Raw genomic sequence first — 57,671 nt, 5'->3', positions numbered from 1 at the left:
AACTGACGGCGGCGGTGAACGAGTCGATCTGAAGTCGGTGCTGTTAACGCAGGGGGGGCTGGCCGCAGGGGCAGCCCCCCTTTTTTCGTCCATGTGCGCCAGCGGTGCCTGGATTAAGCGTCCACTGCCCGTCACCGCGGCTTGGGGACAGGCGCTGTGGGAAGCGTACGCAGGCAGTTTAGAAGCCGGTCTATATCCTTGTAATCGTGATAGGCGCCAAAGCCGAAGCGCAGCCGCTGGCCGCGACTGTCGCTGTGGATGCCCTGCTGTTTCAGTTGCTGCACCAGTGCGGCGGCGCCCGCTGCGGGCAGTTCAATGGTCAGAAAGTGGCCGTGGGGCCGTCCTGCCTCATGGACCCAGCGCCCGCCCTGAAAGCAAGCAACCGGCTGATCCAGGCCCGCCAGGAAGCGTTGCTGCAAGGCGCTGACATGCGCGTGCAGTTCACTGATGCCAATCCTTTCACGTTCATAGAGTCCCAGCACTGCATCCAGCCGGTAAAGGCCGGTTGGGTCGAAGGTGGCACCGGCGAAGCGGCGGCCGTCCGCGGCGTAGTCAACCCGGCTGCCGGGCTGGTCGAGGTGTTCAAAATCGGCGAACCAGCCGGTGATCGCGGGGCGCAATCTGCAGTCGGGCGGTACATGCATGAAACAGCAGCCCTCGCCTCCCTGGGCATATTTGTAGCCGCCGGCCAGGTAAAACACGCGCTCCAGCAGCGGTCCCGGTGCAAACGGCAGCGCGGCAAAGCCGTGGTAGGCATCGATTGCAACGAGGCAGCTGCGCGGGGCAGCCGCCGCGATCTCGGCCAGGTCGGTAACCACCAGGCCTGAGTCGAAAAAGACCTGACTGAAAAACAGCAGATCCCAGGGTTGCTGGCGCAGCGCGGCCAGCATGCGGGGCGCGAATTCGCCTATGGGTTCGCTCGCAATGCGGGTGACCTGGCACCAGCCGGTTTCCTCCAGTCGGCGAATCTGACGTGAAAAGCTGTGAAATTCCGCGGTCGAGGTCAAAATCTGCACCTTGCGGTTCAGAGCCAGGCAGGAGAGCAGCCGCACCAGCAGCTCGTGTGTGCTGGGGGCGAAACAGAGCTGCCGCGGGCTGTTTGACCCCAGCAGTGTGCCGATGCGCTGCTGCAGCCGGGGGATCAGGTCGCTGTGCAGCGAGGCCCATTTGTCATCGACCTGCAGTGCGGCATGGTCCCAGTATTGCAGCATCGCCTCGCGCGTCACGTCCGGCCAGTAGTGGTGACTGTGGGCGGTAAAATGCAGCTGACCCGGATGGGCCTGCAGGAAGCGACGGTAGTATTTTTTATAACGAGCACCTGAGTCAGGCATCGCGGTGCAGGGTGCTGAAATGAAAATCCAGCAGCTGGGTCAGCTCCGCTGGCAGCGGTGCCAGTTTGGAGCGGGGCAGCAGGTAAGAGGCGAGGTTGAAAAAGTCGCCAAATATCTGCGTTCGTTCGGCGCTGGTGCGCAGGTAGTCGTGCCCCGATGAGCCGCCGGTACCGATACGGCGGCCGAGCATCCGCTGCACCATAAGGGCATGGCGATAACGCCAGGCGGTCAGCTGTTCATCCACTTCCACCAGACGTTTCAGCAAGCCAAAGGGCTGCTGCAGCAGTGGCTCGTCACGGTACAGGTAGATAAAGAGCGCGGCCTGAATGGCGCGGTGTGACAGCCGCACCAGACCCTGTGTCCGTTGTGACTCGTAGGCTTCGGGCAGAAACAGACTGTCGAACTGCTGCCGGGTTTGTGTCAGCTGCGCCAGCTGTAGCTGTTTGTCGTCGGCAGAGAGCAGCGGGTGCGTTTCGATCAGCTGCCGGTCGGATGCAAGGCTGGCTTCGATACTGTCGCGATAGCTGGACCAGAAGTCGTAGTGCTTGTCCTGCAAGAACGGCATGCGTGCCAGCCAGGCATCGACCCGGTCGAACAGGCTGGGCTCAGTTTGCAGCCTGCGCAGGTAATGGGCGTCGGCGGGCTTGAAACGCTGATAGAAGGCGCAGGCGCTGAAGGCGGTACGGTCCTGCTCGCGCAGCCCGAGCTTTATCTCGATGGCGCGAAACTGCAGGCTTTGAAAGCCGGAGGCCGGCACCAGCAGGTCGCGAAATTCCAGAAAATCCTGCGGCGTCATGGTTTCGATCACGCCGATCTGCTCGACCAGCAGGTGCTGAATAACGCTGATCCGTTCCAGCTTGGCGCAGATGCCTGCCAGTCGGCGTTCATCGAGCCTGGCCTCCCCGAAAGCCCGCAGCACGGCATCAAGCTCATGCAGAATCTGTCTAAACCAGAGCTCATAGGCCTGGTGCACTATGATAAACAGCATCTCGTCATGGGCTTCGCTGCCCTGCCGGCGACTCAGCGGTGCCTGGGCGCCGAGCAGTTGCCCGAGCTGCAGGTAGTCCCCGTAATAGAGATCCGACGGCTGTGCCTCTGTCGTCATGCTGCCTCCTGAGCTGATGTTTGATAGCCGGTGCCTGATACCCCGAGCTTGATGCCCTGAGCTTGGAGCACTGAGCTTGATTCCCCTAGCTTGAAAGAAATCGCCCGCAGCTTCGGGCTGCCTGGCTGCAGGTCGTCGTTTCAAGTATAGGGGAGGGGGAGCCGCACGGGGCTCTGCAGGCTCTGTGGGAAAAGGGGTGTGGATAACTGTTTATGTATAAATTGATGCGTAATGCCTGTGGATTTTACCCACAAAAGCACTGGGCAAGGCTGTTGATAGCCTGGGGGTAAGCTCCGTTCACTTGATGGAAAGGCCCGCATTTAAAAGGATCTGGCCCGGTGCACAGTATCTGCACTGTGCCTTGGAAAAATGAGCCGCAGAAGAGGCCGATAATGGCGCTGTGAAAACTTGTGCAGGGCTTTTCCACAGCAGCATTGTAGGGCGTAGCGGCTGGTCGCGCCGCCCGCCGTTTTCTTGCGAGATTCTAGATGGTACTAGATGGTGCGTTTGAACTGATGCCATTTCTGCTGCCAGCTAACCACCCAGTGTGGTGTTCCATCGCTGGTGCCGGCGAGTTTAAGGCGCGGATGCTGTTTCACCACATGATCCAGAATATCCTCCTGGTCCGGTTCGACATCGACGAAAAAAACATGCTTGCCGTGCTTTAGCAGGCGTTTGAAGCGGCGAAAACGCGAATTGGGTTCCTGGAGGCCGAAGAAACCGCCTTCCCAGGTGCAGAATCCCAGGATAACGACCGCGAGGAAGACGAAGGGGATCCAGCCGGCGGCGGTTTCAGTCCAGCCCATGCCGTAGGCGATGCCCAGCAGCAGTGCGGCCAGCACGACACCGATGGCGGCACCAATTTCGCCGGAGTGTACAACATCCTGTTTCATGAACGAGACCACCTTCGGCAGGTGGTGCTGTTCGACTGCGGCTTCATTTTCGCTCAGCACATGGATCTGTTCCGTGTTGATACCCTTGGCTTCCAGCTCGTGCTCGACGGTTTCAAGTTCGTCGAGATTGTCACTGATGTAATAGTGCCGGTTCATGACACACCTCCAGCGGGTTGGCTGAGATCTCCTGTTCTCGATTCGTATAGCGTCTTTGGCAGGGCGCGGGCTGAGCCAAGTAGGCAATGCGCTTGCCAGCTTTAAGTATAGCAGTGGCTTTAGTGTCGGCTTGCCGGAGGATAATGGGCCTTAAGGGTGGGTTTTTTTGTAACCTTTTGATAAAAATAGATTTTTAATATGGAGTTTTAAGTGTGCACCCGCTTGGGCAGCAGGATGAACGGGCGCGCAGTTCAGGCGCACCTGTCCTTTATGGTGACCTATGCCGGGATCAAAAACGGCGGATCAGCAGAGCACCTGTGAGTATCAGTGCAACGCCTGCCAGGCGTCCGGGTGTAATGGCCTGGGGCGTAAAGCCGAACAGGCCGAAGCGATCCAGCAAGAGGGCACCGGTCAGCTGGCCGGCGATGACCAGCGCCAGCGCAAGGGTTGCACCTATGCGCGGCGCAAAAATGATCAGGGTAGTCACATAAAAGGCACCCAGCAGCCCTCCGGTCCAGGACCAGGCGGGTGCCGCACGCAATGCCTCTAAGCCCGGCCAGGGCAGCCGCAGACCTATGCAGCAGAGCATAAGGGCAAGGCTGCCGACGATGAAGGAGGCGCCGGACGCCCAGAGGGCGAAACCGGCGTTACGGGCCAGGGTGGAGTTGACGCCGATCTGCAGCGCCAGCATGCCGCCGGCCAGCAGTGTCAACGGAATTCCAATCCAGTTCATGACTTCTTTCCTTGGGGTCGTGTTTAGCGGTCGCGCTGCACCGGCACAGGTGCTTCCAGTTCGCGCTTTTTGGCCATGGCGTCAAACACCGGAGCAAAGGCGGGGCGATGGAGATAACGGCCGGCGCCTTTCTCGGCCCTGAGTTCGCCGTTGCACCAGACCAGCTTGCCCTGGCTCAGGGTATGGCTGGGAATGCCGGTGACTGTGCGGCCTTCGAAGATGTTGAAGTCGATATTCTGATGGTGGGTTTTGGCCGAAATGGTGCGGGTGCCGGCGGGATCCCAGACCACCAGATCGGCATCGGCGCCTACCGAGACCGAGCCCTTGCGCGGGTAAAGGTTGAAGATCTTGGCAGTATTGGTGGAGGTCACCGCAACAAATTCGTTCATCGTCAGGCGACCCTTGTTGACGCCCTCGTCCCAGATAACGGCCAGGCGGTCTTCAATGCCGGCGGTACCGTTGGGGATCTTGGTGAAGTCGTCCTTGCCGGCGGCTTTTTGCTCGGCACAAAAACAGCAGTGGTCGGTGGCGGTGGTCTGCAGATTGCCGCCCTGCAAGCCCTGCCAGAGTGCTTGCTGATGCTGTTTTGAGCGAAACGGCGGGCTCATCACATGGGCGGCGGCAAACTCGAAGCTCTCGTTGCGATAGACACTGTCGTCGATCGCCAGGTGGCCTGCGAGCACTTCACCGTAAACGCGCTGGCCATCGTTGCGGGCGCGGGTAATGGCATCCAGTGACTCCTTGCAGGATACATGCACTATATAGATAGGCACATTCATCACCTGGGCGATCTGGATGGCGCGATTCGCCGCCTCGCCTTCCACTATGGGGGGGCGCGACAGCGGGTGCGCTTCGGGGCCTGTCAGGCCGCGGGCCAGCATTTCCTGCTGCAGCTGGAACACCAGCTCGCCATTTTCGGCATGCACCGTGGGCATGGCGCCGAGCTCCACCGAGCGGCGAAAGCTCTTCACCAGAATTTCGTCGTCCGCCATGATGGCGTTCTTGTAGGCCATGAAATGCTTGAAGCTGTTAACGCCGTGATCCTTGACCAGGGTTTCCATGTCGGCGGCTACCGAGTCGTCCCACCAGGTAATGGCCACATGGAAGCTGTAGTCCGAGGCCGACTTGGCGGACCAGTCGCGCCACTGCTCATAGGCTTCCATCAGGCGCTGGCCGGGGGCCGGGATTACGAAGTCGATAATGCTGGTGGTGCCTCCCGCCAGGCCCGCCGCCGTGCCGGTGTAGAAATCATCGGTGGCGACGGTGCCCATGAAGGGCAGCTGCATATGGGTATGGGGGTCGATGCCGCCTGGCATGATGTACTGACCGCTGGCGTCGATGACCTCGGCGCCGGTGGGTACTTCCAGATGCTCGCCGATGGCGGCGATCAGGCCATTTTCACAATAAACGTCGGCCCTAAAGCTGTGGTCGGCGGTCACGACTGTACCACCACGGATCACGATGGACATGGGTCTCTCCTTCCTTCTTCTTTAAAACAATCAAGAGCCTGAAACAGTCAGTCGGCCTGTGACGGTCGGGGCCCTTTGCGGGCTCCGGCCGTCATCGGGCTTCAGTTACCCTGGGCCAGGCCCTGGGTGACGGGCGCAGGCTGCTTGCTGGCGGCAACCCAGTACACCAGGCCGCCGAGAATGGAGCCGGTAAACCAGCCGTACTGATAGAACCAGTTCAGGTAGCCGGTGCTGATGGAAAACAGCGTCAGGGCCACCGGTATGCCAAAGGCGGTCAGGCCCGCGGGATTGAAGCCGCGATAGATGCCGTGGGTCTTGTACAGTTCAGGCAGGTTCAGGAACTGACGCTTGATGACGAAATAGTCGACGATCATGATGCCGGCAATCGGCCCCAGCAGGCTGGAGTAGCCCAGCAGCCAGCCGGTATACATGGCCTCGACACTGACATCGGACTCGATGATGCCGAGCTTTTTCAGCAGCTCCCAGCCCATCAGTACTATGCCCAGGGCGCCGGTCAGCAGCACGCCGCGGGTCTGGTTGATTTTCTTGGGGGCTATGTTCTGGAAATCATTGGTCGGCGAGACGATATTGGCGGCGGTGTTGGTGGACAGGGTGGCGATGATGATCATGATCATGGCGATCACGACCCAGACGGGGCTGTCGATCTTGCCGATCAGGTTGACCGGGTCCGAAATGGTTTCGCCCACCAGGCTGGCGGAGGCGGCGGTGAGTACAACGCCCAGGGACGCGAAGAACAGCATGGTCAGGGGCAGGCCGATAATCTGGCCGGTGATCTGGTCCTTCTGTGATTTAACGTAACGGCTGAAGTCCGGAATATTCAGGGACAGGGTGGCCCAGAAGCCGACCATGGCGGTCAGTCCACCGAAGAAGTAACCCCAGAAAGAGGCACCTTCCGGACGTTTGGCGGGAATCTCCAGCAGCTCGGTGATGGATACCTGGGGCATGGCCCACATCATCAGGCCGATACTCACACCCAGCAGCAGCGGAGCGGACAGGGTCTCCAGGATCTTGATGGATTCCGATCCCTTGATGACGATAAAGAGGTTCATCACCAGGAACATGAAGAAGCCGATGACCTCGCCGGTACCGCCCAGGCTCTCCCAGCCGGGAATCAGGGTCGAGAAGAGTATATGGATGGCCACGCCGCCGAACAGTGTCTGGATGCCGAACCAGCCACAGGCCACCAGGGCGCGAATCAGGCAGGGGATGTTGGAGCCCAGAATACCGAAGGACGAGCGCAGCAATACCGGAAAGGGGATGCCGAACTTGGTGCCGGCATAGGCGTTGAGCGTCAGCGGAATCAGCACCACCAGGTTGGCCAGCAGGATGGTGATCAGGGCCTCACTCACCGACAGACCGAAATAGGCGGTGAGCACGCCGCCCAGGGTATAGGTGGGTACGCAAATGGCCATGCCGACCCAGAGGGCGGCGACGTTCCAGGTCGACCAGGTACGCTCGCTGATCCGGGTGGGGGCTATATCCTCGTTATAGTGGGCGCTGTTGCGCACGTCCGGGCCTGTATTGAGTTCATAGAACTCACCCACCTGGACGGCGGTTGAGGTACGGGGAGACTCGGTGCTCATGATGCATCCTCTTTTTTTGTTATAAATGCTCCCGGTGCCGTCTGGACGCAGCCAGGCAGCCGGGTATCGGTCGGAGATCGGGGCTTGCGGGTGTTGCTCAGTGCGCGCTGCTGGTCATCATCCGGCAATCGCCAGCTGCAGACATCAGGTTACAGCGCCGGGCGGTGCCGGGCTTCGCGGACGGGTGGGGCTATGGGCGCTGCCGGGGAGGTAATGTGCCGGCTGCAGATTTGCGGTGCGGTATAAGGTTCTGAACACGATCCTGTCTCCGTCTTGGCGAGCCTGGGTGTTTATCCGTTACCGTTAATCGCCGGTGAATCGGACAAGAGGCCCTGGCTGTTGTTTGTTATTGTTGTTTTACCTTTTGGTCAATATATAACCTGAAAACTGACCGGGCAAGGTAATTTTTCCAAAAGGTCAAAAAATTGATCTGCCGCTTATTGGCGCAGAGTCTTCCAGGGCGTGGGCTTCAATTGACAGCTTCAGGGGCGCGTGATCCAATCGCAGGTCGTTTTGGCAGTGTTCGCAGTGGGTACAGGCAGATCATGGAAACAGATGACCGTTATATAGTCCCGGGTCTGGTCAGGGGGCTGGCTGTGCTGCAGCAGTTCAGCAAAACCAACAGGGAAGTGTCTATATCCGAACTGGCGGAGGCGATTGGCGTCAATCGCTCCAGTACCTTCAGGCTCGTTTATACCCTGGAACACTGTGGATTTATAAGGCGCATCGGCGACAGTAATCGCTATACCCTGAGTTCGCGTATTCTGGATCTGGGGTTTCAATACCTCTCCAGCCTGGAGCTGCTGGAGCCGTCGCGGCCGATTCTGGAGCATCTGCGCAACCAGACAACCCTGGCGAGCCAGCTGCTGATTCGCGACGGCCGCAATACCGTGATTGTCGATTGCTTCCAGGCCACCGGGCCTTTCACCAGTACCGTATCGGTGGGCACACGCTGGCCTGCCCACGCCACAGTTACCGGGCAGCTGATGCTTTCGACCCTGTCGGACGAGGCGGTTGTAGCGCTGTACCAGGATTTCAGCTTCGATCGTTTTACCGAAAGCACTCCCGCCAGCCCCGAGGCACTGCTGGAGCGGGTGCGCAGTTATCGCGGGAAGGATGCAGCGATCGCCTGGGGGCATTTTAATCCCGGCATGGCGGCCTGCGTTGCTCCGGTTTTCAGTGTGGAAGACCGGCGTATCGTTGCCGCGGTCTCCGTCAGTTGTCCGCTGGGTAGCCTGTCCCGTGACGAGTTTGATGGTCGTATCCGGGATGAGGTCGTCAAGGCGGCGCAGGATCTGTCGCGTACGCTGAGCCTGCATTCGTCGCAATTTTAAGATTCCAGCACCGGTGGCGACTCTTTCCGTGAGTCGCGAGCCGTCCATTGGCCTGCATCTTCCTTCCTTATTAACTCGAGGGTGCTGCCGTACCTCTTAAGCTGAGGCCCCCGACCCTGGCGCACACCGGTATCCGGCCGGGGCGCCGGCGATCATGCCTGGTTTCTCATCCCCGTTTCGGGTTTGGTGTTATCAGCGCCATCTCCTGTTCATTCCCTGTCATGCTTTCGAACTGAGTCGCAGGCGATACACTGAATTTTTGTGTTTGAACAGAAAATTCAAGTTTTAATGAAAAAGTCTTGTTTTTCCGCTTGTTAGCCTCCGTCGCTCGCTCTTTCTGCTGACCTATCTCGTCATCCGGTGCGGAGGAGTTGCGCCTGGAAGATGTTTTTATAGTCGTTAAATATTTGTTTTATATGTATTTATTTTTATTCTTGGGCATTTTTGATGCTGTGATCGGGAGCTATGGTCCTGTCTTCCTCCTGGGGTTGACTTGGATTTTGAGTGGCGGTAATCTTGTTCGCATATAAGACGAGTGTTTATATATAAAACAAAAGGTGGTCGAGATGAACTGGGTGTCAGTTTGCAAAGTGGGGCAGGTATCGGAAGACAGCCCGTTTTCAGTCAAGGTCCAGGACAGGGCGCTGGGTGTGTTCAAGGTGGAGGATGGCTTCTATGCCATCGAAGATATCTGCCCCCACGCCTATGCCTTGCTGACCCAGGGATTCGTTGAAGGCCGCACCGTCGAATGTCCGCTGCACGAAGCGATTTTCGATATCCCCACCGGCAAGCTGGAAAGCGGCCCGGGCTGTCGCAACCTGAACATTTACCCGGTGCGGGTCGACGGCGACGACATTCAGCTGCAACTGGCATGAGGAGACACAGCATGACCGAGTACAACCCCAAGCTAGCTACCTGGTTCCGGAATGAGCCCAACACCGAAGCCGGCATCAACAACATTCAGGTGCCGGGCCGGGCCGAGAATATTGTCTGGCAGACCCGCCACCGCGAACCGAGCCGCTACGAAGACGCGCTGGTAGCCCACCTTGAAGCAGTTTTCGCCACCGGCGTGGTGGGGCTTGATGAGCTGGTTGGGGCGCTGAACGCGCGCGGTTCGCGCACCGAAGCCTCGGCCCTCTGGAGCGCGGACAGCTTCCAGGCCGAGATGGCGCGACTGGGTTACTGAGCAGAACAGGACAGGGGATTACCATGAACGACAAGCAATCGATCGAAAGCTATCTGGACCTTGGGCTGCGCAACCGCTGGTATCCCGTGGTGGCCAGCTGGGAAGTGGCCACCAGCCCGGTGGGCATTACCCGCCTGGGTGACAATATAGTGCTGTGGCGTGACCGCGATGGTCAGGTGCATGCACTGGAAGACCGCTGCCCGCACCGCGGCGCGCGCCTGTCCCTGGGCTGGAACCTGGGCGATCGTGTGGCCTGCTGGTACCACGGTGTTGAGGTCAGGGGTGATGGCGAAGTGGCCGATGTGCCGGCCATCAGTAACTGCCCCATGAGCGGCACCAAATGCGTGCGCTCCTACCCGGTGATTGAAAAGCATGGCGCTGTCTTTGTCTGGTTCGGTCTCGATGCCAGCAGTGTGCCGGATGACCTGGTATTGCCCGAACAGCTCGAAAGCGACAACTGGAGCAGCTTCCTCTGCACCGCCGACTGGGCCTGCAACCATCGCTATGCCGTCGACAATGTGATGGACCCGATGCACGGCAGCTACCTGCACGGCAGCTCCCACTCCATGGCCGAGGGCGAGCGCAGCGCCGATATGCGCGTGGTTGATACCGAGCACGGCTTCAGGTTCGAAAAGGTCGGCCAGAGCGGCGTCAACTTCGACTGGGTCGAGTTCGGCGACAGCGGTACTTTCTGGCTGCGTCTGTCGATCCCCTATCAGCAGAAGTTCGGTCCCGGTGGCGAATTCTGGATCGTCGGTCAGGCGACTCCGATCGATGCAAACAACACCCGCGTCTTCTTCTGGCGTGCCCGCCAGGTGCAGGGCTGGCAGCGCGACACCTGGCGTTTCCTGTATCGCAACCGGCTGGAAAAACTGCACTGGGATGTGCTGGTGCAGGATCAGATCATCCTCGAGCAGATGGCACCGGATGCCCGCAACCATGAATTCCTTTATCAGCACGATGTGGGCCTGTCACGGCTGCGCCGCCTGATGAAAAAGATGGCCCAGCAGCAGCTGGCGCAGATCGAAGCGGCTGCGCCCTGCAAAGAGGCCGGAGCCGATGCATAACCTGCTGCAGGGCAAGCGTCTGCTGATTACCGGTGCCGCGCGCGGGCTGGGGCTTGATTTCGCCCAGGCGGCCTGTGCCGCCGGTGCCCGGGTGGTGATGGCCGATATCCTCGACGAGCTGGTCGAGAAGGAAGCCGGCGCGCTGGCCGAGCAGGGCTTCGATGCGGTTGCCGTGCGGCTGGACCTGGCGGACCCTGCGTCCATCGAGTCGGTGGCGCAGTTCTGCGCCCAGCGGCTGGGCGCGGTTGATGGTCTGGTCAATTGTGGCGCTATCGCCACCGGTATCGGCGGCCCCGATATGTGTGAGCTGGAAATCGATACCTGGGATCGCGTGATGACGGTGAATGTGCGTGGTACCTGGCTGATGAGCCGGGCGATGGTGCCGCACCTGGCGGCGTCCGGCGCCGGCAAGATCGTCAATATCGCCTCCGATACCGCGCTCTGGGGCGCACCGCGGCTGATGGCCTATGTCGCCAGCAAGGGTGCCGTTATTTCCATGAGCCGGTCGATGGCGCGGGAGCTGGGCGAGCAGAACATCTGCGTCAACACCATCTGTCCGGGTCTGACACTGGTGGAGGCGACGGCCTATGTGCCCAGGGAACGTCACGAACACTATATCAACGGCCGTGCCATCGCGCGCGAGCAGGTGCCCGAGGATGTTACCGGCAGCGTGCTCTACCTGCTGTCGGATCTGGCGGGCTTTGTGACCGGTCAGACGTTGCCGGTCAATGGCGGCTTTGTCTGCAACTGATCGCCCTCAACGAACGCAGCTTAATAGAGAGATGACTATGAAGATCAAGGGTATCGAAGAGTTAAGGTTCGGCGTCGAGGATATCGAACAGGCCCGCCAGTTTCTGAGCGACTTTGGCCTCGCCCCCGGCATCAGCGATGTGCAGGATGCGGTTCTGTTTCACACCCAGAACCAGAGCCGCCTCTACCTGTACGACAAGCACGACTCGCGCCTGCCGCCCGCCTTTGAAGACGGTTCGACGCTGCGTACTCTGGTCTGGGCGGTCGAGCAGGCATCCGATCTCGATGCCCTGGCCGAGCGCCTGGCCGATGTCCCCGGCTTTGCCCGCGATGCGGATTCGGTCAGCTGTCTGGACCCCAACGGCATGTGCCTGCGTTTTCAGTTGTCGACCCAGGTAGCGGTGGAACTGATTGTGCCTGGCATCAACCAGCACGGCGATATCCGCCGCGTCGATGCACCCAGCCCCGTCTACGACCGGGCTCGGCCGATCGGCATCGGCCATGTGGTGTTCTTTGTTGAAGACCTCGACGGTGTAGAGGCTTTCTACCGCGAGAAACTGGGCTTCCAGGTGTCAGACCGCTATATCGGCAAGGGCGTTTTCATGCGTGCCAGCGTGGAAGGGCATCACCACGATCTCTTCCTGCTGCGGGTGCCAAACAAGCCGGCCGGCCTCAACCATGTGGCCTTCACCGTGCGTGATATCCACGAGGTGATCGGCGGCGGCATGGCGATGAACCGCAAGCAGTGGTCCACCTTCATAGGCCCCGGGCGTCACCCGATTTCCTCGGCCTATTTCTGGTACGTGAACAGCCCGCTCGGCGGGGCGTTTGAGTACTACACCAACGACGACTACCTGACCGCTGCGTGGCAGCCCCGTACCCTCGAACACAGCCTGGAACTCTTCACCGAGTGGGCCGTGGAGGGTGGTCTCGACGGCAATACCCGTCGCCAGGTCGTAACCGGAGGTTAACCCCATGACCAACAGCATTTCCCGCATTCTGATCATCGGTGCCGGCCAGGCCGGCGCCTGGGCTGCCCATACACTGCGCCAGAACGGATTCGATGGTGAGCTGGCACTGGTCTCCAACGAAGAGTCGGTGTTCTACGAGCGCCCGCCGCTGTCCAAGCAGGTGCTGGCCGGGCAGATGGATGCCGCAGCGACCCAGCTGTTTTCCACCGAGGCCATCGAGGCGATGAACATCGAGTGGCACAAGCCGGATACGGCGGTGGCGATTGATCGGACGCGCAAGGAAGTGCGCCTGGCCAGCGGCAAACTGCTGAGCTACGACAAGCTGATGCTGACCACCGGCAGCCGTGCCCGGGTGCCGGTCAAGGCCTGGGCCGAGATCGACGGCGTCCATACGGTGCGCACCATCGCTGATGCAGCGCGTCTGGGCGCAAAGCTGCTGCCGGGCCGCAGACTGGCCATTATCGGTGGCGGCTGGATCGGCCTGGAAGTGGCTGCCACGGCGCGCAAGCAAGGGCTGGATGTGGTGGTGTTTGAGCTCGGCGAGCGGCTGTGCGCCCGCAGCGTGGCGCCGCAGGTGTCCGACTTCCTGTATCAGCTGCACAGCGATCAGGGTGTCGATGTGCGCCTCAGTTGCGGCGCCATCGATCTGGCAGGCGCCGCTGATGGCGCTGTGCGGGTGTCCGCCGCTGGCGCAGTGGCCGGTCTGTTTGATGCCGTGGTGGTCGGCGCTGGTGCGGAGATCGCCTCTGAGCTGGGGCGTGAAGCCGGTCTTGATACCACCTCCGGGCTGGTGGTGGATGCCTGCGGCAAGACGTCCGATGCCGATATCTATGCTGCCGGCGATGTCGCCATTCATCCGGAGCTGGGGTACTGCATCCAGTCCTGGGCCAACGCTCAGAATCAGGCGATCTCGGCGGCGCTCTCCCTGCTGGGACAGGACAGGCCCTATGCGGATGTGCCCTGGCTCTGGTCAGATCAGTATCAGTGCAATATCCAGATCCTGGGAGCCGCCGGCAGCGGTGAAGGCACCGATATCCGCCGGGTCTGCGGCGACAATCAGCAGTCCTTTATCCGCCTGGATGCCGAGGATCGTCTGGAGTCGCTGATTGCGGTGAATGACCCGAAACTGATCAAGCTGGGCAAGCGCTGGATCAAGGCGGGCATGAAGCTGCCGGCCGAGATACTGGCGGACCCTGCGCAGAACCTCATGACGCTAAAACCTTATGGGCTGATAGCGCGCAGATAGGCCCCCGGGCTGTGCATGACAACGCGATAAGAATAAACAGGTACTAGTATGCAAACTTTGAAAGGTGATATGGCCGTTGCGAGCATGCCAACAACCGGCTCCAATCTGAAACACTGGTCGATATCCGGCGTGCTGATGATTTGCGTCGTGTTGGCCTTTTTCGACAAGATCAGCATCGCAGTGCTCTTTTCCGATCCGACCTTCCAGGCGGTGATGGGCATCGGTGATGACAAGACCAAGCTGGGCTGGCTGATGACCAGTTTTCTGCTGGCCTACGGATTCTCGTCGATCTTCCTCAGCATGGCCGGCGATCTGGTCAATCCCAAAAAATGCCTCACTGCCTGTGTTGTTCTCTGGGGCCTGCTGATGGCGCTGATGGGAATGGTCAAGAGCTATGAGCAGTTGCTGGTGCTGCGGGTGCTGCTGGGTGTCGCCGAAGGTCCGCTGTTCGCGCTGGCCTATACCATCGTCAAACAGTGCTACAGCCCGCATCAGATTGCCCGTGCATCGACCATGTTCCTGCTGGGTACGCCGATTGGCGCGGCCCTGGGTTTTCCAATTACCGCCTATGTTCTGGCCAACTACGGCTGGCAGATGACCTTCTTCGTGATGGCTGTGCTGACGGTGCTGGTTGTGGTTGTCGTGGTGCTGGGCCTGCGGGATGTGCAACTTAAAACCGGCGCCGAGCTCAACGCCGGCAAGAAGAAGATGGACTGGCAGCAGCATGTCGACAACTGCAAGGTGCTGTTTGGCGCGCGGGCTTTCTGGGCCGTCTGCCTGTTCAATACGGCGTTGCTAACCTACCTCTGGGGCCTTAATGGCTGGCTGCCGAGCTACCTGATCGAAGCCAAGGGCATCAACCTGAAAGAGTTCGGTTCCATCTCGTCGCTGCCATTCATCGCCATGCTGTTCGGTGAAATTGCCGGCGCCTTCCTGTCGGACAAAACCGGCAAGCGTGCCGCCCAGGTCTTTGGCGGCCTGCTGCTGGCCGGCATCGCCATGGCCGCGGTGCCTCTGGTTGAAAGTCCGATGCTGACTATTCTGGCCATGTCCATCAGTGCCATGAGCTGGGGTTTTGGTGTGGCATCAGTCTTTGCCCTGCTGGCCCGGGTCAGCCCGGACAATGTCAGTGCCACGGCCGGTGGCGTCTTCAACGGCTTTGGCAATTTTGCCGGTGCCGCGGCTCCGGTGCTTATGGGCTATATCGTGACCCAGACCGGGGATTTCGATAACGGCATCATGTTCCTGGTGGTCATTGCCATTGTCGGCTCCCTGGTACTGCTGCCACTCATCAAAAAATACTGAGTTTTACTTCCGTCCCGCCAGCCCTGAACCGGGCGGGCAGGGGTAACTGTTGCCGTTAAATAGCGAGAGGATACGGGCATGACGCTTAAATTCGAAGGTTGGGTAAAGCCGCAAGACACATCCCTGGGGGACTGGCTCAGCGGCCGCATTGCCCGCTTTAGCGATCGCACCTACGATTTCGACGCCCTGAAATTTCAGGCCGATTACGATCCCAAGTATCGCCGCGCCCAGATGCGCTACATGGGCACCGGTGCCACCGGTGTCAGTGCGGACAGCAACGCCGTGCAGGCCGAGAATTTCACCTTTTCGACCATGATGCTGCCTGCCCAGTGTGAAGGCCCGCTGCACGTGCATGATGATGTCGAGGAAGTGTTCTTCATGCTGCGCGGCACCATCAATCTGTTCGTTGAACACAATGGCGAGCGGTTCGAGACCACGTTGCGTGAGCGCGACCTGATCTCGATTCCGCCCGGCATCTACCGCGGCCTGTTCAACCCGGGCCAGGAAGACGCCCTGATGTGCGTGATGCTGGGTACGTCCAAACCGCAGATCCCGACCTACCCGCAGGATCACCCACTGTCCCAGATCAAGCGGGGCTGAGCATGAACGGGTCCGCACTGATCGACAAGCTGAATCGCTTCCCGCTGCAACAGGTGACGGTGAACGGCCGTCGCCTGGCGTATCGCGAGGCAGGGTCCGGGCCTGTGCTGCTGCTGTTGCACGGTATCAGTTCGGGTTCCGGCTCCTGGGTCCAGCAGCTCGAATCCCTCAGCGCCCAGTACCGGGTGATTGCCTGGGATGCACCGGGCTACGGCGGCAGCGATGCGCTGGCCACCGATACCCCGACGGCGATGGACTATGCCGCGGCCCTGCTGGCGCTGGTGGATGCGCTGGCGCTGGCGCAGCCGCTGCTGGTCGGGCACTCGCTGGGTGCGCTCCAGGCCTCGGCCTTCGCCGGTATGCATGGCGACCGGCTGTCGGGCCTGGTGCTGGCCGATCCGGCGCAGGGCTACGGTCAGGCGGACCCCGCCACGCAGCAGGATATCTTTCGCAAGCGCCCGGCCATGCTCGAAGCCCTGGGGGCCGAGGGCCTGGCGCGGGAGCGCGCACCGGCGCTGCTGTCGCCCAAGGCGAGCGCTGAAAAGGTGGCACTGGTGGCCGATGGTATGCAACGGCTGAATATGGCCGGCTTTAGCGCCGCGTCCTGGCTGCTGGCGCACGATGATATCTGGCGCTACCTGCCGGACTATCAGCGCCCGCTGCTGGTGCTGTGCGGCGACGAAGACAGTATTACCCCGCCGGCGTCGGCGGTGGCACTGGCCGTAGGCTGCAACAAGGCAGGCTATGTAGCACTGCCCCAGGCCGGTCACGCCAGCTATATCGATGCGCCCGAGGCATTCGCCGCGGCCATCGCTGATTACGCACAGGGCCTGGCTTGCGCCCAGGGTCTGGGCCAGAGCGCTTTTTCTGGAGGCGAACAATGAGCTTTAATCTAACCGGCAAGGTCGCTGTGGTGACCGGTGGATCCTCCGGCATCGGACTGGAAACCGTCCGGCTTCTGCTTGAGGAAGGTGCCAAAGTCGCCTGGTGTGGCCGCAACCCGGAGCGCCTGGCGGAATCCGAGCGCCGGATGCGGGACCTGTTCGAGCAGGGCGAGATACTGACCTTCGCCTGCGATGTGCTCGACCGTCGTCAGGTCGATGCCTTCGCGGCCCAGGTGCGGGAAGCCTTCGGCGGCGCCGATCTTCTGATCAACAATGCCGGCCAGGGACGCGTCAGCTCCTTTGCGCAAACGGCCGACGCCGACTGGCTGGCCGAGGCCGAACTGAAACTGTTCAGCGTGATTAATCCGGTGCGGGCCTTTCAGCCGCTGCTGGAAGCCTCCGACTGCGCCTCCATCACCAATGTCAACTCGCTGCTGGCGCTGCAGCCCGAGCCCCACATGATCGCCACCTCGGCGGCGCGGGCCGCGCTGCTGAACCTGAGTCACTCGCTGGCCCACGAATTCGCCGGCAAGGGCGTTCGCGTCAATTCCATTCTGCTGGGCATGGTGGAATCGGGTCAGTGGCGCCGTCGCTTTGAAGATCGCGGCGATAAGTCGATGGACTGGGACAGCTGGATTGCCGCCATCGCGGCCAAGCGTGGAATCCCCATGGGACGCCTGGGCAAGCCCGAGGAGCCGGCCCGTGCGCTGGTGTTCCTGGCATCGCCCCTGGCGTCTTTCACCACAGGCGCGGCACTGGATGTGTCCGGCGGCTTTAACCGGCATCTTTGAGGAAAGCCTGCATGAAACAGTTGATGATGATCGGTTTTGGCGCCATGGCCCGCGAAGTGGTCGCGCTGCTGCCGGAAGAGCTGAAGTTGCACTGGCTGGTGGTACCGGCTGACAGCGTTGAACAGGTCCGCCCGCAGGTCGCAGCCGGCGTACAGGTGATCAGCGAGATCGACGCCTGCAACGGCACGCCGGACCTGGTGGTTGAATGCGCCGGCCAGGGCGCGATCCGTGAACATGCCGAAGCCGTGCTGAGCCGGGGCTGGGACCTGGGCGTGATCTCGGTCGGCGCCTTTGCCGACAGCGCGTTGCTGGACCGGCTGCAAAGCGCTGCCGTGGCGGGCAAGGCCCACATCCATGCCCTGGCCGGCGCCATCGCCGGTATCGATGGCCTGGCGGCGGCGAAAGAGGGTGGCCTGGACGAGGTGGTCTACTGCGCGCGCAAGAGCCCGAAAAGCTGGAAAGGCAGCCCGGCCGAAACCCTGGTCGATCTGGACAGCATTACCGAGCCCAGGGTGTTTTACCGCGGCACGGCCCGGGAAGCGGCACTGCTGTTTCCGGCCAATGCCAATGTGGCGGCCACCATCGCCCTGGCCGGTGTCGGCATGGACGACACCCGGGTCGAGCTGATGGCCGACCCCGGCATCGAGCGCAACCAGCATCTGATCCGCGCCCGTGGCCGTTTCGGTGAAATGAAAATCGAGCTGTCTGGCCTGCCGCTGGAGAGCAACCCGAAAACCTCGACCCTGGCAGCGCTGAGTGTTGTGCGCGCCTGTCGTCACAGTACTTCGGCCCTGCTGATCTGAGGAGCATCGACATGACCAAGCCTATTTTTATTGCAGGTGAGTGGAAACTGGGACGCGGCCCCGTGCGTGCGACCTATTTCCCGGCCGATGGCAGCCTGAATGCCGAGATTGCCACCGCCAGCGCCGAGGATGTGGAAGAGGCCGTGCAGGCAGCAGAGCGCGCCTGGCGGGCGCCCCAGTGGCGCAACAGCATGCCCCATGAGCGCGCCGCGGTACTGTATCGCGTGGCGGATCTGATCACCCAGCGCGTTGACGAACTGGCAGCCATGCAGACCCGTGACAACGGCAAGCCGCTGGCGGAAACCCGTGGCCTGGTCATGAGCGCCGCCGCCACGGCACGCTATTTTGCCGCCGCCTGCGAGACGCTGGATGAACAGCTGCCGGCCCAGCGCTCGAGCGAGTTCATGACCCTGAGCGTGCATGAGCCGCTGGGCGTGATTGCCGCCATCACGCCCTGGAATTCGCCCATTGCCAGCGAGATGCAGAAGATAGCCCCGGCGCTGGCCGGCGGCAATGCGGTAGTGCTCAAGCCCGCCGATGCCACACCGCTGGCGGCGCTGGCGCTGGCCGAGCTGTTCGAGGAAGCCGGCCTGCCCAAGGGGTTGCTGAGTGTATTGCCGGGTCGCGGCTCGGTGGTGGGTGAAGCCCTGGCGGCCCATCCGCTGGTGCGCAAGATCTCCTTTACCGGCGGCACCGGCACCGGGCGTCATCTGGCCCATGTCGCCGCCGAGAAACTGATTCCGACCTCGCTGGAGCTGGGCGGCAAGTCGCCGACCATCGTCTTCGACGATGCGGATCTTGAGCTGGCCGCCAAGGGCGTGGCCTACGGCATCTTCAGCTCCTCCGGCCAGGCCTGTATCGCGGGCTCAAGGCTGTTTGTCCATGCGAGCGTTTATGGCCGCTTTCTGGATCGGCTGCTGGAGCTGACACGCAACCTGCGGGTCGGACATCCGGAAGCGCCAGGCACCCATATGGGCCCGCTGATCAGCGAGGCGCATCTGGAATCCGTGGCCGCTTTCGTCGAGCAGGCGAAGGCGCAGGGCGGCGAGATCCTCTGCGGTGGCGCGCGCCTGACCGAGGGCGATCTGGCCCGCGGCAGCTACTACCCGCCGACCATCATCAGTGGCCTGAGCAATAGAGCCAGCGTCTGCCAGGACGAGATTTTCGGCCCTGTACTGGTGGTGCTGAAGTTCGACGATGAGGCGGATCTGCTGGCCCAGGCCAACGACAGCGTATTCGGCCTGGCCGCCGGCATCTGGAGCGAGGATTTCCGCCGCGCCTGGCGTTTTGGCCGCTTGCTGGAAGCCGGCACCATCTGGATCAACACTTACAAGAAGTTCTCCATTTCGGCGCCTTTTGGCGGCTTCAAGGAGAGCGGTCTGGGCCGCGAAAAGGGACGACTCGGCGTGCTCGAGTACATGCAACAGAAGAGTTTGTACGTTGGCCTCAGTGATAACCCCAATCCCTGGTGCAACTGACACCTTCGCCCCCTCTACAAGAACAGGTAAACAGCCATGTCTGCAGAAAAAATTACCGTCGGCGAAGTGGTCGCCCGCATCCTCGAAGCCCACGGCGTTGCCAACGTCTATGGCGTGATTTCCATCCACAACCTGCCGGTAGCCGATGCTATCGGCCGTCGCGGCCAGATCGCCTTCGTGCCGGCCCGCGGTGAAGCCGGCTGCGTTACCATGGCCGATGCCCATGCGCGTTTCGCAGGTCTGGGCGTGGCCCTGACCAGCACCGGCGCCGGTGCCGGCAACGCCATCGGCTCGCTGATTGAGGCCTGCAATGCCGCCAGCCCCGTACTGCATATCACCGGCCAGGTGGAACGCGAATATCTGGATCGCGATGCCAGCTTCATCCATGAAGCCAAGGACCAGCTGACCTTCCTCAAGGCCAGCAGCAAGGCGGCGTTTCGCATCAGCCATCCGGAAAGCGCCGCCGGCATCGTGCGTGAAGCCATCCGCATCGCCCGCAGCGTGCCGATGGGGCCGGTGAGCATCGAGATTCCGATTGATGTCCAGGCGGCGCAAATCGAACTGCCGGCGGACCTGGGCCCGATTGAGCCCGCGGCGCTGCCGGTGCCCGCGTCCGCCGAGCTGGAAAGCCTGGTGGTGCAGCTCAAGGCCGCCAAACGCCCGCTGTTGTGGATCGGTGGCGGTGCCGCCGGCTGCGAGGCGCAAGTAAAGGCGCTGGCCGACAAGGGTGTGCCGGTGGTGTCCAGCACCCACGGCCGCGGCATACTGCCGGACAGCCATCCGCGCAGCCTGCGGGCTTTTCACAACAGCGCGTCGTTCAAGGATCTGTGCAGGGACAGCGATCTGGTTATCGTGGCAGGCTCGCGTCTGCGCAGCAACGAAACCCTGACCTACTCGCTGGAGCTGGGCCAGACGCTGGTACAGATCGATGCACATGCCGCGGCACAGAATCGTAACTACCGTGCCGATCGTTTTATCTGCGCTGATGCCAGGGTCGCGCTGGCGTATCTGGCCGATGCCCTGAGCGACGGTGAAAAGGTTGATGCGGACTATGATCGCGCTATCGCCCTGGCGGTGGAGCAGTCAGTGGCAGCGCTGAGCGATCAGGTGGGCAACTATGCCGGCATCTGCAACGCACTGCGTGAAGCCCTGCCCGAGGATGGCATCCTGGTGCGTGACATCACCATCTCCGGCAGCACCTGGGGCAGCCGCCTGTTCGAGATCAACGGGGCGAACCGCAATATCCACTCACTGGCCGGCGCCATCGGCCTGGGCCTGGCCCATGCCATCGGCAGCGCCGTCGCCAATCCGCGGAAAAAGGTTGCGGCCATTGTCGGCGACGGCGGCCTGATGCTCGGCATCGGCGAGATGGCCACCATGGTGCAGGAAAACACCGACCTGGTGCTGATCGTCATGAACGACGGTGGCTACGGCGTGATGCGCGGCATCCAGAACAGCTACTTCGGCGGTCGGCAGTACTACAACGAACTGCATACGCCCTGCTATCGCGATGTCGGCACCGCCATGGGCATGCCAAGCTGGCAGGTGGGTTCGGTCGAGGAGTTCGCCACTGCCATCAGGGACGCCATCGCCATCGACGGCCCCGCCGTGATCGAAGTGGACATGCACCGGGTTGGCCCGCTCAACTTCGCAGGTCCCCCACAGAAAAAGCTGTATTGATTGGCGTGAGGGCGTGAGGATATGTCCTGTAGGAGCTCGCTCTGCGAGCGAATGATTCTGCCGGCCTCTGCCGGCTCGCCCGGAGGACCGGGCTCCTACAATCGTCACGCCTAATGCCTAATGCCTAATGCCTAACCATTTTCAAGCCACCCGTCCGGAATCGCCGCACTGATACAGATTCCGGACGGGTCTTTTCTTTATATTCACACAATCTTGCGAGAACCCAATGATGTCGGACCCGAACGTAGCCGCGGTGCGGCTGGAAAAGGACCTGCTGGGCGAGCTGCCCGTGCCGGCGCAGGCCTATTACGGCATTCAGACCCTGCGTGCCTGCAACAATTTTGCCCTCAGCGGCGTGACGCTGCAGCATTTTCCGCGTCTGATCGTGGCGCTGGCCATGGTCAAGCAGGCGGCGGCCCAGGCCAACGCCGAGCTGGGCTCGCTGGATGCGGACAAGGCCCGCGCCATCCAGAGCGCGACCCAGGCGATCATTGCCGGCGAATACCATGACCAGTTCGTCGTCGACATGATCCAGGGCGGCGCCGGCACCTCCACCAACATGAATGCCAACGAGGTGATCGCCAATGTCGGGCTCGAGTTCATGGGGCTGGAAAAGGGCGACTACAAGGCACTGCACCCCAATAACGACGTCAACCTGTCCCAGTCCACCAACGATGCCTACCCGACCGCGGTGCGCCTGGGGATTCTGCTCAGTCACAGTGACCTGGTGGGCTCCCTGGTTTCCCTGCGCGGCGCCTTCAGCGCCAAGGCCGAGGAATTCAAAGGCGTTATCAAGATGGGCCGCACCCAGCTGCAGGATGCGGTGCCCATGACCCTGGGGCAGGAATTCAAGGCCTGGGCCAGCACCCTGGGTGAGGATATCAGCCGTATCGCCGCGCTGTCGGAGCTGCTGACAGAGGTCAATCTGGGCGGGACCGCCATCGGCACCGGCATCAACGCCGATCCGCGTTACGGCACCCTGGCCATCGCCCAGCTGTCGCGCATCAGCGGTATTTCTCTGCGCCAGTCCGAGGATCTGATCGAGGCATCCTCCGACATGGGCGCCTTCGTGCTGTTCTCCAGCATGCTCAAGCGCCTGGCACTCAAGCTGTCCAAGATCGCCAACGACCTGCGCCTGCTGAGCATGGGGCCGCGCGCCGGCATCAACGAGATCAACCTGCCGGCGCAGCAGCCTGGCAGCTCTATCATGCCAGGCAAGGTCAACCCGGTGATTCCGGAGGCCGTGAACCAGGTGGCCTACCAGATCATGGGGCATGATCTCGCCATCTGCATGGCGGCGGAAGCAGGCCAGCTGCAGCTCAACGCCATGGAGCCGCTGATCGCCTACAACATTCTTGAACAGATGCGCCTGCTCAAGCGCGCCATGCAGATGTTCGAGGAAAAATGTATTGTCGGCATCAGCGCTAATGAAGCCCACTGTGCCTCGATGGTGCATAACAGCATCGGTATAGTTACGGCGCTCAACCCCTACCTTGGGTATGAGAACGCCACCCGCATCGCCAAACGGGCACTGCAGGAAAGCCGCAGCGTGATCGAACTGGTCGAGGAAGAAGGCCTGATGGCGCCGGAGCAGCTTCGCGAGGTGCTGCGGCCCGAGCGCATGATCGCCAGCGTCTAGCTGCCTGATGAATAGTCGCACACTGATTCCATGCCGGCCCCGGGCTACCCCGGGGTCGGCATTTTTGTGTGCGTCAAAGTTGCCGGCCTGAAATTGTTTGCGCAGTGCACGGGATTTAAAAGGATAAGAGTATAGTGGCCAGCTGAACTCAGATCAGATAATGACGATGCCGGAAAATACCGAGATACAGGCTGGGCGACTTGGCCGGAACGTTGCAGAAACAGGCGACAGGGTGCTGGCGCTGGTGATGGCGGCGGGCCGGGCGCGGCGTTTCGGCACCGACAAACGGCAGGAAAAGCTGCTGCAAGATTGCACGCTGCTGGCCGCTACGGTGCAGTCCATGGCGGCGGCATTCAATAGTGTCCGGGTGGTGATTCGAAGCGATGACGACCCTGCAGAACTGGGGCTGGCGTCGGCAACACAAGTCGTCTGTTCCCCCCGTGCCGATCAGGGCCTGGGTTTCAGTATCGCGGACGGATTCAGGGCGCTGTACGGATCGCAGGCAACGGCGGCGGCCGTGCTGCTGGGGGATATGCCCTGTATCGAACCCGAAACCTTTGCCATGCTGGTCGAGCAGGCGGCAGCGGATCGCATCGTCCGCCCTGAGTATCAGGGCAAGCCTGGGCATCCGGTGATATTCGGGCGCAACTTCTGGGATGAGCTGGCACAGTTGCAGGATGAAGAGGGCGCGCGGTCGGTGATCCAGCGTCACCCGGAGGCCTGCATGCGTATCAGGGTCGATGACCCCGGCGTGCTGATGGACGCCGACCGGCCCGAGGATCTGCAAGCGCTGCGCGAACGCCATCAGAGCATGAGGGGTGCTGGAAATTCTGCAAGCGACTCCTAACAAGTCGTTGCGACAGCGGTAGCGGTTGTGCCGCCCGGTATCATGGGTATAGGCCCGCTATGACTCTGCTTACGCCTTGGCGGGTGAAAAAATGAGCGCGCTAAAGCACTGTCAAGCATGCACCAGTGCACTAGCTTGCATGGGTTATCCAATACGGAGTCAACAGGGACCTTTCGAGGTCAGGTACGCGCATCGGTTTGCGGGTCTCCATATCCAGTGCCACGATGGTCGTGTGTGCCTGCACGCACCGCTGTTCATTCTGCCAGAGCTCCTGTACGAAGCAGATGGAGCTGTTGCCTATTTTTTCAACGGCCGTGCGCGCAGTCACCAGCGATCCCCAGTGGAGTTCCCGGCTGAAATTAATGTTCAGGTTCACCACCATGGTCGGAATCCGTACTCCGAGTTCCTCACGAAACAGCGCCGCCCGCCCATCCGCCAGCCAGACGGGGATCACGGTGTTGTTTATATGTCCGCGCATATCGGTTTCGCTGAAGCGCGGTTTGATCGATGCTTCGAAATAGGGGAACATTTTCCTGTCCTCATCAGGGGTAAATCTATCAACCCGACGGGATAGCAGGTTATCAGTCGGGTTAACGGAGGCGTCCATGCCCCTGGGTTCTGCCAGTCCATGCGCAACGATGCCGGAGCCAGGTTAGAGGCGTTCGATAATGAGGGCTACGCCCTGGCCCACGCCGACGCACATGCTGCAGAGGGCGAATCGTCCTTTCTGGTGTTCCAGTTGGTTCAGTGCGGTTGTAACCAGGCGTGCGCCTGAGGCGCCCAGCGGATGGCCAATGGCGATGGCGCCGCCGTTGGGATTGACCCTGGGGTCGTCGTCCTGCAGTCCCAGGCGTCGGCAGACGGCAATGGCCTGCGAGGCAAAGGCTTCGTTGAACTCGATGACGTCCATCGCATCGATGCTCAGGCCGGCCAGCCGCATCACCTTTTCCACCGCCGGTACCGGACCCATGCCCATGACGCGTGGGGCGACACCGGCGGTGGCCATGGCGACGACCCGGGCGCGCGGAGTGAGCCCGTGCAGCTTCGCGGCGGCAGGGGTGGCCATCAGTAGCGCGCAGGCACCATCGTTAATACCAGACGAGTTGCCGGCCGTGACGGAGCCGCCTTCTCTGACAACACCCCGCAAGCCTGCGAGCACCTCGGGTGAGGTATCAGGCCGCGGATGTTCGTCCATTGTTATCACCTGTTCCGGTTTGCGCGGCTGTTTGACTGTGACTTCCATGATTTCGCCGGCGAAGAAGCCGGCATCCTGTGCCCGCTTCCAGCGCTGCTGGCTGCGCAGGGCAAAGGCGTCCTGATCTTCCCGGGATACAGCTTCCTCGTCTGCAACGTTTTCAGCCGTCAGAGTGAGTGCATCGACCCCGTGCATCGACTTCATTTTGGGGTTCACCAGGCGCCAGCCGATGGTGGTATCTTCCAGTTGCTGAGCACGACCGAACGCCTTGTCGGCTTTGGGCAGGACATAGGGCGAGCGACTCATGCTCTCAACGCCGCCGGCAATCAGCAGCTGTGCTTCGCTACAGCGCAGCGTGCGAGCTGCACTTCCCACCGCATCGAGCCCCGAGCCGCAGAGGCGATTCAGCGTGGCGCCTGGTACCGAGATCGGCAGACCGGCCAGCAATGCGGCCATGCGGGCGACGTTGCGGTTATCCTCACCGGCCTGGTTGGCGCAGCCGTAGATCACATCGTCGACCAGGCTCCAGTCCAGGTGCGGGTTACGCTTAACGAGTTCCTGAATCGGCAGCGCTGCCAGGTCATCGGTGCGGATCGACGACAGACCGCCGGTGAAACGGCCAAAGGGGGTGCGAATTGCATCGCAAATCAAAGCTTCTGACATCGCTATCACTCCTTCGCTGAATCAGCATCAAGGGTTACCAGAGTCACATCGCCGTGCTCGTGGCCTTTGCCACTGGCCGCGGCAAGCTGGGAGAGGGCCGCACTTAATGCTTTTGTGCCCATTTGGCGGGCAATGAAGATTGGACCGCCTTTCCAGCGGGGGAAGCCGTAGCCATGGGCAAGTGCGATATCGATATCCTCGAGGCGCTGGCAGACGCCCTCAGCGATCAGTAGCAGTGCTTCGTTGATCAGTGCAAGCACGGCTCGCTGCTGTATCTCCTGGGCGCTAAAGGTTTTTGGCTCAATGTTATTCAGAGCACGGTAATCAGCGATAATCGCGGCTACCTCGGGATCGGTTACCGGGCGGTTGTCGTCATAGCGGTAGTAGCCCTTAGCCGTCTTGCGGCCCAGCCGGTTGGCTTCGCACAGCAGGTCCGGAATGCCGACATAACGGCGCAGATGTCGGCTGTCGGCTGTCTGCTGGCGCATCCTCCAGGCGATATCTAGGCCGGACATATCGGCAACCTTGAACGGGCCCATGGCAAAGCCATAGGCTTCGATCGCGGCGTCGATCTGCTCAGGGCTGGCCCCCTCTTCGAGCAGGAACTCGCACTGGCGGCGGTAGGCGGCGTAGAGCCGGTTGCCGACAAAGCCCCAGGCGTTGGCGACGACAATCGCTTTTTTCTTAAGGCGCTTGGCGAATGTCAGTGCCGTGCAGAGTGTCTGATCGCTGGTCGAGTTGCTGCGCACAACCTCCAGCAACGACATGCGGTGGGCCGGGCTAAAGAAGTGCAATCCAAGTGTACGCTCGGGGTTGGGCACATCAGCCATGATCTGGTCGATATCGAGGTAGGAGGTATTGGTCGCCAGCAGCGCGTCCTTGTCGACAACCTCTGCAAGGGTTTTGAACAGCGAGCGCTTGACTTCCAGGTCTTCGATGATGGCTTCAATCACCAGGCCTGCCCCTGAAATATCACTGATATCCTGTGTTGCGTTCAGTCGCGCCAGAATATCGTCGCGTTTTGCAGCGCTCAGACGCTGGCGTTTAATGTCGCCTTCCAGCTCGCTCTTGATCCGGTTGATCCCGGCCTCGAGAGCCTGAGGGTTGAGCTCGACCAGATCGACGCGGTAACCGGCATTCAATACACAGAGCGCGATACCGCTGCCCATGGTGCCGGCACCGATCACCGCAATGCGCTCGAGTGCGCGTCCCTGCACCGGTTGCTGCGGTACCAAGGGTTCGGCACGCTCGGCGAAGAACAGGTAGCGCAACGCCTTTGCCGCTTCGCTGCCGCGCAGGGCGAGGAACCTGGCGCGCTCTGTGGCTAGCGCATCGGCAAAGTTGAGCTTGCCGGCACTGAGCACTACCTCGGCAGCGGCTGCCGCGCTGGGCAGGCCGCGTGCACGGGATACCAGCTGTTTGGCTTGAGCCGTTAAGGCGTCGTCGTCGCTCGCTGCAACATCGCGTGCGCTCAGCGGTTGTTTACCGCCGGCGTAGTCGCGTGCGAATGCGAGAATTTCAGCGTACTGGGCATCGGTCGCTGTTTCGGTCAGCAGGTGGTTGACAAGCCCGAGCGCCTTCGCCGTGTCGGCTTTGACAGGCTTGCCCGTCACGATCATCTCCAATGCCTTTGGCAGGCCAATCGCACGCGGCAGACGCTGGGTGCCGCCAGCGCCTGGAATGACACCGACGGTGACTTCCGGCAGACCGAGAGTGGCATTGGCAGTGGCCAGGCGCAGGTCACAGGCCAGCGCCAGCTCCAGGCCACCGCCAAGGGTATGGCCCTTGACGATGGCAATCACCGGTACGGGAAAGGATTCCAGTGCCGCCGTTACGTGCGGCAGTGTCGGTTCCGTCGGTTCATTTTCCAGCTCGCGCAGGTCGGCACCGGCCATCAGGTTGTGTCCTGCACCGGTCAGTACGACCGCGTGTGTTCGATCGACATCGATCTGTGCCAGTGCCGCCAGAATGCCCCTTCGTACTGCGTCCGTACTGCTGTTAACAGGGGGATTGTCGAGGATAATTACCGCAATATCCCCTTCGTGCTGAAGATGAACCTGGCCGCTGGTTTGTGGTTCATCCATCAGTTCTGTCTCCTGCGTTCTTCTCATCCAGCACGAGCACGGCATCGGCAGCAACTACGCCCTGACCTTCAGGCAGAACGAACAGCGGGTTGATTTCCGACGTGACAACACGATCGCCCAGCGCAACGATCAGCGCAGAGAAGTTCACGATTGCTTGAGCGAGTGCTTCGGTATCGCGGTGAACGGAGCCACGGTAACCATCAAGCAGAGGCCAGGTGGTGAGTTTCTGCATCATCGCCCTGGCCTGATCAAGCGTCAGCGCACCCGTTTCAGGCAACATGCAAAGCGCGGTGTCCTTGAACAGCTCAGCGGTGACACCGCCGGCACCCAGAAGGAGTGCCGTGCCCAGGGCATCGCGGTTGGCGCCAAGAATGAGCTCATGACCGCCGGCGATCATTGCTTCGACAAGGAACTGATCAGGGCAGCGACCGATATGGGATTCAACATCGGCGATCATTTTATCGAATCGCTCACCAATGCTGTCCGCGTTCAGGAACAGCGCTACGCCACCGATATCGCTTTTGTGCAGCAGCTTGGCATCCATAATTTTCAGAACGACCGGCTCACCCAACTCACGCGCTGCCTGTACGGCCTCTTCACGGGTGGTGACAACCTTGCTCTGCGGTACATTAATACCCGCCTGACGGAACAGAGCCTTGGCTGCTGCCTCATCCAGGGAGCCGCCTGGCAGATTGTCCAGGTTGGGAAGCTGAACGCCGGGCGCCGCAGATGCGCTGGAGAGTAACGGCTGTCCGGTAAAGTACAGCGCTTCGAGTACCGCACTGCAGCTTTCGGGTGAGCTGAACCCTGGAATACCGCCACTGTTCAAGCGCTTCAGAGTATCCGGGGCATAGGGACTGACATACGCCAGTACCGGCTTGTCGTTAATGCTCAGACAATCCTGGATGGCGCTGACAACCAGATCGGGCATGGCGAGGCCGGAGGAGCCGATAATCACGACCAGAGCATCATAGCTGTCGCTCTCGAGCAGGATGCGGATCGCCTGGCGCAGCAGATCGGGCTGCAGACCAGCCAGGGTCACGTCGATCGGATTACGGTCAAGTGCGGTAGGTGTATCACCCTGAAGTGCACGCAGCTTCTCGGCGGTGTCGGTATCTGGCGCAGGCGTATCAAAATCAGTTACACCCAGGCTATCCGCGATCAGCGTACCGGCACCACCTGTGGAGGTCAGCACAGCAACACGGCGGCCAGCCAGTTTGCGGCCGGCAACCAGCACCGCCGGAATGTCGAGGAATTCATCGAAGGTGTTGACACGAATGACGCCCAGCTCACGGAAGAAAGCATCGTAGACGCGGTCTTCACCGGCCAGTGCACCCGTATGGGAACTGGCGGCGCTGGCACCGGCTTCGGAGCGGCCGATCTTGAACACCACAATTGGCTTGCCTGCGTCGCGAGCGCGTATAGCCACTTCACGGAAACGCTGGGGGTTGCGGATACTCTCCAGGTAGAGCGCGATGACCTTGGTATTGTCATCATCCACCAGGTAGTCGATAAAATCGCTGACTTCGAGATCGACTTCGTTACTGGTCGAGATCAGTGATGACAGTCCGATTCCGCGACCTGCAGCACGGGAGAGCAGGGCACCCAAAATCCCCCCGCTCTGGGATACAACCGCGACATGGCCGGCCGGCAGGTCGCTGACCTCGAGTGCGCCGCTGGCGGAAAGCGGGATGCCCGCCGACAGGTTAACCAGGCCGATGGTATTTGGGCCAAGGAGGCGCATGGAGCCTGCAGCTTCTTTCAGCGCGTCTTGCAGCCCCAGTCCATCTTCACCGGCCTCGGCAAAACCACTGGCCAATACAATAGCAGCCTTGCAGCCCAGCTTGGAGAGCGAGCGGACGGCATCAATACTGCGCTTGGCACTCAGCAGAACCAGCCCCACATCGGGAGCCTCTGGCAGCGCCTCGACATTCGGATAACAGGTCAGTCCCTGGATTTCAGCAGCCTTGGGGTTAACCGGGTAGATTGCACCGCTGAAACCGTGCTTGATGAGATATGACACCGGCCGACCGGAGGTTTTTGTGGGGTCGGCCGAGGCACCGATTACAGCAACGCTTTTTGGGTTGAGTAGTGCGTCCAGCTGTTTCATTTACCTGCCTCCTTCGCGCGATCCAGAAATGCCTGCACCGAGGCGCGGTGTTCCTGCGAGGTGTAGCAAATCCCCTGGGCCTTGCTGCCTTCGTCAAACACCTGGTGTTCGGAAATTTCGTAGCTGTGATTGATGATCGATTTGGTCAGGGCGATGGCAGTGCGTGAGCCGCTGCTCATTTCCTTCGCCATATCCATGGCGGTGGACAGAAGCGCATCCGCCTCACAGACGCTGTCGGCGATTCCGAGCTGCAGTGCTTCCTCCGAGCTGACGCGACGACCACTGAAAATCAGAGCCTTGGCGCGAGCCAGGCCGACGCGGCGAGGCAGGAAATACATGCCGCCACCATCGGGTATGAGGCCGCGTGCGATGTAGGCCCAAGTGAAATGGGCCGGGCGTGCAGCCACTACAAAGTCGCAGGATAACGCGAGGTCTGCACCCAGGCCGGCAGCGGCGCCGTTGACGGCCGCAATGGTAGGAATCGGCAGGTTAAGTAACAGGCTTGCGGCATAGTGCACGCCCTGCTGGCGCTCCCAGCCATTGAAACCGACGACCGCGGGATCTTGCTCCATACGTATCTTCATTCCGGCGATATCGCCGCCCGCACAAAAGCCTTTACCTTTGCCTGTGATAATCAGTGCGCGTACATTACGGTTACTGCGCAAGGCTTCCAGGTGCCCCACCAATTCAGCGCGCATTGCATCACTCATGGCATTGCGCTTTTCCGGCCGGTTGAGGGTCAGAATGGCAATGTCATCTTCCAGCTGGTATTCGATAAGAGCTTCTTGACTCATGGCAGGCCTCTTTATTTAGTAAAACTTATTCGAGTGGTATGTAAGATCGAGTTATCAGGCTGACTTTTTTAAATAAGTAATTCGACTTCAATAACAGAACTTTAAACAGTACTTATTCAGGCGGTCATCCTATGCCTCATTCTTGAATTTACGAATCCAAGGTGCAAATGAGTAAAGCTGTCGCTTTTGCTAACAAAAAGTTTGGGAGCCAGACGAGGGCCTGTGTCGAGGTCACCGGTAACGCCGGGATAGCGCCCTGTGTGAGGGCCCTGTGGGGGCTATGGACAGGCGGCCTTGGGCGCCCCGGAATCGTCCCGGGTGTCTCGTGCCTAACAGAAAGCTGCCCTGAGGCCCAATAAATACTCAGTTCCGTAGCGATGCGTGTACCGTCATAGTAGGAGGCGTATACAGAGAGGTGTGGGTTTCGCAGGGCAGCAGCTCAAACGTCGAAGCTCGGGCTATGGTTGCCTGGAGTGCATTCTTGGGCGCACCTCGAATAACAACAATTGGTCCTCGTCACGGCTGTTGGCGTGGCGTAGCAGAATCCAGGCGATAGTCTGGTTGAGGCGGGAGGAAAAAATGAATACATCGACAGCGTCGACGCGAAAGCAGCCAAAGCATTCCGATCATAGCCAGAAGAAGAGTGAGCTGGCTATTCAGGTACCCATGGTGTGGTTAGAAGTTCTGTTTGGTTTTATATTGCTGGTTATTGTCGGATCTTACCTTTATGAAGCCATAAAACTTCCGAGCCCAATGAACGCGAAATCCATGGGGGCTGGCGATTTTCCAATGATAATCGCCATTGGAACCCTGGTCGCCGTATTCGTAATGTTCTGCATTGGACTGGTGAAAATATTCAAAGAGAAGGAGCACGAACTGGTCGGGTTTAGTCGCCCGGTCTGGGTTGTCGCCGCGATGCTGGTACTCGTCGCCTTAGGCGCCTTCATGGAAACGCTCGGGGCTTTGGCAGCATCCGCAATCCTCGTTGCACTGCTCATGTTTTTCGCAGGCGAGCGGCGGCCCTTGCAGCTTATCACTGTCCCACTGGGGTTGGCCCTTGGCATATATGCCGTTTTCATACTCGCTCTCGGTGTCTACTTTCCTTAAGGTGTCGTCATGATTGAGAATATATTGCTTGGTTTTTCCGCCTTTGCCGATCCGATGGTTCCATTAGGGCTTCTGGCCGGGGCGCTGCTTGGCTACATGATTGGTGCGGTGCCGGGACTCGGCCCCAGTCTGGGTGTCGCGCTTCTGATCCCGTTTACTTACACCCTTGATCCGCTGGTATCGATTGTAACGCTGGTCTCGCTGTATGCCGCTGCCGAGTACGGTGGAGCTATTTCGGCAATACTCGTAAATTCGCCTGGAACAGCGGCCGCCGTGACGACGTCCTGGGATGGCTTTCCTCTCACTCAGCAGGGAAAAGCCGGGGTTGCGCTAAATATCTCTATAGTGTCGTCAGGGATCGGGATTTTTATCAGTACAGTCTTCTTGTTCCTGACAGCGGTTCCGCTGTCTGAGTTCGCACTGAACTTTGGGCCTACTGCATACTTTGCTCTTGCGCTGGTGGGATTGAGTCTCGTATCGACCTTGTCAAACGGATCGCCGCTCAAGGGTGGCATCGCCATGGGTATCGGTTTGGCGCTCGCCACTGTTGGTCTGGATGCGCAGACAGGTGTACCCCGTTTTAGTCATAGTCCCGAATTTTTCGAGGGTTTTCCTCTAGTACCGGTGCTGTTGGGGCTCTTTGCTCTCTCGGAAGTTTTTTTCATGGTTGAGGCAGGTCCTTCTGAAAAGACCAAAAGTCAGCCGATGAGCGGGATATTTGCCGTACCGCTTAAAACCTTCGGGACGCTGAAATTTCACCTCCTGCGAAGCTCGGTGATCGGTTATGTCATCGGGGTTATTCCCGGTGCGGGTGCTTCTATCGCCTCCTTTGTTTCATATGCTGTTGCCAAGAAAACCTCGAAGACACCGGAAATGTTCGGTAAAGGCAGCATCGAAGGCATAGCTGCATCAGAGTCGGCCAACAACTCGGCGGTATCAGGCGCGCTTGCCCCACTGCTCGCGCTCGGTATTCCGGGATCGCCGACCACCGCCATCATGATAGGCGCGTTGATGATCCATGGCATACAGCCGGGGCCGCTGCTCTTCGCAACCCAGCCTGAAATTCCGTACACAATCTTTGCGTCACTCTGGGTCAGTGTTCCCGTGATGGTTTTTATTGGCCTGGCAGGCGCAAGGTACTGGGCCAAGGTTGCAGATGTCCCCCGTCCGGCTATCGCAGCGGTGGTGGCGGCCATATGCATGATGGGTGCTTATGCCTCGGAAAACTCGATGTTTCCTGTGTACGTTACCCTGGCCTTTGGCATCATCGGCTACATCTTGCGCAAGGTCGATATTCCGTTGGCACCGATCATTCTTGCGCTGGTGCTCGGTGAGATGCTCGAAACGAACTTCAGACGCGCACTGGTTATTTCCAATGGCGAGTTCGACATCTTCTATAGCAGCCCGCTCACGTTGGTTCTGCTGCTTGTCGCGGTACTGTCGTTTGCATTACCGGCCCTGCGTTTTGTGCGCAAGAAGCTGAACCAGCGACGCCATGTGCAGGAGATATATCACGAGGAAGAATAACATCGGCGATTCTTAATCGCTTCGTGAAGCTGTGAGCCCGGAACTGAGAACCAAAGTTGGTTTCCTGTTTCGGGCTATTTTTTGTTCCTTATCTTTCAGTTAGAACTACGCCTGCTGGCGAGTTTGGCTTCAGTATTCGAGGAATAGAAAAACAAATTTGTTCGATTTTGTGGATCTGGTCTTATGGGTGTGGCTTTGTATAAACCAATAAAATTACTAGTACTGTATTTGTCTGGCGCAGCGGTGGGGTGGCTTTTTCTTAAAATAGGGATGCCATTACCATTCATGATAGGGCCATTAATATTCGCAGCATTTATTTATGTTACCGGGTTGGCAACAACACCGGTGACTGCGAAAACTCGTCCGCTTGGGCAGATGATAATCGCGTCTACAGTAGGTTTAGCTTTCACCAGCGATGCGTTAGACATCGTGATGGATATGGCTCCTATCATTGTTGGGTTAACACTTCTCACCAGCATAAATGCAGTCGTTGTATCAATGCTTCTCAAGCGATTTTCCCATCTTGATTATCCAACCGCCCTTTTGTCCACCATGCCAACCAGCCCGGTAGAAGCTGTCGTGGTTGCTGAAAAATTCGGGTTGAACAGAGGGTTGGTTGTTCTATCACAAACAATAAGAATAGCGATTGTTGTGGTTCTAATCCCCGTTGCGATATACGCAGCCGATGGCTGGCCCGGCAACTCAGGCCGAGGGCCTGGAGCGGCCAGCTCATTTGATCTGGGCGGTGTAATACTGCTATCGATTTCAGCTGTGGCCGGTGGTCTGTTATTCAAGGCGATTAGGTTACCAAACCCCTATTTTTTTGGTGCTCTGTTTTGCACTGCGGTGGTGTCTAGCTGTGGCCTGCACGTGACTCCTTATCCCTATGTTATCTTAGCGGGAGCCCAGGTCGTGCTTGGGAGTTGGTTAGGTTCTGTCTTTACCAAAGATCTATTTTTTGGTGGAGGGAAGCTGACGCTTGCGCTGATACTCTCGATGCTGTGCTTTATTCTTTTTACAAGTGCTACCGCGATCGCCTTCGCTCATCTGATAGGCCAACCCTGGGAAACAATGGTCCTCAGTGCTGCCCCGGGGGGGGTGACCGAGATGGCATTGACTGCGCAATTCCTCGGCTACGATGTTGCGATCATTACGTCTTTCCAGATCGTGAGGATTTGTATTCTTTTACCGGGGATACACTGGTTTATTGCCGCTGCTCGTCGAGTTTAAATCAGGCGATCGGCACAGGGAAACTGCGAATAAATCGCCCATGCCTCAGTGCCTGTTCTTGTGGGTTTCTTTCGTGATGGGGACGGTGGTTAATAAACCGGCAGGTTATTAGCCCGGCGGGTTAATACATGAAGCAGGGATGTTCATCATTGGCCGCAGGCCAAAGCGAACGCCACCTTTTTCCCCTGAAGAAGGCCTGCATGTCCACGCACCTGCGCCCATTCTTGTAGGTTAAAGAGCCTATGGCGTGACCGCACACACGCATCCATGCATGTGCGGAATACCTTCCCGTACATAACAGACAAATAGGGAAGGAGCCTGTTTGCCAGCCTGGTTCATAAGGTGTTTTCACCTGAGGCTGGTACCAGCACCGGCGGGCACGTCATTAGTCCGTAAAGGCACCGTCTTTTGGGCGCTGGCAGCATGCCCGCACAGCCGATAACCTGGCCGATGATTCCGGTGTATAGCGCCCTGCGCCTAGTGGCTCAGCTGCGAACAGGCGGTTGAGCAATGTGCCTGTGCCCACGAACGAATCCGTGTTGTTGTTGGAAGGGTACCGCTACGTTTTCTGGAAATCGGCCCTTTGCCCTCCCTCTGAGTGCAAGGCGCTGGAGAACACGCATCAGGTGGGCCTGATAGCGCTCAAAGACGCGTTTGGGGTCAGGGGCTGGCGGTCGCGGGTGAGCCGGGGCTCGACGACGAAGGTCCGCGTGTAATCCCTATCGGCGGTGCCATCGCCATCGGTCATCCACGGCGGATGAGCGGGGCACTTGGAGGTGGTTGGACATATTGATCTTGCCGTGTGCAAGGCACCAGATCTCGATTTCAGGGACAGTAGCCAAGGACCCGGCATTATCATACCGGGTCGTTGACTTGATCATCAGGCGCTGGTGTCAGGCGAAGGAGCAATTGGCGACACGGAGCCGGGCAGCTCGTTTCCATACAGCACGGTATGGCGTAAAGCCTGCAACTGCTGGTGCGGCAGAATGGACCCGGCGAGTTCATCGTACTTGGCGATGAGTTCCTGGTCTGACAGTGGATCTTCCGGGTCGCCTTTTCTAGTGGCCTGGAAATGGGAGATCTGACGTCCATCTTTCAGTTGTACGAGAAGCTTGGCCATGCGTTTCTTCGGATAGGCCGACGCCAGTTCTGCATCCTCGCTGACCGTGACTCTTTGCATCAACGCTCGAATATCCGGGCGTGCCAGTACCTCGGATTCGAATGCTGCCAGCCGGACGCCGCCAAGCAGCAGTTGCGCCGCGATGCAGTACTGCAAACTGAAACGGGCCTCCTGGGCCGACTGGGGATTCGGTCGATTGCACATCTGCTCGGTTGCGCTGTACCCCTGGACATGGATCGAGTTGATCTCGTCGGGTGTAAAACCTTCTTTTTCCTGTATCAGATTCAGGCCGTCAAGCGCCGGGAAAATGTGCCCGCAACAACCGTGATTCTTGACCGTCATGCGGGTTATGGGCGTCCAGTCGCCTATACCTTCCAGCGCCGTTGCCCAGTCTGCGCACGATGCGCTGGTCGCCGCCGCAAACCCCTTGTCGGTATGGAGGCTATCAAGAGAGGCGGTGATACCATTGGCCGCGGCGATTCCCGCGAGAATGCCGGCATCGGCCGCATGGCCGGGGTGGAGTGCCTTGGCCATGCCGTCACCCTGGAGGTTCTGCTGGTGTCCGCCGGCAAAGCTGCTGGAGAGAGCGATGGCATGGGCGATTTGATCCGCGTCACACCCCAGAACCATGGCGGTCGCCACAGCGGCACCCATGGTGCCAACGGTCGAGGTGGTATGCCAGTAGCGGTAGTGGCTGGGCTGAATGGCCAGCGAAATCCGGCAGCCAACTTCATAGCCGCCAATAATCGCGCGGTGCGTCTGTTCGAGCGAAGCCCCCCTGTCCTGAGCGACGGCCAGCGCGGCGGCAATGGTCGGACTACCCGGGTGATAACCACCATCCTTGAAGATATCGTCAAACTCGACGGTATGACTTGCAGTGGCGTTCAGCAGAGCCGCATTTCGTGGTGAGCCGGTCAGGCCGTTGACATAACAGATCGCATTACCCTGGCCGCGGCTATCGGCAAAGGCATCGGACAGCAGTGTCGAGGGTGGTAATACGCAACCCGGCAGGGTTGTGGCAAACCAGTCCAGAATGGAGCGGCGTGTCGCCCAGGTGACGTCTTCGGTGAGAGATTGTCTTTGCCAAGCGGCGGCGGCGTTGGCCAGTGCAATAAGCGGATTGGTCATGTCTTGTCCTTGAGCTTGCAGGCGTGTAGCTATAGCGGCCCCGTGATGTTCAGGATCGTCTGAGTTTAGTTCAGTTGATGGCGCCAGCCGATCGCATAGTCTCGATTTCCTCGGACCCATAACCCAGTTCTGCCAGAATTTCGGTGGTCTGTGCGCCAACGAGCTGCGGTGGCAGGTTGATTTCACATGGGCTCTCAGACAGGCTGAATGCAGCGACTGGAACTGTCAGCCCATCCACTTTGCTATCCGGTGCGTCGTGCTGGTGGAGTACCGGCCTGCTGGCCACTTGGCTGTCGCAAAGAGCCTCTTCCATACGGCGTATGCGAGCGGCAGGAATGCGTCTTTTCTGCAAAAAGTCTTCCCAGTAATCTGCCGTCATCGTACCGATGATTTTTGTCAGTACGTCGGTCTCTTCGGCATGGGCGTCCAGACGCTGATTGTTATCAGTCTTGATCATGTCTTCACGACCGAGAGCTGTCCAAAGACGGCGCTGCTGGATGATATTTGATGCAGCAATCATCAGCGGAACGTCGGATGCCTGATAGCAACCAATGGTTGCAAATGGGAAAGTATTGCCTTTTTGCTCGGGGTGCTTGCCGTTCCACATGAAGCCGGTGAGGTGTGAACTAGATAATATAAATGCCACATCGAGCATGGAGACATCAACAAACTGGCCCTTGCCTCCATTCCTCTCGCGTTGGAACAGGGCTGTAGAAATCGCATAGGCGGCAGTTGTGCCCGTGGCGTAGTCCACTACGGGAGCGCCCGATTTCAATGGCCTGCCATCGCCATGGCCCGTCATCGCCATCATGCCGGAGAACGCCTGAATAACGTTATCGTAGGCAGTCTGTTCCCGGCGCGGGCCGGTCGATCCGAAAGCTGAAATCGAGCAGTAGATCAGTTTCGGGTTCAGTTTAGACATCTCGTCAAAACCCAACCCAAGTTCGTCGAAAGCGCCTGGCCGGTAGTTTTCCACTAGCACATCGGCTGTTGCGATCAAGCGTTTCATTGCCTCGCAGCCTTCGGGGGTCTTCAAATCAAGCGCCAGGGCTTTTTTGTTCGAGGCTTGAGTCATAAACGCGGTGCCCAATCCGCAATCGTTCAGGGAGCGATCGGAGCCTTGCATACGCGCCTGGTCTGGGTCGTTGGGGGCCTCAACTTTGATGACCTCAGCCCCCAAAACAGCCATCTGATAGCTGGCGAAGGGACCCGCGAGGACGTGCGTTGTATCGATGACACGAATACCATCATATGCTTTGGACATGGGGGCCTCATGTAATAGAAATCGTTAAAAATGATCTGGATACCGGTAATTAGCCGGTTCCAGATCGAGAGAGACTATCAATTGAAAGAGACAGGACTAAATTTAATGGGAATATCTTTTAGTTTTTGCCTTTTCTGAAGCGGTATTGGCGCCCAGGGGTATTTTTAATACCCTTTGGGAGTCACCAAGTATGTTCGAGATCCTTCTGCCCGTTATTCGATTAGACCTGCTGTTTTAAGCTGCTTCTCTGCGACATCGCTCACACGCTTTGCAAAGTCTGCGTATTCCTTGGGTCCCATCCAGGAATCCATGACGCCAGCATTGCGTGCATAGGTTTGGTAGTCTTCTGAGCGCATTGCCTTATGGAAGGCATCTGCAATCTTCTGTTGCGTTTCCTCGGGGATGCCTGCCGGACCAAATACGCCACGTACCTGAAGCCAGCTGGTGTCAACCTCATAGCCTTGCTCGCCAAATGTAGGTACATCGGGCAGGCCAGTTAGGCGTTCTTTGCCCAGTACGCCCAGACCGGCGATGCGATTTGCATCGAAGAAGGAGCTGACTGCACCCAGGTTTGATACACCGATATCCACGTGGCCGCCCAGTAGCGCCGCTACAATATCCGGGGTGGCGTTGAATGCGACCCAGTTGAGTTTTATATCTGCAGCTTGTTCAAGCATTGAAATGCCAATATTCTGCATGGAACCAACCGGCCCAAAACCACCGATGTTGAGTTGGCCGCCGTTTTCCTTGGCCTTGGCCACCAGATCGGCAAGAGTCTTGATCTCTGAATCAGAGCGCACAAACAGCAGGATTGCATCTTCCTGGGTCGAGGCGATCCAGGAGAACTCGTCGGGCGAGAAGGTTCCCTTTAGGTTGGTCAACATGCCGGTAAAGTGCGTCAGCGTATTGATACCAAGGGTCAAGCCATCTGGCTTGGCTGCCCGGATTCGGGCCATCTGAGTCGCTCCGCCACCACCAGGCGAGTTGATGACAACAATGTTTTGATTGATTTCGGGTTCGAGTTCTTTCGCCAGTGTCCGGATAAAAACGTCCGAGGAACCGCCGGCTTTGGTGTGCATGACCATGTTAACTGGCCCCGTGGGCCAGTCGCTTTCAGCCAAGGCAGCTTCAGTGTGCAAGAGCATGGCTGCTGCAGCGATCGTCGCTGCCCCAAAGTATTTGCGTACGCGCTTTGCAGTTGTGAGTCTCATCTTCAGACGGTCTCCTTAGATTTTATTTTTTGACTGTTCGAGGTTAGGGCTGAGTCCCTGTTTCTAGAGTCCCAAAAACTGACTGCGAGTGGAACTGAGAATTTGTCAGTCCTGATGTATGTTCTGATTAGGCAAAGACGCCCTGAAAATGGTTGAATTTAGACCTGCGTTCGAACATTTGTACCAGCGTCGGTTGTGAAGGTGGCCATAATGTAGACTGTATTAACCCGGCGCTAGGCTTAGCTGGTTTTTGTTTTTCGCGCTTTTTGGCTTTCATAAGCTATATCATGGTTTAAAATTAAATAATGAATGGCGTTTGTATATGAGCGAAAGGCATTCGTGTTTTACTTGTGCTCTGTGAAGAAAATAAATGTTGCTTTGGCAGGTTCATCCTGGGAGGTCAGGGGTGCGAATAACTAGCGTAAAATACGCTGTCTCGGGTAGTACAGCCGGACTTTTCCGGCAGTACTCTACTGGAAATATTTTTTGAATAGAGACTCGGATCTACTCTTTTTTCGTCATTAAGTCACGCATCCATGACAAAAAGTTGAGAAGCGGGTCTGATGCTCTCAGGTTGCGTGGCCAAGTTAAATAGTAGCCTTCCCCTGTTTTGCAGGTATTTTCAAAGGGCGCTATTAAGCTGCCGTTTTGAATTTGGCGTTCAACGAAAACTTTTACGGCGATGGCCACTCCTATGCTCATTGATGCTGCTTCAATTGCCAATGCTGAGTTGTCGAAGCTGATGCCTGCCTCGGCATCGATATCGACACCGGTTGCGGATAGCCAACTTTCCCAGTCATTAGGGCGAGCCATAGAGTGAAGGAGGCGAACGCGAGTCAAATCCTTCGGTGATTTCAGATTTTTCGATTCCATAAGTCCCGGTGAACATATGGGGATAAGCTCAATGTCGACCAGTTTCTCTGAATGCAGTTCGGGCCAGTCTCCATAGCCGGAGCGGATTGAGGCATCTATGTTTTGCGTTTCAAAGTCTACCGGCGCCAAGGAAGATGAGAGTCTGACTTCGGTTGTCTTGTTCGCTTCATGAAAATTGGCCAAACGAGGTATTAGCCACCGTTGAGAGAAGGTTGTATAGGATTGAATGGATAGAATATCCCGCCGGCCTCTGCGTGAAACCTTGTGCGCAGCATTGCTGATGTCCTGAAAAACCTGGGTGATTCCCTCATATAACTCTTTACCCTCGCGAGTAAGCTCAATACCTCTATGCAGGCGTCGAAACAAAGTCACACCTAGATAGTCTTCCAATACCCTTACTTGGCGGCTGACGGCAACCTGCGATACATTCAACTCTTCTGCGGCACTGGTCAGGCTGCACAAGCGGGCGGCTGCTTCAAAGGTTCTGAGTGGGTTCAAAGGAGGTAGGGGGTATTTCATTTCGCCACCTTAACTAAGTCGTAGTTTTTATTAAAAGGTTGATTTGCCTATTTTTGTATTGAAATAATTAATGCTGGCGATATTAGCTTTCATGCATTTAAGGTCTTTCTTTAAGTAAGGTTTACGGTTTTATGTGTTTAGTTATATTTTATTTTATAAGGGTTTATGGTTATTGATAATTTTATTTTTAATATAAAATACACTTTAAAGAGTTTCTATCTAAATCCATGGAGTATAAGGATTAAAATGAAGATATCAGACAAAAATTCTTGTATAAGCATAGCAAACAGCAAGGTAAATTGCCTAACAAAAAGTTAGGCAGAAATCACAAATAACAGGGTAATTTATCATCCGAGGATAGCCAGTCGCCCTCTGCGCCTAACGATTTAGCGGCGGTAACCAGCGAGCCTGGACAAGCCGGATGCGTCTGGGTCGTGGTGGAGCATCTGGATTTCACTGCGACTGCCGATGCTTGCGCCGAACTGTTCGAAGCACCGTTTGGTGGCGCGCCTGGTCCTAAGCGAACGCCCTCTTACCCGTTACGCTATTCTTAAGCGAAAGCTCATCGCGCGTGCTGACGAGGCGTCACCCATGATTTTCAGAAGTCTTCGGGGCCGGTTGTTCTTGCTCTTCCTGCTGGTGGTGGCGCCGGTGCTGGTATTGATTGTCATCATCAATATCGAACAGCGGCAGCAGGCAGCGGAAAGGGTTAGGGAAGATGCGCTTCGCTTCATACAACTGACGACCAGCCAGTATGAGCACCTGATCAAGGGCACACGGCAGTTGTTGATCGCCTTGGCACAGTTGCCTTCGGTTCGCAGTCAGGACGCAGAAGCCTGCAGCTCCCTGTTTGGTGATCTGTTCAAACGCTATCCCTATTACACGACTCTGGGGGTGGCGAACCTCCAAGGCTACAGCTTCTGCAGCCCGCTAAGGGCAACGCGACCGGTTAATCTGGCGGACCGCGCCTACATCATCAGTGCGATGCACAGCCGGAACTTCGCCATCGGAGACTATGCGGTCGGTCGGAGAACGGGCAAGGAATCGCTGCATTTCGGTTATCCGGTATTCGATCAGGAGGGTGGGGTACAGGGGGTCGTTTTCGCGGCCCTGGACCTCAAGTGGCTGGGTGAAATTGCTGCCGGAATGCGCCTGGCGCCTGGAACAACGTTTTCGATATTCGACCGCAACGGTGTACTGCTGGTGCGCTATCCGGTCTCGCCACAGTGGTCTGTTGGCACATCGGCCGCGAAAAGCCCGTTATTCGAGGCGGCCGTTGCCCTTGCAGGCGAGGGCATCATCGAGGCGTCGGATCTGAGCGGCGTATCGAGCCTGTTCGCATTCGCACCGATTAACGATAGTACAAGCGCTGGGAGCGGAACGGCACTCTATCTGGCGGTAGGCGTTCCCATCGATTCCGCTTTTGCGCCCGTTAATTACACTTTTGTCCGTAACCTGATTATCGTCGGTGCCATTGCCCTCTTCGCTGTCATGGCAGCCTGGTGGTTCGGTAAGCGTGCGATTCTTCAGCCGGTAAGTGCTCTTCTTGACGCAACGGAACAGCTGCAATCCGGGAACCTTGTGGCCCGCACCGGTATGCAGCCATCGCGTGGCGAACTCGCCCAGCTGGGGTGTGCATTCGATCAGATGGCCGAGCAGCTGGAGAGGCGAGAGTTGCAGTTGCGCCATTCTCTCGCTGAGGCGACGAAACTGAAAAATCTTCTCGATAGCGTTTTCTCTTCCATTGTCAGTGGTGTGATTACCACCGATACACAAGGCACTGTTACCCTCCATAATGCCGCTGCGCTTCGCATCTTGGGTTACCCTGATACCGATGATCTTGCCGGGCAGAATGTGGCGGATCTCCGGGCGCCCCTCGGCAGCTTGCTGTTACCCCACATCTACCGGGTTGGTCATACCGGCGAAGCGACGGTAGGGCTTGAAAGCAGTATCGACGTGCCGCCCAGAGGAGTCGCGCACCTTCGGTTCAACCTCTCGACTCTCAAGGGGCAGCAGGACACGCAGGGCATCGCCATCGTCGTCGATGATGTCACGGAGAAGCGGCAGGTCGAGGCGCAGCGCCGCCTGCTCGAACACATGGTCTCGCCCGTAATCCTCGCCCAGCTCGATCCGGAACGTCTCAAGCTGGGCGGCAAGCGCACGGAAATTACCGCCCTGTTCGCCGATATCCACGGCTTTACCCAGATCAGTGAGCAACTTAACCCGGAGGACCTGGTCGGGCTGCTCAATCGCTATCTTGCCGCCATGGCGAATGCGGTACTGGCCGAGGAGGGGACCATCGACAAGTTCCTGGGGGATGCGGTCATGGCCTGGTTCAATGCACCATTGCCCCAGCCGGACCATGTCATCCGAGCAGTTCGGGCGGCACTGACTATTCGCGATACCATAGCCGCTTTGCATGAGGAAATTTCTCCACTGTTCAGGCTTTCCTTCGGCGTGGGGCTACACGTTGGCGAAGCGGTACTGGGATTGGTCGGTACGCAGGAACGGATGGAGTACACGGCCATCGGCGATGATATCAATATTGCCAAGCGCATTCAGGAGCATACGGGAGCCGGGCAGATTCTCATCAGCGCCGCCATTTACGAAAGGGTCAAAGAGCAGATCTCGGTAAGTCCGATAACGACCATCCAGGCCAAGGGCAAGAAGAAACCGCTTGAAGTCTATGAACTGCTTGGCTTGAAATGAGTTTTTCTCCCGTTTTCGATTGCTACTCCGATAGAGTCCTGCACTACCGCCGCATGTAATCATTTAAAGAAATCAAAATAAATAACGTAGACCCTGTGAACCATATGGTCTACGCAAAGGGGGCCATATAAGAAATAATATAGGAGCACCAAATCGCACTATGGTATGGCTCCACTAAGGCGTTAGAAGTGCATATCGAGGTCGACGATCCGGGTGTGCTGATGGACGCCGACCGGCCCGAGGATCTGGAAGCGCTGCGCGAACGCTATTGGCTGTTGCGGCACGCCTGATGTCATAGGTGTGTTGCAGGAGCGCCCTTTGGTCGCGAATAGCTACCAGGCTGCAATCCCCTGTTCGCGGCGCAAGCCGCTCCTACGCATCATCAGCCGCCGGCGCGTTCAGAGCTTCCCGTTGAAGGTCCCGAGAATATCGGCCATCGCCGACAGCGCGATTTGCGCCGGCGTTTTGCTGCCCAGATCCATGCCGATGGGCATACGGATTCGGGCGATCTGCTGGGGCGAAAGGCCGCCCGATCGGGCCAGCCGTTCGGCGCGGTTTTTTGATGTGCGCTTCGAACCCATGACGCCTATATAGAAGGCGGGTGTACGCACCGCTTCCATCATTGCCAGGTCATCGATACGCGGGTCGTGGGTCAGGGCGATGATGGCCGTGGCGCCATGACAACCTTCGCGGGCATCTTTTCGGATGGGCAGTTGTGTACCGAGTGTGCCCGCTGAACTCGAAATCCTTGGAGTACTCCCGTCCGAGGGGCGCGAATGCTGATCTCGTCGCTGAGTGCCGAGGTACATTAAGCTCTCTCTGGCCCAATAATGTTGTGTTGACCCTCACAAAAGTCCTCTACATTAAAGAGGGTTCTTTGAGGGTATCAGGGCTGCATGTGCCACGATTTTTTTTCAATTCGGGAGATCGCTATTAATGGAATGGATCGTTGGAGCAGTCATTCTCTATTTTCTAATCAAACTTGGTGCGTCCAGCAGCAAGAAGAAAGCCCAGGCAACTACGAAGTCGCCAATGTCCAAGAAGGCATCAGGGAACAGTCTTTCACCTTCGATTACGGTTACCGTTTCAACTCGTTCGGGTAGTCGCTCGCAGGAACAGTCCTACGACATGCAGAGCGACTTTCGGCTGACGAATTCCTTTGATCAGGATATCAATGAGCCGGTGGCGGGTCGCTGGGTACCACTGGGTGAAAGCGTCTCGGTTGGCGATTCGCTGATCACACTCGGCGGTTTCTACTTGCGCGACAGTAATACAATTAGGGGTAACAAGGATGAGCCATCACTGGTGGATGCCACCCTGGGTGTGACCTCGTCTACGTACCTTTATGAAGATCCGGGAGTCGGGTATTACCCGCGCTTCCGGGAGCTAAGTCCTCGCGGCATGGGTGCCTATTTGGGCTGGCTGGCCAGCTCTCGGGATGATTCCAAGACACCGATTACCTATGTGTTCCTTTACTTCTATGGCATTGAGAGGCGCTTTCTTGTCGATCACCTTCAAGCTGGTCAGGCTCTGGATAAAAGTGAACTTCGAGCCTTGTTCAAAGAGTTGAACCGGCTCAAAAGTGTTTTCTTTCAGAACCAATCCTTTAAAGGCTACGCAACTCGGCTAATGGACCTGATGATCCTGCTGCATCCGGATCTGTTCCTGAATATCAAGCAACCCTTCATTAGTGGCCGTAACTCGCTGAGTCTGCGTTATCAGATCGGTCTGTGCGCTCGAATGGGGGCGCCTGTAGGCCCCGCGCTGGCCTACGGCTGGATTCGCTATCATCCTGAGTATTCCATCAAAATGCCCGCGAGGCGTTGCGATGAGGCTTTCAAAAAGCTGTTCAAGTTGCGTTATAAGGAAAAGTACGGCGCCGGAATCAAGGTTCAACCCAACAAACGTAGACTTGAACTGCGCTATCGGCCGGCTAGCGTGTCACTTCTTTATGCTGATCTAAGCCTTCCAGAGTTGGACGTACCGGACCCCTTTGAGCTTGTCGGCCCGATGCGCAAGCTCTCGGAGGTTGCTGATGCCGTCACCGAAGAGCTGGTTCCGCTCAGCCGCTATCTGGGAAAAGAAGGCAACCGGCCCGATGACATCGAGGCCTCGCTGCTCATCCCGAAACAGCTATTAAATGACAAGTTGCCCCCAGTTCTGAGCAAATTTGCCAAGGCACTTAAGCAGCATATCGATACCCGTAACGAGATGTACCCGGTGGCAAAGCTCTGGGAGCTGCTGGGCAAACCTGCGCCAGCCAAGATCAATAAGGCGGAGGTTGACTTGCTGACCCGCACACTGGACAACCTGGATATTGGTTTTGCTCCAGACCCACGGGTGCACCATATCAAACCGGACTCCAAGGGAACGGTTGCCCTGTTCAGACAAACCCACTCAGATAAAGAGGCGATCACATCGTCGTTACTCGAATATGCGACTGTGGTGCGTCTGGGCACCATGATCGCTGCACAGAGCGGAACAGAAGGGCAGGAAGCCAAAGCCCTCAAGCAGGTGATTGATTCCAATATTCATCTCAGCGCCCCTGACAAGTCTTCTCTGCATGCCTACCTGCGTTGGAGCATGCAAGCACCAATCAATATGAATGGCATCAAGAAGCGCGTCGGTGATATTGATCAGGAGCAGTGCACGGTTCTGAGTAAGCTATTGGTCGGTATCGCCATGGCGGATGGACACGCTTCTTCAGATGAAATCCGTCAGCTTGAGCGCATTTATACTGCATTGGGCCTCGATAAAACGATGGTTACCCGGGATATCCATGAGGTGTCCGGGTTCAGTATCAAACAGCGGGAGCAAGCTACTCAACCTGCACGATCTGTGACGCCGAAGATGCCGGCCGAATTTGCTCTGGATGAGGCTGTACTGGCGTTGCATGAGTCTGAAACCCGACACGCCCAATCCATGCTCAGCAAGATTTTTTCTGACGATAGCGCTGAAGAGGAAACTGACGACAATGCAGCAAGGGATGATCTGACTGCTAAGGCGTCGGCAGAGGTCGCTGAGCAGCTGACAGCGGATACTGAGGATGATGGAGGTGAGTTCGAGGGATTGGATCTTTTTTCGGGGCTAGATGAACCCCATGCCACGCTTCTGAATCAATTGCTTGCCAAGCCCCGCTGGGATCGTAATGAGGTGGAGTCCTTGGCCAAGGCACAAAGTTTGATGACCGATGGTGCTTTGGAAGTGCTCAATGACTGGTCATACGATCAGGTCGAAGAGCCTTTGATTGAAGACGGAGGCGATATCATCGAAATTGATCAAGATACTCTGAATGAGATCAACAGTATGAGGGGACAGGACTGATGACTATAAAACGGATTCGGCCGAAGGAACGGGAAGCGATCATTCAGTCTCTCCGATCCGGTGTCACACCGAAGGTGGGTATCCAGCATATTCAGGTTGGCAGAATTCATGAAATTAGTGCTTTGTACAAGGACATTGAGCGCATTTCTGAAGGAGGTTCAGCCTTCAGGTTGATCATCGGCGACTACGGTTCAGGCAAAACATTTTTTCTGAGCGTGGTACGTCAGATTGCGCTCGAAAAGAAGCTGGTTACCGTCAGCGCCGACCTCGCTCCGGAGCGGCGGATATATGCATCGGATGGTCAGGCCCGCAATCTTTACTCTGAACTCATGCGGAATCTGGCCACCCGTAACAAGCCTGAAGGTAATGCGCTAACCAGTGTGGTCGAACGTTTTGTGACTCAGGCACGCCAGACTGCCGACAGTGAAGGCAAGAATGTTGAAAGCGTCATTCAGTCCCGGCTCGCGGATCTTGCAGAGCTGGTTGGCGGCTATGATTTTGCCAAGGTAATCGAGGCTTACTGGCAGGGGTATGAGCAGGATAATGATGCCTTGAAAGCAGCAGCGATCCGCTGGTTGCGGGCTGAGTACAGTACTAAAACTGAAGCACGCGCGGATCTGGGTGTGCGCACCATTATCTCCGACCAGTCCTTCTATGATGCGCTCAAACTCATGAGCCTGTTTGTGCGCCAGGCGGGCTATGCGGGTCTGCTCGTTAACTTTGATGAACTGGTAAACCTCTACAAACTGAACAGCACTCAGGCGCGTACAACCAATTATGAGCAGATCCTGCGTATCCTCAATGACTGCTTGCAGGGGTCGGCCGAGCATCTGGGCTTTCTGCTTGGTGGTACCCCGGAGTTTCTGCTAGACCCTCGGCGCGGGCTCTATAGTTATGAAGCACTCCAGTCACGTTTGGCCGGCAACAGCTTTGCTGAGCAAGCAGGGGTTGTGGATTACTCGTCGCCGGCCCTGCATTTGGCCAGTTTGACGCCAGAAGAACTCTACATTCTGCTGAAAAATCTGCGTCATGTGTTTGCTGGCGGGGATCCCGAAAAGCACTTGGTGGACGATAAGGCGCTAGTGGCATTCCTCCGGCACTGCAGTAAGACCATTGGTGAGGCCTATTTTCGCACGCCACGTAATACCATCAAGGCATTCCTGGATTTGCTGGCGGTACTCGAGCAGAACGAGCATCTGGAGTGGCAGAACCTGCTAGGCAACCTGCAACTTGAGCCTGATTTGCCAAGCGGGATGCTCGAATCGGGTGGTGAAGATGGCAGTGCTGATGAAGCGGATGGGTTGGTCTCCTTTAAATTATGATGGCTCCCGAGAAGCGCTTATCACCGGCCGTTCAGCGCTGGATCTTCAAGCAGGGCTGGAGTGCATTGCGCGATGTGCAGGTTGCCGCTATCCAACCGGTTATGGCCGGTGATCGCGATTTAGTGATCAGTGCCGCTACCGCAGCCGGCAAGACTGAAGCGTTCTTTTTGCCGGCATGCAGCGCCGTGGATCCCGACACTGAGGGGTTCTCGATCCTTTACATCAGCCCCCTCAAAGCTCTGATCAATGACCAGTATCGTCGGCTCGAAAGCCTGTGTGAGCTGACCGGACTTTCTTTGGTGCCATGGCATGGAGATGTGTCTCAATCGGTGAAACAGAAGGCCCGCAAGAAACCGCATGGGATACTGCTGATTACACCGGAGTCCCTTGAGGCCATGCTGATACGCCGTGTTGGGTGGATGCAGAGTGCCTTTGCCAGCCTGCGCTACTGTGTGATCGATGAGTTTCATGCCTTTATCGGTACAGAACGGGGGCAGCAGCTAATCTCCCTGCTGGATAGGCTACAGGCGATCATTCCAAAACCAGTACCACGTATAGCGCTAAGCGCTACTCTGGGCGATCTAAAAGGGGTGGGCCAGGCTCTGCGTCCTGGTGGTGGGCTTGAAAGTACCCTGGTTGACGCTAAGGGCGCGCAGACAGAGCTGTGCTTCCAGCTTCGGGGGTATATGGATCCTGATTTGGGTGGGGCAAAGCAGATTACCGAAGAGCAACTCGCGTCATTGGCGAATACCCGAATACAAAAAGACCTGTATAGGTTTTGTCGGGGCGGGTTTCATCTGATTTTTGCAAACAGCCGGGGAAAGACTGAGTTGCTGGCTTCATCACTCAGGGAGTTGAGCGAGCATGCACATGTCCCCAACGAGTTTTTCCCCCACCACGGGTCGCTTGCCAAAGAGCTTCGGCAGTCGCTGGAAAAGCGTATGCAGGTGGGCAAGTTTCCGACGTCAGCTATTTGTACCATGACGCTCGAGTTGGGGATTGATATTGGCAAAGTTGACTCGGTAGTGCAGGTAGGTGTCCCGCATTCGGTATCCAGCCTGCGTCAGCGTCTGGGACGCTCCGGCCGGCGCGGCTCGTCGGCTACATTGCGCATGCTGATTCAGGAAAAACAGCTTACCCCAAAATCATCGATGCATGATCGGCTTAGACTCGAACTCTTTCAGTCGATCGCAATGATACGGCTGTTACTGCTTGAACGCTGGTATGAGCCGCCAGACAATGCCCAGTACCACTTTTCCACACTACTGCACCAGATTCTTGCACTGATAGCGCAATGGGGCGGCGTTCGTGCTGATCAGCTTTACCGGCAATTATGCCAGAAGGGACCATTCAAAAAAGTATCGGTCGAGACGTTTACACTGCTTTTGCGTCATATGGGTGAAACATTTCTAATTAGCCAGATGGGGAACGGGGAGCTGGTGCTGGGCTTATTGGGCGAGGAGATAGTCAATGACTATACGTTTTATGCTGCCTTCAACACCCCTGATGAGTTTCGGCTAATTGAACAGAATCGAACGTTGGGAACTATCTCTATGGATAATCCCATCATACCCGGCCAGCTGATTATTTTTGCCGGAAAACGATGGTGCGTTTTGACGGTAGACGATGAAAAACTCTGTATCTATGTGGCCCGAGCTAGCGGAGGAAAACCACCTCGTTTTGACGGAAATAGCGCATCAGTTCACAAACGTATCCATGAGGAAATGTACAGGCTTTACTGTGACGAGCGCTATGCAATACCGGCTGGCGATGGGGAGATCGACTACCTGAACGAGGAGGCCAGACAGTTGTTCCAGGAAGGCATTCGGGAATTTCAGAACCGATCCCTTGAAGGCCTGCCGATCCTTGAAGAGAACGGTGCCGTATACCTCTTTCCCTGGAGTGGCGATAAAGTGTGCTTCACTCTGTTTGCCTTGCTCATAAGCCAATACAAAATCGAAGATGTGGATGCTGGTTCGGGTGTCGTTGAAGTTCTTAATACCTCAGCATCACAAGTAGTCGATGTACTCAGATCAACACTGAATGAGCCTATGACCGGAGCTGATTTGGCAAAGAGGGTCCCCAAAAGGCCGAAAGAGAAGTTTGATCACCTGCTACCCGATGAACTTCTGGAAACTGGATTTGGTGCCAGGTTCTTTGACATCGATGAAACAAAATCATGGATACGAACCCTTTGATTTCAATCACCCCGACGAAAGTCGCTGAAGCTGCAGTGCAGGATTAGTTTGAAAAGCCTGTGTCCATTTTGATGAAGTTATGGGTAATGGGACAGGGGAAATCTATATGTCCACAAGCTTAGCAGTGCCACAGGGCAGCAGAAGCAGGCGGAATCGAAAGCGACCGGCGCGGAGCCGGTCGGGAGACAGAGTAAACTAGTGATGCTCAGCTCTGGGAATGTAGTGCAGGATACGGTTTTCCGCCCAGACCACCACGCTGTAGAGCAGGATGCCGATGATGGTCAGCAGGCCGATGGCATTGAACACCATGGCGGCGTTGGCCTGGCCTTCGCCATAGGAAATCAGGAAGCCGAGCCCGGTATTGCCGCCGACCATTTCACCCACCGTCACACCTATGACCGCCAGCGTTGCGCAGATGCGCAGCCCCGCCAGCAGGTTGGGCAGCGATGAGGGCAGTTCTATCTTCATGAAGATCTGGAAGCGGTTCAGGTTGTAGGCCCGCGCCAGGTTGATCATGTCGCGGTCGATGGTTTTCATCGACTGCAGCACGTTCACCAGAATCGGGAAGAACACGATCAGTATGGTCACCAGCAGCTTGGGCCAGGCGGTGTAGCCGAACCACATGATAAACAGCGGTGCGAAGGCCACCTTGGGGGCGATCTGCAGCGCCAGGATATAGGGTGACACCACCTGTTCGAGAAAGGGTGATGAGCCCAGTATAAAGCCCAGCACGGCGCCCAGGGCACTGCCGATAAGGAAGCCCAGCAGTGTCATCTGGAAGGTCGACAGCGTATGCCGCAACAGCCCTTCCGTCTGGTACATACGCACCAGTTCTTTCATTGTCTCGCTAAAGGTTGGAATGATATAGGCCGGGATATCCAGCAGGGTGGGCAGAAATTCCCAGCCTATGACCATCAGTACCGCCACCATCAGGGTGGCGCTTGCGTAGTTCTTGTTCATGTGAGCCGGACCTCGTGAAGGGTTTCAGTCCTGTACGAACTGATTGGTGTAGGTATCTTCGATGGGTACCGCGGTACGCACTATGTCGTTGCTCAGGTAGAAATCCTGTACGGTTTTGAGCCGGGCCGGGTCGAACTGACCCAGCTGCAGGGGCGCCTGGGTCGGATACACCAGCTGGGTGTAGCGGGTCAGGATATCGGTAATCTGCGCTTCTTCACCCTGGTGGCTGGGGACGGCGGCGATATAGTCGGCCGTCGCCTGTTGCGGGCTGGCCTGAATTTCCCGCACCGCCTTCAGGGTTGCATTGACGAAGCGCTGCACGGCCTGCGGCCGTTTTTCGATGGTGTCGTCGGAGGCAAACATGGCCTGGGCCATGGCCGGGAAGATATCGTTGATATTCCACACATCAAGCTCGATACCGGCACCCTGTACCGCGGCGACCCATTCAGGCACGCCGGACATGGCCTGGATATCGCCGGAGATCATCAGCTTGATGATGCCGCCCGGGCCCAGCGCCTGCACCGAGGCATCGTTCTGGGACAGACCGGCACTGGCGAGTACCGCCAGCAGGTTGTAGTAGGTGGTGTCCTTGAATGACAACACGCCTATGGCCTTGCCTCTGAGATCCTCTGGCGACTGGATATTGGCATCGCGGCGCACGGCGATCTGAGTCAGGGCCTGGCCGCCGAGCAGTGCGACACCCTTGACCTTCAGGCCATTGGCGCGGGTCACGATGGGGGTATCACCGATACCACCGCCCATATCGGCGTTGCCCACGGCGACCTGTTTGGCGACATCGGCGCCGCCCTTGCCGATCTGAAAGCTCACATCCAGCCCTTCGTCGGCGTAGTAGCCCTTGTGCTTGGCTATCTGAAAGGGGGCAAAGGCCGGCAAGGTATCGGGCGCCGGAAACAGGTAGGTTATTTTTTCGGCTGCGAAGGCGGATTGCATGGGCAGTGTGGCCGCCAGGACGACGGCGGCTATTTTCAGTGTCTTGATCATGGGGCACCTTTTTATTGTTAAGGCCATGGAGGGCCTGTATGCAGAAAATGCAGGAGCAATTTTCTGCTAGAGCGTTCTGGCTTCGAGTTTCAGCAGCTCGAACAGCCGGCTGATGTATTCGGAGGCCTTGGGGGACTTGCGCCGCGCGAGCAGATTTCCGCGATCCGGCAACTCCACGATAATTTCCTCAATCACCGTGGCCGGGCGTTCGCTCAGCACCAGGATGCGATCGGCCATGAACACGGCTTCCGACAGGTCGTGGGTGATCAGCAGGGTGGTGACGCCGGTGCTCTGGATGGTCTCGCCGAAGTTCTGCTGCAGTAGGAGTTTGGTCTGGGCATCCAGTGCCGAGAAGGGTTCGTCGAGCAGGATGATGTCGGGGTTGATGGCCAGGGTGCGCGCCAGCGCCGCGCGCTGGCGCATGCCGCCGGACAGCTGATAGGGATAATGGTTGGCGAAGTCTTCCAGGTGGCAGCGTTTGAGCTCACTGAGGGCGACGTCACGGCGTTCGTCCTTGCCCATGCCACGGGCTTCGAGGCCGAACTCCACGTTGCCGACGATGGTGCGCCAGGGCAGCAACAGATCCTTTTGCAGCATGAAACCGACATGGGAATTGGGGTTGGTGACCTGCTGGCCACTGACATAGACCTCGCCACTGCTCGGCTGGTAGAGGCCGGCGGTCATGTTGAGGATGGTACTTTTGCCGCATCCGGAGGGGCCGACGATCGCCACAAACTCGCCCGGGCGGACGTTGAAATTGACATCATTGATCGCAACCTGGGTGTCGTTCGAGTTGGGCAGGCTGAAGCCCTTGGTTACGCCTCGAAATTCCAGAGCAGTCGTCAGGCTATTCATCATGTTGTACCACTTGACCCGTCGTTTAATTGTTGGAGTGCGGGGTGCTCAGTGGAGGGTGACGCCGCTAAGCCATGCACCTGTCCGTCAGTTCCGTCTCTGAGCGGGATCAGGGCCTATGCCCGGATCTTTCTGCCTTTCTCCGCTGCCCTGGCCGCAACTGCGGAGGACATCCTGGAGAAGTCGTTTGTTTATATTTGAATAATTATTTTGTATAAGAATAGCCACCTTTCGCCACGGGATGCAAGCCTTTGATACGCCGTCGGCTGCCGGGGGTCAGTTTAAGGCCTGATGGAAATCTCTTGTTTAAAGGTATAATTTCTTTAATAACAAATGTTTAAATTATTTTTCCGAGTGTGTTCTGGTTTGCTTTGTTCTTGGCCGGGGGCGGTGGCGGCTAGATGTAATTTTCAATCCAGTGTTAGTGCAGAGGCACCTGTAAGAAGAAATTTGTTTTTATATATGAAAAAAATGTTGACATTAGTGTCGTTGGTTTCTAGTGTTTTCGCCTGCAAATAAGTATTTCTCATATAAAACAAAAAAATAATCTGCAGAGGTTTACGAATGAATGTCTCCATCCTGGGTCTTGCACTGCTCTGTGCAGGAACATCTGCCGCGGTTGCCGCCCAGCCGGCAACGCCCACAATCTATGGTCAGCTCAGTGGCCGTGTGGCCCACTTCAGCGATACCAATTTTCTGGGGAATTCGGTGGACAGCACGCCCTACCTGTCCAAGGCCATACTGGGTGCGCGGGGATTCTATGTGTTATCGGATAGCGTGAAGCTGGCCTATCGGGTGGAAGCCGACTTTGCGCCGCTGGCAGAAGCGGATGGCACCCAAAGTATTTATTACGGTGCGCTGAATCAGCTCAAGAATGATGACGACGATATTTTCATCCGTTATGCCGGTGCCGCATTCATTACCGATTACGGTCTGTTTGCCTTTGGTGATGCCATGTCCGGCGTGTATGAGGAGTTTTATTCGGCGGTGGATCTGTTTGAGGTGAACACCCAGGACAGTACACCCAGCGCTGTGCCCAACGGTACCCGCATGTGGACCCAGACCAAATGGAGCAAGGATGGCCTGGTGTACAAGACGCCGGTGTGGAACAACTTTTACGCCAAGTTTGTGCTGGCCAGCATCAATAATGGCAGTGCAACCGATGACGACCTGAAGATCGTCCACGGCGTCTACAAGACCGATAACTTTATGCTTGGTCTCAACCTGTCGGTTTATGACAAGGAGCTGGTGGGTGTCAGTTCGGGTGAGTCGGACCGTGAGCGCTGGGTGCTGGCGTCCCATTACAAATTTGATAACTGGAAGCTGGCGGGGGTGTATGAGAGTAACCGCGATCTGGGTTCCGCCGGGGCCGATTTTGATGTGTATGCTGTGACGGGTACCTATACTGCGGGCAAGTTTGCCTATGCATTATCGTACCAGGACCGTGAACAGCCCAGCGCCGGGGCCTTGCAGCAGGACAGCGCCGTCATAGCGCAGCTGAAGTACCGCCATGATGAGCGGCTGGATCTGTGGGCCGAGGCGGGCAGCTATGATGAATCGGACAATGACAATCTGGCGGTCGGCCTGAACATTTATTTTTAGGTTCGCCGCATAAGGATTTCCCCTTTGATGTTCTTGCCCAGGTCTTGTGCCTGGGCTTTTTCAGTTCTGGCTCAGCTTCGTCTTCTAGAGTACAGGTGCATTCTTGATGGTGCTTTTTCCCGGCGCTGGTCGATGCTTGTACCTGGTGATTTACAGTCGATGCCCTTCAAAACGATGGAGACAGTCTGATGACCCGGACCCTTTTTTCCCTGTTTAACCTGCAACGCAGCCTGCGGCTGGCCGCAGTCTGGATGATATTGAGTCTGCCATCGCTGCAGGCCCAGGCTGCCGACGAGGTGCGCCGTATCGACAGCGCCCAGAGCTTTGCGCAGCTGCATGAGCGCCTGGCGGCGGCGGTGGTGGCGAACAAGATGCTGGTGGTCACCCAGGCCAGTGCCAGCCAGGGCGCGGCCTCACGCGGGGTCAGTATTCCTGGCAACCTGGTTGTGGGGGTTTATCGCAACGACTATGCCGTGCGCATGCTGGATGCCAGTATCGCCGCGGGTATCGAAGCGCCGTTGCGCTTTTACCTGACCGAAAATGCCGATGGCAGCACCAGTCTGAGCTGGGCGACACCGAGCAGCACCTTTGCCCCTTACGCCAGCCCCGCGCTGGATGAAATGGCGCGGGAGCTGGACGATGTCTTTGCTGCCATCGCCCGTGATGCCACTGAATAAGCCGAATCCGGTTTTGCCATTGTTGCCGGCAGCCAGACTGCGCTGGGCGGCGGGCTGGATTTTGCTTGTTGCAGGCCTTGGCTTGGCTGCGTTCGGCGCCAGTGGTGGGCGTCACCTGGCGCTCTTTGGCGTCAGTCTGCTGATGGGGGCGGTGCTGGTGCTGACCGAAATCGGCTTTACCGCCAGCCTGCGCCGTTTCGTGCTGGAGTTTGATACCCGCGCGCTGCGTGCACCGCTTGCGCTGATTGGCCTGACGACCCTGGCGTTTGCGCCGCTGCTGTCCCTGGGTGAAGTCTTCGGCCAGGCCCTGGGGGGCTCGGGCGCGCCCGTCGGGGTGCAGGTGGCGGCAGGTGCCTTGCTGTTTGGGGTAGGCATGCAGCTCGGCGGTGGTTGTGGTTCCGGCACCCTCTATAGCCTGGGTGCTGGCAATGGCCGCATGCTGCTGGTGATTGCGACCTTTTGTGCCGGCTCCTTTCTGGCCAGTCTGCAGATGGGCTGGTGGCAGAGTCTGCCGGGCATAAACGCGGTGGTGCTGGGTCAGGTGCTGGGCTGGTGGCCGGCAGCAGCGCTGCAACTGATCCTGATCGCCGCACTCTGGTGGCTCGCGGGCCTGCGCCCTGCCGTGGCCAGGCATTCCCGCGCAGTCTGGCCCTTGTGGGTCGGCGCCACGGCGCTGGCGTTACTGAACATGGCGACCCTGGCGCTGGCCGGCCATCCCTGGAGCATCACCTGGGCCTATGCGCTCGGGGGTGCCAAGGTCGCCACGCTGCTGGGCTGGAATCCGGCCAGCTCGGCATTCTGGCAGGCGCCCTTTCAGTCCGCCGCCCTGGCGAATGACCTGCTGCAGGATGTGACCTCCCTGATGGATATCGGCCTGGTGCTCGGGGCCCTGGGTGCAGCGCTTGCGGCGGGGCGCTGGGCCTGGCGCTGGGATCTCAGGCCAGGCGCCATCATAGCGGCCATGCTCGGTGGCCTGCTGATGGGCTACGGTGCGCGCATTGCCTTTGGCTGCACCATAGGTGCCCTGGTCTCGGGCATTGCCTCCACCAGCCTGCATGGCTGGCTCTGGTTTGCGGCTGTGCTGCCCGGGGTCTGGCTGGGCGCACGCTTGCGGCCGTTCTTTTTCGGCCCTGGGATACAGTAAAGCAGGGCTGGCTGCTAGGCAGTTTCTGCCTGTATCAGCTGATCCAGCTCTTCCAGATAACTTTCCAGCACCAGATTCGAGGGTGCGCCCTTGCGGGTGATGGCGCTGTACTGGGTGATATAGCGGTATTGCGTCGGGTTCAAGGCCCGCATCAGGCCGTCGCGTATCCAGCGTTCAGCGTAGTGGGTCGGCAGAAAACCGATGTACTGGCCGGTGAGAATCAGAAAGGCGATGCCTTCGCGGTCGGTGGCGGAAGCTGCGGCCTTGAGTGGCTCGTGCAGGGTTTTAACCTGGGCCGTCTGGGCGTAGGCGGGCAGTACGGCATCGCAGGACGCCAGTTGTTTGGCGCTGATGCTGGCGGCATCGAAAAGTGCATGCTGGTAGCTGCAGTAGAGCAGTGATTCTTCTTCATAGAGCAGGCGGTAATGCAGCCCCGGTAGCGTTTTCAACGCCGGGATCACGCCTGTGTGCAGGCGACCGTCCAGTACGCCGAGTTCGATTTCGGTGGGGGGAATCATGCGGATATTGATGCGGATGTCGCCGCGCAGCTTGAGCGCGTTCAGGGCATTGGTAATGTGCATTTTCGGCATGGTGACCAGGTTGTCGGTGATGCCGATATTCAGCTCGCCCTTGAGCTGGGCATGCAGGCCGTTGACCCGGGTGCGAAAGCCCTCAATCGCCGCCAGCAGCTGCAGTGTGGCCTCGTATACCTCGCTGCCTTCCTCTGTCAGGGAAAAACCGCTGCGCCCGCGCTGACACAGGCGCAGTGCCAGGCGGCTTTCAAGGTCATTCATGGCGATGCTGATGGCCGCCCGGCTGATATTCAGCTCCACTTCGGCGGCGGAAAAGCCGCCGCACTCCACCACCTTGCGATAGATGCGCAGCAGGCGCAGGTCGGTATCACTCAGCTGGCCGGGCAGCACGGGCTTGCGGGGCTTCATGGCGCAACTCCTTGATTCTTTTGGCTACCCTTAAGGGTACATCAAGGCCCGATTGTAAGTTAAGTAAACACTTGCCTAAAGATTAATATGTTTGTGTTTAATTTACAGTAGTGCTTCGGCACACTCGGTCTATACAGAGTCACCCACAGATCATCGCCGATTTAATAACAAGGGGTATGCCATGTCTGAACTGGATACTAGCAAAACCGCCGGGCTCAGCGCCGAGCAGCTCGATGCCTA

The 57,671-nt window shown here is 58.0% G+C and carries 47 protein-coding genes and 1 pseudogene (2 of these 48 running past the window's edge); 28 read left to right on the top strand and 20 right to left on the bottom strand.

Annotation, left to right across the window (positions count from 1 at the left end; genetic code table 11):
* A protein-coding gene (locus MRS74_RS08990; protein WP_254579945.1) for an NAD(P)(+) transhydrogenase (Re/Si-specific) subunit beta crosses the window boundary here: on the top strand, positions 1-32 show its final stretch. 1,363 nt of this gene lie to the left of the window's left edge; the window shows 32 of its 1,395 coding nt (coding positions 1,364-1,395); its start codon lies beyond the left edge, outside the window; its stop codon occupies positions 30-32.
* Between the two features lie 99 nt (positions 33-131).
* On the opposite strand, the gene MRS74_RS08985 is transcribed toward MRS74_RS08990, so the two are convergent.
* The 6 genes from MRS74_RS08985 to MRS74_RS08960 form a co-directional block, all read right to left on the bottom strand.
* Entirely contained in the window at positions 132-1,331 is a 1,200-nt protein-coding gene (locus MRS74_RS08985; protein WP_254579944.1) for an aminotransferase class V-fold PLP-dependent enzyme, read from the bottom strand.
* On the bottom strand, positions 1,324-2,436 hold the full coding sequence (locus MRS74_RS08980; RefSeq protein WP_254579943.1) for a tryptophan 2,3-dioxygenase family protein: 1,113 nt from the start codon (positions 2,434-2,436) through the stop codon (positions 1,324-1,326). Before MRS74_RS08980 ends, MRS74_RS08985 begins: the two co-directional genes overlap by 8 nt.
* A 494-nt stretch (positions 2,437-2,930) precedes the next feature.
* A complete protein-coding gene (locus tag MRS74_RS08975; protein WP_254579942.1) occupies positions 2,931-3,485 on the bottom strand; it encodes a magnesium transporter in 555 nt (184 codons plus the stop codon).
* 289 nt (positions 3,486-3,774) lie between these two features.
* Positions 3,775-4,218 (bottom strand): DMT family transporter, encoded by a 444-nt coding sequence (locus tag MRS74_RS08970; RefSeq protein WP_254579941.1) that lies wholly within the window; start codon positions 4,216-4,218, stop codon positions 3,775-3,777.
* Between the two features lie 23 nt (positions 4,219-4,241).
* Positions 4,242-5,687: a dihydropyrimidinase gene (gene hydA / locus MRS74_RS08965; RefSeq protein WP_254579940.1), complete on the bottom strand. Its 1,446-nt coding sequence runs from the start codon at positions 5,685-5,687 to the stop codon at positions 4,242-4,244.
* A gap of 101 nt (positions 5,688-5,788) precedes the next feature.
* Positions 5,789-7,291 carry an NCS1 family nucleobase:cation symporter-1 gene (locus tag MRS74_RS08960; RefSeq protein WP_254579939.1) on the bottom strand — a complete coding sequence of 501 codons (1,503 nt, stop codon included), beginning with the start codon at positions 7,289-7,291 and terminating at the stop codon, positions 5,789-5,791.
* Between the two features lie 545 nt (positions 7,292-7,836).
* On the opposite strand from MRS74_RS08960, the gene MRS74_RS08955 reads away from it, so the two are divergent.
* The 16 genes from MRS74_RS08955 (at position 7,837) to MRS74_RS08880 (ending at position 23,872) form a co-directional block, all read left to right on the top strand.
* On the top strand, positions 7,837-8,625 hold the full coding sequence (locus MRS74_RS08955) for an IclR family transcriptional regulator (protein WP_254579938.1): 789 nt from the start codon (positions 7,837-7,839) through the stop codon (positions 8,623-8,625).
* A 566-nt stretch (positions 8,626-9,191) separates the two neighbouring features.
* Positions 9,192-9,500: a non-heme iron oxygenase ferredoxin subunit gene (locus tag MRS74_RS08950; RefSeq protein ID WP_254579937.1), complete on the top strand. Its 309-nt coding sequence runs from the start codon at positions 9,192-9,194 to the stop codon at positions 9,498-9,500.
* Between the two features lie 11 nt (positions 9,501-9,511).
* Positions 9,512-9,811 (top strand): recombinase-like helix-turn-helix domain-containing protein, encoded by a 300-nt coding sequence (locus MRS74_RS08945; protein ID WP_254579936.1) that lies wholly within the window; start codon positions 9,512-9,514, stop codon positions 9,809-9,811.
* 23 nt (positions 9,812-9,834) lie between these two features.
* A complete protein-coding gene (locus tag MRS74_RS08940) occupies positions 9,835-10,878 on the top strand; it encodes an aromatic ring-hydroxylating dioxygenase subunit alpha (RefSeq protein ID WP_254579935.1) in 1,044 nt (347 codons plus the stop codon).
* The gene (locus MRS74_RS08935) at positions 10,871-11,629 is read left to right on the top strand and encodes an SDR family oxidoreductase (protein ID WP_254579934.1); all 759 of its coding nucleotides are present in this window, start codon (positions 10,871-10,873) and stop codon (positions 11,627-11,629) included. Before MRS74_RS08940 ends, MRS74_RS08935 begins: the two co-directional genes overlap by 8 nt.
* A 37-nt stretch (positions 11,630-11,666) precedes the next feature.
* Positions 11,667-12,599, top strand: a complete 933-nt coding sequence (locus tag MRS74_RS08930; protein ID WP_254579933.1) for a VOC family protein — start codon at positions 11,667-11,669, stop codon at positions 12,597-12,599.
* A 4-nt stretch (positions 12,600-12,603) separates the two neighbouring features.
* Positions 12,604-13,845 carry an NAD(P)/FAD-dependent oxidoreductase gene (locus MRS74_RS08925; RefSeq protein ID WP_254579932.1) on the top strand — a complete coding sequence of 414 codons (1,242 nt, stop codon included), beginning with the start codon at positions 12,604-12,606 and terminating at the stop codon, positions 13,843-13,845.
* Between the two features lie 48 nt (positions 13,846-13,893).
* Positions 13,894-15,150 (top strand): MFS transporter, encoded by a 1,257-nt coding sequence (locus MRS74_RS08920; RefSeq protein WP_254579931.1) that lies wholly within the window; start codon positions 13,894-13,896, stop codon positions 15,148-15,150.
* 78 nt (positions 15,151-15,228) lie between these two features.
* A complete protein-coding gene (locus MRS74_RS08915; RefSeq protein WP_254579930.1) occupies positions 15,229-15,750 on the top strand; it encodes a cupin domain-containing protein in 522 nt (173 codons plus the stop codon).
* A 2-nt stretch (positions 15,751-15,752) separates the two neighbouring features.
* Positions 15,753-16,634 (top strand): alpha/beta fold hydrolase, encoded by an 882-nt coding sequence (locus MRS74_RS08910; RefSeq protein ID WP_254579929.1) that lies wholly within the window; start codon positions 15,753-15,755, stop codon positions 16,632-16,634.
* A complete protein-coding gene (locus MRS74_RS08905; protein ID WP_254579928.1) occupies positions 16,631-17,425 on the top strand; it encodes an SDR family oxidoreductase in 795 nt (264 codons plus the stop codon). The genes MRS74_RS08910 and MRS74_RS08905 overlap by 4 nt, the downstream gene beginning before the upstream one ends.
* Before the next feature lie 11 nt (positions 17,426-17,436).
* Entirely contained in the window at positions 17,437-18,228 is a 792-nt protein-coding gene (locus MRS74_RS08900; RefSeq protein ID WP_254579927.1) for an aspartate dehydrogenase, read from the top strand.
* 11 nt (positions 18,229-18,239) lie between these two features.
* Positions 18,240-19,706 carry an aldehyde dehydrogenase gene (locus MRS74_RS08895; protein WP_254579926.1) on the top strand — a complete coding sequence of 489 codons (1,467 nt, stop codon included), beginning with the start codon at positions 18,240-18,242 and terminating at the stop codon, positions 19,704-19,706.
* A 36-nt stretch (positions 19,707-19,742) separates the two neighbouring features.
* On the top strand, positions 19,743-21,386 hold the full coding sequence (locus MRS74_RS08890; protein WP_254579925.1) for a thiamine pyrophosphate-binding protein: 1,644 nt from the start codon (positions 19,743-19,745) through the stop codon (positions 21,384-21,386).
* Positions 21,387-21,615: 229 nt separating this feature from the next.
* On the top strand, positions 21,616-23,025 hold the full coding sequence (locus MRS74_RS08885; RefSeq protein ID WP_254579924.1) for an aspartate ammonia-lyase: 1,410 nt from the start codon (positions 21,616-21,618) through the stop codon (positions 23,023-23,025).
* Positions 23,026-23,185: 160 nt separating this feature from the next.
* Positions 23,186-23,872 carry a nucleotidyltransferase family protein gene (locus MRS74_RS08880; protein WP_254579923.1) on the top strand — a complete coding sequence of 229 codons (687 nt, stop codon included), beginning with the start codon at positions 23,186-23,188 and terminating at the stop codon, positions 23,870-23,872.
* A gap of 130 nt (positions 23,873-24,002) precedes the next feature.
* Here the strand turns inward: MRS74_RS08880 and MRS74_RS08875 are convergent, their stop codons facing one another.
* From MRS74_RS08875 to MRS74_RS08855, 5 genes are all read right to left on the bottom strand, one after another.
* A complete protein-coding gene (locus MRS74_RS08875; RefSeq protein ID WP_254579922.1) occupies positions 24,003-24,401 on the bottom strand; it encodes an acyl-CoA thioesterase in 399 nt (132 codons plus the stop codon).
* 123 nt (positions 24,402-24,524) lie between these two features.
* Entirely contained in the window at positions 24,525-25,730 is a 1,206-nt protein-coding gene (pcaF, locus tag MRS74_RS08870) for a 3-oxoadipyl-CoA thiolase (protein ID WP_254579921.1), read from the bottom strand.
* A 5-nt stretch (positions 25,731-25,735) separates the two neighbouring features.
* Positions 25,736-27,814 (bottom strand): 3-hydroxyacyl-CoA dehydrogenase NAD-binding domain-containing protein, encoded by a 2,079-nt coding sequence (locus MRS74_RS08865; RefSeq protein WP_254579920.1) that lies wholly within the window; start codon positions 27,812-27,814, stop codon positions 25,736-25,738.
* Positions 27,807-29,924, bottom strand: a complete 2,118-nt coding sequence (locus tag MRS74_RS08860) for an acetate--CoA ligase family protein (protein WP_254579919.1) — start codon at positions 29,922-29,924, stop codon at positions 27,807-27,809. The genes MRS74_RS08865 and MRS74_RS08860 overlap by 8 nt, the downstream gene beginning before the upstream one ends.
* The gene (locus MRS74_RS08855) at positions 29,921-30,718 is read right to left on the bottom strand and encodes an enoyl-CoA hydratase/isomerase family protein (RefSeq protein WP_254579918.1); all 798 of its coding nucleotides are present in this window, start codon (positions 30,716-30,718) and stop codon (positions 29,921-29,923) included. Before MRS74_RS08855 ends, MRS74_RS08860 begins: the two co-directional genes overlap by 4 nt.
* A 579-nt stretch (positions 30,719-31,297) precedes the next feature.
* Here MRS74_RS08855 and MRS74_RS08850 point away from each other — a divergent pair.
* From MRS74_RS08850 to MRS74_RS08840, 3 genes are all read left to right on the top strand, one after another.
* A complete protein-coding gene (locus tag MRS74_RS08850; RefSeq protein WP_254579917.1) occupies positions 31,298-31,825 on the top strand; it encodes a tripartite tricarboxylate transporter TctB family protein in 528 nt (175 codons plus the stop codon).
* A 9-nt stretch (positions 31,826-31,834) separates the two neighbouring features.
* On the top strand, positions 31,835-33,352 hold the full coding sequence (locus MRS74_RS08845; RefSeq protein ID WP_254579916.1) for a tripartite tricarboxylate transporter permease: 1,518 nt from the start codon (positions 31,835-31,837) through the stop codon (positions 33,350-33,352).
* Between the two features lie 183 nt (positions 33,353-33,535).
* Positions 33,536-34,582, top strand: a complete 1,047-nt coding sequence (locus tag MRS74_RS08840; RefSeq protein WP_254579915.1) for an AbrB family transcriptional regulator — start codon at positions 33,536-33,538, stop codon at positions 34,580-34,582.
* Positions 34,583-35,462: 880 nt separating this feature from the next.
* Here MRS74_RS08840 and MRS74_RS08835 read toward each other — a convergent pair.
* The 4 genes from MRS74_RS08835 to gcvA form a co-directional block, all read right to left on the bottom strand.
* Positions 35,463-36,830 carry an MmgE/PrpD family protein gene (locus tag MRS74_RS08835; RefSeq protein WP_254579914.1) on the bottom strand — a complete coding sequence of 456 codons (1,368 nt, stop codon included), beginning with the start codon at positions 36,828-36,830 and terminating at the stop codon, positions 35,463-35,465.
* A gap of 70 nt (positions 36,831-36,900) precedes the next feature.
* Positions 36,901-38,094 carry a CaiB/BaiF CoA transferase family protein gene (locus MRS74_RS08830; RefSeq protein ID WP_254579913.1) on the bottom strand — a complete coding sequence of 398 codons (1,194 nt, stop codon included), beginning with the start codon at positions 38,092-38,094 and terminating at the stop codon, positions 36,901-36,903.
* A gap of 212 nt (positions 38,095-38,306) precedes the next feature.
* On the bottom strand, positions 38,307-39,305 hold the full coding sequence (locus MRS74_RS08825) for a tripartite tricarboxylate transporter substrate binding protein (RefSeq protein WP_254579912.1): 999 nt from the start codon (positions 39,303-39,305) through the stop codon (positions 38,307-38,309).
* 504 nt (positions 39,306-39,809) lie between these two features.
* Entirely contained in the window at positions 39,810-40,697 is an 888-nt protein-coding gene (gene gcvA, locus MRS74_RS08820) for a transcriptional regulator GcvA (protein ID WP_254579911.1), read from the bottom strand.
* A 591-nt stretch (positions 40,698-41,288) separates the two neighbouring features.
* On the opposite strand from gcvA, the gene MRS74_RS08815 reads away from it, so the two are divergent.
* Positions 41,289-43,406, top strand: a complete 2,118-nt coding sequence (locus MRS74_RS08815) for an adenylate/guanylate cyclase domain-containing protein (RefSeq protein ID WP_254579910.1) — start codon at positions 41,289-41,291, stop codon at positions 43,404-43,406.
* 398 nt (positions 43,407-43,804) lie between these two features.
* On the opposite strand, the gene MRS74_RS08810 is transcribed toward MRS74_RS08815, so the two are convergent.
* Positions 43,805-44,215, bottom strand: a complete 411-nt coding sequence (locus tag MRS74_RS08810; RefSeq protein ID WP_438362323.1) for an XdhC family protein — start codon at positions 44,213-44,215, stop codon at positions 43,805-43,807.
* A gap of 127 nt (positions 44,216-44,342) precedes the next feature.
* Here MRS74_RS08810 and MRS74_RS08805 point away from each other — a divergent pair, with 127 nt between their 5' ends.
* From MRS74_RS08805 to MRS74_RS08795, 3 genes are read left to right on the top strand one after another with little or no spacing between them, the layout of a single operon-like run.
* Positions 44,343-46,730, top strand: a complete 2,388-nt coding sequence (locus MRS74_RS08805) for a tellurite resistance TerB family protein (RefSeq protein WP_254579909.1) — start codon at positions 44,343-44,345, stop codon at positions 46,728-46,730.
* Positions 46,730-48,052 carry an ATP-binding protein gene (locus tag MRS74_RS08800; RefSeq protein ID WP_254579908.1) on the top strand — a complete coding sequence of 441 codons (1,323 nt, stop codon included), beginning with the start codon at positions 46,730-46,732 and terminating at the stop codon, positions 48,050-48,052. Before MRS74_RS08805 ends, MRS74_RS08800 begins: the two co-directional genes overlap by 1 nt.
* Positions 48,049-50,250 (top strand): DEAD/DEAH box helicase, encoded by a 2,202-nt coding sequence (locus MRS74_RS08795; RefSeq protein ID WP_254579907.1) that lies wholly within the window; start codon positions 48,049-48,051, stop codon positions 50,248-50,250. Before MRS74_RS08800 ends, MRS74_RS08795 begins: the two co-directional genes overlap by 4 nt.
* A gap of 195 nt (positions 50,251-50,445) precedes the next feature.
* Here the strand turns inward: MRS74_RS08795 and MRS74_RS08790 are convergent, their stop codons facing one another.
* From MRS74_RS08790 to MRS74_RS08780, 3 genes and pseudogenes are all read right to left on the bottom strand, one after another.
* The gene (locus MRS74_RS08790; protein WP_254579906.1) at positions 50,446-51,210 is read right to left on the bottom strand and encodes an ABC transporter permease; all 765 of its coding nucleotides are present in this window, start codon (positions 51,208-51,210) and stop codon (positions 50,446-50,448) included.
* A 24-nt stretch (positions 51,211-51,234) separates the two neighbouring features.
* Positions 51,235-52,212, bottom strand: coding sequence for an ABC transporter substrate-binding protein (locus tag MRS74_RS08785; RefSeq protein ID WP_254579905.1), 978 nt, complete (start codon positions 52,210-52,212; stop codon positions 51,235-51,237).
* 335 nt (positions 52,213-52,547) lie between these two features.
* Positions 52,548-53,067: pseudogene (locus tag MRS74_RS08780) on the bottom strand (ABC transporter ATP-binding protein); the annotation flags it as partial.
* Positions 53,068-53,631: 564 nt separating this feature from the next.
* Between MRS74_RS08780 and MRS74_RS08775 the strand changes: the two are divergent.
* The 3 genes from MRS74_RS08775 (at position 53,632) to MRS74_RS08765 (ending at position 56,490) form a co-directional block, all read left to right on the top strand.
* Complete coding sequence (locus MRS74_RS08775; RefSeq protein ID WP_254579903.1) at positions 53,632-54,669, top strand: porin; 1,038 nt, start codon at positions 53,632-53,634, stop codon at positions 54,667-54,669.
* Positions 54,670-54,857: 188 nt separating this feature from the next.
* Positions 54,858-55,346, top strand: coding sequence for a DUF302 domain-containing protein (locus tag MRS74_RS08770; RefSeq protein WP_254579902.1), 489 nt, complete (start codon positions 54,858-54,860; stop codon positions 55,344-55,346).
* Positions 55,309-56,490 carry a YeeE/YedE family protein gene (locus tag MRS74_RS08765; protein WP_254579901.1) on the top strand — a complete coding sequence of 394 codons (1,182 nt, stop codon included), beginning with the start codon at positions 55,309-55,311 and terminating at the stop codon, positions 56,488-56,490. Before MRS74_RS08770 ends, MRS74_RS08765 begins: the two co-directional genes overlap by 38 nt.
* Before the next feature lie 14 nt (positions 56,491-56,504).
* On the opposite strand, the gene MRS74_RS08760 is transcribed toward MRS74_RS08765, so the two are convergent.
* Complete coding sequence (locus tag MRS74_RS08760) at positions 56,505-57,431, bottom strand: LysR family transcriptional regulator (protein ID WP_254579900.1); 927 nt, start codon at positions 57,429-57,431, stop codon at positions 56,505-56,507.
* 181 nt (positions 57,432-57,612) lie between these two features.
* On the opposite strand from MRS74_RS08760, the gene aptA reads away from it, so the two are divergent.
* Positions 57,613-57,671: the start of an omega-aminotransferase AptA gene (gene aptA / locus MRS74_RS08755; RefSeq protein ID WP_254579899.1), read on the top strand. Its footprint extends 1,285 nt past the window's final position; only the first 59 of its 1,344 coding nucleotides appear in the window; it begins with the start codon at positions 57,613-57,615; the stop codon falls past the right edge of the window.

Source organism: Marinobacterium sedimentorum (assembly GCF_024267675.1).
Lineage (GTDB): Bacteria > Pseudomonadota > Gammaproteobacteria > Pseudomonadales > Balneatricaceae > Marinobacterium_A > Marinobacterium_A sedimentorum.
The sequence above is the reverse complement of the archived record's forward strand: the minus strand, read 5'-3'. Positions and strand labels throughout refer to the sequence as shown.

What these genes read in the sequence shown, in the direction of transcription:
- MRS74_RS08810 (WP_438362323.1), bottom strand. Translation starts at nt 44,215, where the DNA reads ATGTACCTCGGCACTCAGCGACGAGATCAGCATTCGCGCCCCTCGGAC.
- MRS74_RS08950 (WP_254579937.1), top strand. Translation starts at nt 9,192, where the DNA reads ATGAACTGGGTGTCAGTTTGCAAAGTGGGGCAGGTATCGGAAGACAGC.
- MRS74_RS08875 (WP_254579922.1), bottom strand. Translation starts at nt 24,401, where the DNA reads ATGTTCCCCTATTTCGAAGCATCGATCAAACCGCGCTTCAGCGAAACC.
- MRS74_RS08930 (WP_254579933.1), top strand. Translation starts at nt 11,667, where the DNA reads ATGAAGATCAAGGGTATCGAAGAGTTAAGGTTCGGCGTCGAGGATATC.
- pcaF (WP_254579921.1), bottom strand. Translation starts at nt 25,730, where the DNA reads ATGTCAGAAGCTTTGATTTGCGATGCAATTCGCACCCCCTTTGGCCGT.
- MRS74_RS08880 (WP_254579923.1), top strand. Translation starts at nt 23,186, where the DNA reads ATGACGATGCCGGAAAATACCGAGATACAGGCTGGGCGACTTGGCCGG.
- MRS74_RS08765 (WP_254579901.1), top strand. Translation starts at nt 55,309, where the DNA reads ATGTCTTTGCTGCCATCGCCCGTGATGCCACTGAATAAGCCGAATCCG.
- MRS74_RS08885 (WP_254579924.1), top strand. Translation starts at nt 21,616, where the DNA reads ATGTCGGACCCGAACGTAGCCGCGGTGCGGCTGGAAAAGGACCTGCTG.
- MRS74_RS08855 (WP_254579918.1), bottom strand. Translation starts at nt 30,718, where the DNA reads ATGAGTCAAGAAGCTCTTATCGAATACCAGCTGGAAGATGACATTGCC.
- MRS74_RS08920 (WP_254579931.1), top strand. Translation starts at nt 13,894, where the DNA reads ATGCAAACTTTGAAAGGTGATATGGCCGTTGCGAGCATGCCAACAACC.
- MRS74_RS08945 (WP_254579936.1), top strand. Translation starts at nt 9,512, where the DNA reads ATGACCGAGTACAACCCCAAGCTAGCTACCTGGTTCCGGAATGAGCCC.
- MRS74_RS08785 (WP_254579905.1), bottom strand. Translation starts at nt 52,212, where the DNA reads ATGATCAAGACACTGAAAATAGCCGCCGTCGTCCTGGCGGCCACACTG.
- MRS74_RS08940 (WP_254579935.1), top strand. Translation starts at nt 9,835, where the DNA reads ATGAACGACAAGCAATCGATCGAAAGCTATCTGGACCTTGGGCTGCGC.
- MRS74_RS08795 (WP_254579907.1), top strand. Translation starts at nt 48,049, where the DNA reads ATGATGGCTCCCGAGAAGCGCTTATCACCGGCCGTTCAGCGCTGGATC.
- MRS74_RS08805 (WP_254579909.1), top strand. Translation starts at nt 44,343, where the DNA reads ATGGAATGGATCGTTGGAGCAGTCATTCTCTATTTTCTAATCAAACTT.
- MRS74_RS08915 (WP_254579930.1), top strand. Translation starts at nt 15,229, where the DNA reads ATGACGCTTAAATTCGAAGGTTGGGTAAAGCCGCAAGACACATCCCTG.
- MRS74_RS08905 (WP_254579928.1), top strand. Translation starts at nt 16,631, where the DNA reads ATGAGCTTTAATCTAACCGGCAAGGTCGCTGTGGTGACCGGTGGATCC.
- MRS74_RS08960 (WP_254579939.1), bottom strand. Translation starts at nt 7,291, where the DNA reads ATGAGCACCGAGTCTCCCCGTACCTCAACCGCCGTCCAGGTGGGTGAG.
- MRS74_RS08970 (WP_254579941.1), bottom strand. Translation starts at nt 4,218, where the DNA reads ATGAACTGGATTGGAATTCCGTTGACACTGCTGGCCGGCGGCATGCTG.
- MRS74_RS08760 (WP_254579900.1), bottom strand. Translation starts at nt 57,431, where the DNA reads ATGAAGCCCCGCAAGCCCGTGCTGCCCGGCCAGCTGAGTGATACCGAC.
- MRS74_RS08900 (WP_254579927.1), top strand. Translation starts at nt 17,437, where the DNA reads ATGAAACAGTTGATGATGATCGGTTTTGGCGCCATGGCCCGCGAAGTG.
- MRS74_RS08910 (WP_254579929.1), top strand. Translation starts at nt 15,753, where the DNA reads ATGAACGGGTCCGCACTGATCGACAAGCTGAATCGCTTCCCGCTGCAA.
- MRS74_RS08790 (WP_254579906.1), bottom strand. Translation starts at nt 51,210, where the DNA reads ATGAACAAGAACTACGCAAGCGCCACCCTGATGGTGGCGGTACTGATG.
- MRS74_RS08890 (WP_254579925.1), top strand. Translation starts at nt 19,743, where the DNA reads ATGTCTGCAGAAAAAATTACCGTCGGCGAAGTGGTCGCCCGCATCCTC.
- MRS74_RS08935 (WP_254579934.1), top strand. Translation starts at nt 10,871, where the DNA reads ATGCATAACCTGCTGCAGGGCAAGCGTCTGCTGATTACCGGTGCCGCG.
- MRS74_RS08985 (WP_254579944.1), bottom strand. Translation starts at nt 1,331, where the DNA reads ATGCCTGACTCAGGTGCTCGTTATAAAAAATACTACCGTCGCTTCCTG.
- MRS74_RS08980 (WP_254579943.1), bottom strand. Translation starts at nt 2,436, where the DNA reads ATGACGACAGAGGCACAGCCGTCGGATCTCTATTACGGGGACTACCTG.
- gcvA (WP_254579911.1), bottom strand. Translation starts at nt 40,697, where the DNA reads ATGAAATACCCCCTACCTCCTTTGAACCCACTCAGAACCTTTGAAGCA.
- MRS74_RS08835 (WP_254579914.1), bottom strand. Translation starts at nt 36,830, where the DNA reads ATGACCAATCCGCTTATTGCACTGGCCAACGCCGCCGCCGCTTGGCAA.
- MRS74_RS08850 (WP_254579917.1), top strand. Translation starts at nt 31,298, where the DNA reads ATGAATACATCGACAGCGTCGACGCGAAAGCAGCCAAAGCATTCCGAT.
- MRS74_RS08895 (WP_254579926.1), top strand. Translation starts at nt 18,240, where the DNA reads ATGACCAAGCCTATTTTTATTGCAGGTGAGTGGAAACTGGGACGCGGC.
- MRS74_RS08955 (WP_254579938.1), top strand. Translation starts at nt 7,837, where the DNA reads ATGGAAACAGATGACCGTTATATAGTCCCGGGTCTGGTCAGGGGGCTG.
- hydA (WP_254579940.1), bottom strand. Translation starts at nt 5,687, where the DNA reads ATGTCCATCGTGATCCGTGGTGGTACAGTCGTGACCGCCGACCACAGC.
- MRS74_RS08815 (WP_254579910.1), top strand. Translation starts at nt 41,289, where the DNA reads ATGATTTTCAGAAGTCTTCGGGGCCGGTTGTTCTTGCTCTTCCTGCTG.
- MRS74_RS08845 (WP_254579916.1), top strand. Translation starts at nt 31,835, where the DNA reads ATGATTGAGAATATATTGCTTGGTTTTTCCGCCTTTGCCGATCCGATG.
- MRS74_RS08975 (WP_254579942.1), bottom strand. Translation starts at nt 3,485, where the DNA reads ATGAACCGGCACTATTACATCAGTGACAATCTCGACGAACTTGAAACC.
- MRS74_RS08775 (WP_254579903.1), top strand. Translation starts at nt 53,632, where the DNA reads ATGAATGTCTCCATCCTGGGTCTTGCACTGCTCTGTGCAGGAACATCT.
- MRS74_RS08830 (WP_254579913.1), bottom strand. Translation starts at nt 38,094, where the DNA reads ATGTCCAAAGCATATGATGGTATTCGTGTCATCGATACAACGCACGTC.
- MRS74_RS08770 (WP_254579902.1), top strand. Translation starts at nt 54,858, where the DNA reads ATGACCCGGACCCTTTTTTCCCTGTTTAACCTGCAACGCAGCCTGCGG.
- MRS74_RS08800 (WP_254579908.1), top strand. Translation starts at nt 46,730, where the DNA reads ATGACTATAAAACGGATTCGGCCGAAGGAACGGGAAGCGATCATTCAG.
- MRS74_RS08860 (WP_254579919.1), bottom strand. Translation starts at nt 29,924, where the DNA reads ATGAAACAGCTGGACGCACTACTCAACCCAAAAAGCGTTGCTGTAATC.
- MRS74_RS08825 (WP_254579912.1), bottom strand. Translation starts at nt 39,305, where the DNA reads ATGAGACTCACAACTGCAAAGCGCGTACGCAAATACTTTGGGGCAGCG.
- MRS74_RS08865 (WP_254579920.1), bottom strand. Translation starts at nt 27,814, where the DNA reads ATGGATGAACCACAAACCAGCGGCCAGGTTCATCTTCAGCACGAAGGG.
- MRS74_RS08840 (WP_254579915.1), top strand. Translation starts at nt 33,536, where the DNA reads ATGGGTGTGGCTTTGTATAAACCAATAAAATTACTAGTACTGTATTTG.
- MRS74_RS08925 (WP_254579932.1), top strand. Translation starts at nt 12,604, where the DNA reads ATGACCAACAGCATTTCCCGCATTCTGATCATCGGTGCCGGCCAGGCC.